General features: G+C 39.9%; 48 protein-coding genes and 2 pseudogenes (1 of these 50 running past the window's edge). 24 read left to right on the plus strand and 26 right to left on the minus strand.

The genetic code is table 11. The annotated features are described in order from the left end of the window. Positions 1 to 604: 604 nt before the first annotated feature. From nifJ to V7K48_RS02795, 4 genes and pseudogenes are all read right to left on the minus strand, one after another. On the minus strand, positions 605 to 4201 hold the full coding sequence (gene nifJ, locus V7K48_RS02780; RefSeq protein WP_335069398.1) for a pyruvate:ferredoxin (flavodoxin) oxidoreductase: 3597 nt from the start codon (positions 4199 to 4201) through the stop codon (positions 605 to 607). 507 nt (positions 4202 to 4708) lie between these two features. Next, positions 4709 to 6106, minus strand: coding sequence for an aromatic ring-hydroxylating dioxygenase subunit alpha (locus V7K48_RS02785; RefSeq protein ID WP_335069400.1), 1398 nt, complete (start codon positions 6104 to 6106; stop codon positions 4709 to 4711). A gap of 418 nt (positions 6107 to 6524) precedes the next feature. Continuing rightward, positions 6525 to 7023: pseudogene (locus tag V7K48_RS02790) on the minus strand (ATP-binding cassette domain-containing protein); the annotation flags it as partial. A gap of 33 nt (positions 7024 to 7056) precedes the next feature. Continuing rightward, positions 7057 to 7290 (minus strand): hypothetical protein, encoded by a 234-nt coding sequence (locus V7K48_RS02795; RefSeq protein WP_335069402.1) that lies wholly within the window; start codon positions 7288 to 7290, stop codon positions 7057 to 7059. 107 nt (positions 7291 to 7397) lie between these two features. Here V7K48_RS02795 and V7K48_RS02800 point away from each other — a divergent pair, with 107 nt between their 5' ends. Beyond that, positions 7398 to 8561: an endo-1,4-beta-xylanase gene (locus tag V7K48_RS02800; RefSeq protein ID WP_335069404.1), complete on the plus strand. Its 1164-nt coding sequence runs from the start codon at positions 7398 to 7400 to the stop codon at positions 8559 to 8561. 45 nt (positions 8562 to 8606) lie between these two features. On the opposite strand, the gene V7K48_RS02805 is transcribed toward V7K48_RS02800, so the two are convergent. The 12 genes from V7K48_RS02805 to V7K48_RS02860 form a co-directional block, all read right to left on the minus strand. Continuing rightward, positions 8607 to 9398 (minus strand): WecB/TagA/CpsF family glycosyltransferase, encoded by a 792-nt coding sequence (locus tag V7K48_RS02805; RefSeq protein WP_442949399.1) that lies wholly within the window; start codon positions 9396 to 9398, stop codon positions 8607 to 8609. A 46-nt stretch (positions 9399 to 9444) separates the two neighbouring features. Then, complete coding sequence (locus tag V7K48_RS02810; RefSeq protein WP_335069406.1) at positions 9445 to 10647, minus strand: glycosyltransferase family 4 protein; 1203 nt, start codon at positions 10645 to 10647, stop codon at positions 9445 to 9447. Between the two features lie 11 nt (positions 10648 to 10658). After that, positions 10659 to 11552 carry a glycosyltransferase family 2 protein gene (locus V7K48_RS02815; RefSeq protein ID WP_335069408.1) on the minus strand — a complete coding sequence of 298 codons (894 nt, stop codon included), beginning with the start codon at positions 11550 to 11552 and terminating at the stop codon, positions 10659 to 10661. Between the two features lie 63 nt (positions 11553 to 11615). Further along, positions 11616 to 12632: a hypothetical protein gene (locus V7K48_RS02820; RefSeq protein ID WP_335069410.1), complete on the minus strand. Its 1017-nt coding sequence runs from the start codon at positions 12630 to 12632 to the stop codon at positions 11616 to 11618. A 24-nt stretch (positions 12633 to 12656) separates the two neighbouring features. Beyond that, a complete protein-coding gene (locus tag V7K48_RS02825; RefSeq protein ID WP_335069412.1) occupies positions 12657 to 13928 on the minus strand; it encodes a glycosyltransferase family 4 protein in 1272 nt (423 codons plus the stop codon). 67 nt (positions 13929 to 13995) lie between these two features. Next, the gene (locus tag V7K48_RS02830; protein ID WP_335069414.1) at positions 13996 to 14823 is read right to left on the minus strand and encodes a class I SAM-dependent methyltransferase; all 828 of its coding nucleotides are present in this window, start codon (positions 14821 to 14823) and stop codon (positions 13996 to 13998) included. A gap of 42 nt (positions 14824 to 14865) precedes the next feature. After that, positions 14866 to 16086, minus strand: a complete 1221-nt coding sequence (locus V7K48_RS02835; RefSeq protein WP_335069416.1) for an O-antigen ligase family protein — start codon at positions 16084 to 16086, stop codon at positions 14866 to 14868. A gap of 39 nt (positions 16087 to 16125) precedes the next feature. After that, positions 16126 to 17052 carry a glycosyltransferase family 2 protein gene (locus V7K48_RS02840; RefSeq protein ID WP_335069418.1) on the minus strand — a complete coding sequence of 309 codons (927 nt, stop codon included), beginning with the start codon at positions 17050 to 17052 and terminating at the stop codon, positions 16126 to 16128. Between the two features lie 52 nt (positions 17053 to 17104). Further along, complete coding sequence (locus tag V7K48_RS02845; RefSeq protein WP_335069420.1) at positions 17105 to 18427, minus strand: flippase; 1323 nt, start codon at positions 18425 to 18427, stop codon at positions 17105 to 17107. A 46-nt stretch (positions 18428 to 18473) separates the two neighbouring features. Then, positions 18474 to 19493 (minus strand): glycosyltransferase family 2 protein, encoded by a 1020-nt coding sequence (locus V7K48_RS02850; protein ID WP_335069422.1) that lies wholly within the window; start codon positions 19491 to 19493, stop codon positions 18474 to 18476. 52 nt (positions 19494 to 19545) lie between these two features. Beyond that, positions 19546 to 20487, minus strand: coding sequence for a hypothetical protein (locus tag V7K48_RS02855; RefSeq protein ID WP_335069424.1), 942 nt, complete (start codon positions 20485 to 20487; stop codon positions 19546 to 19548). Positions 20488 to 20562: 75 nt separating this feature from the next. Next, positions 20563 to 22767: a GumC family protein gene (locus tag V7K48_RS02860; RefSeq protein ID WP_335069426.1), complete on the minus strand. Its 2205-nt coding sequence runs from the start codon at positions 22765 to 22767 to the stop codon at positions 20563 to 20565. Positions 22768 to 23575: 808 nt separating this feature from the next. On the opposite strand from V7K48_RS02860, the gene V7K48_RS02865 reads away from it, so the two are divergent. The 4 genes from V7K48_RS02865 (at position 23576) to V7K48_RS02880 (ending at position 27057) form a co-directional block, all read left to right on the plus strand. Continuing rightward, positions 23576 to 23992: a hypothetical protein gene (locus tag V7K48_RS02865; RefSeq protein ID WP_335069428.1), complete on the plus strand. Its 417-nt coding sequence runs from the start codon at positions 23576 to 23578 to the stop codon at positions 23990 to 23992. A gap of 631 nt (positions 23993 to 24623) precedes the next feature. Then, entirely contained in the window at positions 24624 to 24833 is a 210-nt protein-coding gene (locus V7K48_RS02870) for a DUF3172 domain-containing protein (protein WP_335069430.1), read from the plus strand. Positions 24834 to 25483: 650 nt separating this feature from the next. Then, positions 25484 to 26503: an RpoD/SigA family RNA polymerase sigma factor gene (locus V7K48_RS02875; RefSeq protein ID WP_334973104.1), complete on the plus strand. Its 1020-nt coding sequence runs from the start codon at positions 25484 to 25486 to the stop codon at positions 26501 to 26503. A gap of 59 nt (positions 26504 to 26562) precedes the next feature. Next, positions 26563 to 27057, plus strand: coding sequence for an ureidoglycolate lyase (locus V7K48_RS02880; RefSeq protein ID WP_335069432.1), 495 nt, complete (start codon positions 26563 to 26565; stop codon positions 27055 to 27057). Positions 27058 to 27184: 127 nt separating this feature from the next. Here the strand turns inward: V7K48_RS02880 and V7K48_RS02885 are convergent, their stop codons facing one another. Beyond that, a complete protein-coding gene (locus tag V7K48_RS02885) occupies positions 27185 to 27949 on the minus strand; it encodes an SDR family NAD(P)-dependent oxidoreductase (protein WP_334973092.1) in 765 nt (254 codons plus the stop codon). A 76-nt stretch (positions 27950 to 28025) separates the two neighbouring features. Then, positions 28026 to 28946 (minus strand): NmrA/HSCARG family protein, encoded by a 921-nt coding sequence (locus tag V7K48_RS02890; RefSeq protein ID WP_335069434.1) that lies wholly within the window; start codon positions 28944 to 28946, stop codon positions 28026 to 28028. Positions 28947 to 29037: 91 nt separating this feature from the next. Between V7K48_RS02890 and V7K48_RS02895 the strand changes: the two genes are divergently transcribed. Then, positions 29038 to 29955, plus strand: coding sequence for a LysR family transcriptional regulator (locus tag V7K48_RS02895; RefSeq protein WP_335069437.1), 918 nt, complete (start codon positions 29038 to 29040; stop codon positions 29953 to 29955). Positions 29956 to 30204: 249 nt separating this feature from the next. Here the strand turns inward: V7K48_RS02895 and rpsU are convergent, their stop codons facing one another. Together rpsU and V7K48_RS02905 are read right to left on the minus strand one after the other, a co-directional pair. Further along, positions 30205 to 30396, minus strand: coding sequence for a 30S ribosomal protein S21 (gene rpsU / locus V7K48_RS02900; RefSeq protein ID WP_094333031.1), 192 nt, complete (start codon positions 30394 to 30396; stop codon positions 30205 to 30207). Between the two features lie 120 nt (positions 30397 to 30516). Then, positions 30517 to 30834 carry an RNA recognition motif domain-containing protein gene (locus tag V7K48_RS02905; RefSeq protein WP_334973016.1) on the minus strand — a complete coding sequence of 106 codons (318 nt, stop codon included), beginning with the start codon at positions 30832 to 30834 and terminating at the stop codon, positions 30517 to 30519. 338 nt (positions 30835 to 31172) lie between these two features. Here V7K48_RS02905 and V7K48_RS02910 point away from each other — a divergent pair, with 338 nt between their 5' ends. Continuing rightward, complete coding sequence (locus V7K48_RS02910; RefSeq protein WP_335069439.1) at positions 31173 to 32567, plus strand: TldD/PmbA family protein; 1395 nt, start codon at positions 31173 to 31175, stop codon at positions 32565 to 32567. Positions 32568 to 33013: 446 nt separating this feature from the next. On the opposite strand, the gene V7K48_RS02915 is transcribed toward V7K48_RS02910, so the two are convergent. Further along, on the minus strand, positions 33014 to 33904 hold the full coding sequence (locus tag V7K48_RS02915; RefSeq protein ID WP_335069441.1) for a hypothetical protein: 891 nt from the start codon (positions 33902 to 33904) through the stop codon (positions 33014 to 33016). 279 nt (positions 33905 to 34183) lie between these two features. Here V7K48_RS02915 and V7K48_RS02920 point away from each other — a divergent pair, with 279 nt between their 5' ends. The 3 genes from V7K48_RS02920 (at position 34184) to V7K48_RS02930 (ending at position 35791) form a co-directional block, all read left to right on the plus strand. Beyond that, complete coding sequence (locus V7K48_RS02920; RefSeq protein WP_335069443.1) at positions 34184 to 34714, plus strand: pentapeptide repeat-containing protein; 531 nt, start codon at positions 34184 to 34186, stop codon at positions 34712 to 34714. A 57-nt stretch (positions 34715 to 34771) separates the two neighbouring features. Then, positions 34772 to 34909: a hypothetical protein gene (locus V7K48_RS02925; RefSeq protein ID WP_335069445.1), complete on the plus strand. Its 138-nt coding sequence runs from the start codon at positions 34772 to 34774 to the stop codon at positions 34907 to 34909. Positions 34910 to 35026: 117 nt separating this feature from the next. Further along, entirely contained in the window at positions 35027 to 35791 is a 765-nt protein-coding gene (locus V7K48_RS02930) for a hypothetical protein (protein ID WP_335069447.1), read from the plus strand. 265 nt (positions 35792 to 36056) lie between these two features. Here V7K48_RS02930 and V7K48_RS02935 read toward each other — a convergent pair whose 3' ends face one another. After that, complete coding sequence (locus tag V7K48_RS02935) at positions 36057 to 38126, minus strand: tetratricopeptide repeat protein (protein ID WP_335069449.1); 2070 nt, start codon at positions 38124 to 38126, stop codon at positions 36057 to 36059. A 485-nt stretch (positions 38127 to 38611) separates the two neighbouring features. Here V7K48_RS02935 and V7K48_RS02940 point away from each other — a divergent pair, with 485 nt between their 5' ends. The 3 genes from V7K48_RS02940 to V7K48_RS02950 all read left to right on the plus strand — a co-directional run bounded on the left by V7K48_RS02940 (position 38612) and on the right by V7K48_RS02950 (position 40262). Next, positions 38612 to 38872, plus strand: coding sequence for a hypothetical protein (locus tag V7K48_RS02940; protein WP_335069451.1), 261 nt, complete (start codon positions 38612 to 38614; stop codon positions 38870 to 38872). 365 nt (positions 38873 to 39237) lie between these two features. Continuing rightward, positions 39238 to 39348, plus strand: coding sequence for a VanZ family protein (locus tag V7K48_RS02945; protein ID WP_335069453.1), 111 nt, complete (start codon positions 39238 to 39240; stop codon positions 39346 to 39348). A gap of 254 nt (positions 39349 to 39602) precedes the next feature. Then, complete coding sequence (locus tag V7K48_RS02950; protein WP_335069455.1) at positions 39603 to 40262, plus strand: class I SAM-dependent methyltransferase; 660 nt, start codon at positions 39603 to 39605, stop codon at positions 40260 to 40262. Between the two features lie 116 nt (positions 40263 to 40378). On the opposite strand, the gene V7K48_RS02955 is transcribed toward V7K48_RS02950, so the two are convergent. Together V7K48_RS02955 and V7K48_RS02960 are read right to left on the minus strand one after the other, a co-directional pair. Then, the gene (locus V7K48_RS02955; protein WP_335069457.1) at positions 40379 to 41440 is read right to left on the minus strand and encodes a hypothetical protein; all 1062 of its coding nucleotides are present in this window, start codon (positions 41438 to 41440) and stop codon (positions 40379 to 40381) included. Between the two features lie 84 nt (positions 41441 to 41524). Then, a complete protein-coding gene (locus V7K48_RS02960; protein WP_335069459.1) occupies positions 41525 to 42160 on the minus strand; it encodes a DUF262 domain-containing protein in 636 nt (211 codons plus the stop codon). Between the two features lie 449 nt (positions 42161 to 42609). Here V7K48_RS02960 and V7K48_RS02965 point away from each other — a divergent pair, with 449 nt between their 5' ends. Beyond that, positions 42610 to 45039: a hybrid sensor histidine kinase/response regulator gene (locus V7K48_RS02965; protein ID WP_335069461.1), complete on the plus strand. Its 2430-nt coding sequence runs from the start codon at positions 42610 to 42612 to the stop codon at positions 45037 to 45039. Next, positions 45036 to 46331, plus strand: coding sequence for a sensor histidine kinase (locus V7K48_RS02970; RefSeq protein ID WP_335069463.1), 1296 nt, complete (start codon positions 45036 to 45038; stop codon positions 46329 to 46331). The genes V7K48_RS02965 and V7K48_RS02970 overlap by 4 nt, the downstream gene beginning before the upstream one ends. A gap of 73 nt (positions 46332 to 46404) precedes the next feature. Here V7K48_RS02970 and V7K48_RS34835 read toward each other — a convergent pair. Further along, positions 46405 to 46512: pseudogene (locus tag V7K48_RS34835) on the minus strand (transposase); the annotation flags it as partial. Between the two features lie 201 nt (positions 46513 to 46713). Continuing rightward, complete coding sequence (locus V7K48_RS02975) at positions 46714 to 47685, minus strand: 1-aminocyclopropane-1-carboxylate deaminase/D-cysteine desulfhydrase (protein WP_335069465.1); 972 nt, start codon at positions 47683 to 47685, stop codon at positions 46714 to 46716. Between the two features lie 219 nt (positions 47686 to 47904). Here V7K48_RS02975 and V7K48_RS02980 point away from each other — a divergent pair, with 219 nt between their 5' ends. The 9 genes from V7K48_RS02980 to purU form a co-directional block, all read left to right on the plus strand. Continuing rightward, positions 47905 to 49635 (plus strand): diflavin flavoprotein, encoded by a 1731-nt coding sequence (locus V7K48_RS02980; protein ID WP_335069466.1) that lies wholly within the window; start codon positions 47905 to 47907, stop codon positions 49633 to 49635. A 140-nt stretch (positions 49636 to 49775) separates the two neighbouring features. Beyond that, positions 49776 to 50288: a phosphate-starvation-inducible PsiE family protein gene (locus tag V7K48_RS02985; protein WP_335069512.1), complete on the plus strand. Its 513-nt coding sequence runs from the start codon at positions 49776 to 49778 to the stop codon at positions 50286 to 50288. A 206-nt stretch (positions 50289 to 50494) separates the two neighbouring features. Beyond that, entirely contained in the window at positions 50495 to 52231 is a 1737-nt protein-coding gene (locus V7K48_RS02990) for a diflavin flavoprotein (RefSeq protein WP_335069467.1), read from the plus strand. Positions 52232 to 52361: 130 nt separating this feature from the next. Then, complete coding sequence (locus V7K48_RS02995) at positions 52362 to 52553, plus strand: hypothetical protein (protein WP_335069469.1); 192 nt, start codon at positions 52362 to 52364, stop codon at positions 52551 to 52553. Positions 52554 to 52914: 361 nt separating this feature from the next. After that, the gene (locus V7K48_RS03000) at positions 52915 to 53928 is read left to right on the plus strand and encodes an ABC transporter ATP-binding protein (RefSeq protein WP_335069471.1); all 1014 of its coding nucleotides are present in this window, start codon (positions 52915 to 52917) and stop codon (positions 53926 to 53928) included. After that, a complete protein-coding gene (locus V7K48_RS03005) occupies positions 53929 to 54741 on the plus strand; it encodes an ABC transporter permease (protein ID WP_335069473.1) in 813 nt (270 codons plus the stop codon). Positions 54742 to 54882: 141 nt separating this feature from the next. Next, positions 54883 to 56541: a GldG family protein gene (locus V7K48_RS03010; protein ID WP_335069475.1), complete on the plus strand. Its 1659-nt coding sequence runs from the start codon at positions 54883 to 54885 to the stop codon at positions 56539 to 56541. 97 nt (positions 56542 to 56638) lie between these two features. Further along, positions 56639 to 57262: a DUF4340 domain-containing protein gene (locus tag V7K48_RS03015; protein WP_335069477.1), complete on the plus strand. Its 624-nt coding sequence runs from the start codon at positions 56639 to 56641 to the stop codon at positions 57260 to 57262. A 176-nt stretch (positions 57263 to 57438) separates the two neighbouring features. Further along, positions 57439 to 57671: the 5' end (the start) of a formyltetrahydrofolate deformylase gene (gene purU, locus V7K48_RS03020; RefSeq protein ID WP_335069480.1), read on the plus strand. The gene runs 622 nt beyond the window's last position; only the first 233 of its 855 coding nucleotides appear in the window; the start codon lies at positions 57439 to 57441; its stop codon lies off the right edge, out of view.

The raw sequence follows: 57671 nt of genomic DNA on the forward strand, positions 1-57671 counted from the left end.
GATTGAATATGCTGCCATTTCTTAATAATCTTCTTTTTTACATCTTTTAAGTTTATGACTTTTGTGGCAGTTTTGATATCAAATTGCTGTAAATTTAGCAATACCCTGCAATGCCAATGCGTCAGGATGCATTGTTAATGTGTCGGCTTGCTTTGTTAATGCGTAGAGATGCATTGTTAATGCATTGTCCGCTTTGTTAATGCGTTGGGATACATTGTTAAAGCATTGTTTGCCTTATTAATGCGTCTCAATACAATGCCAATGCATTCCCTTGAAATGTTAATGCGTTCCCCTGCATTAAAAACGCTACACTTTTACGCAAAACTCTACTAAGTAAAATTTGTGTGACACACAATAGCCCATGATAAACATCACACTCTTATTACAGATTAGACATCTGGTGAAAAAGAATCTAGTAGACATCGGCGGAAATAAACTACCCATTCCAAATCGCTCACAGCCGCGAAATTCGAGCTTTTTGACTTTTGACTTTTGACTTCCGCGCAGCGGTACTAGGGTCTCCCCAAGTGGAGCACCTAGTGGGTGGGGTTCTTGGGGTTTAATAAGTAATCAAGCGGACATGATATAAAACCAAAGCTGATGTTCAGAGAGTATCGCGCTTTGCCAAATATTGATACATTTGCCAACGTGCATCAACCTCAGCTTGCGCTTGTTCTAACAAGTGCTTGGCAACGTCGGGTTTGCTCTTGGTGAGCATTTTGAAGCGATTTTCTTGATACATCGAATCTTCTACAGATTGCTTAGGCGATCGCATATCCAATTGCAAAGGATTTTTACCCTGGTTGAGCAACTCTGGATTATGCCGATACAGCAACCAACGACCTGATTCTACCAGAGTTTTTTGGTGATTCATCCCTGTAGTCATATTAATGCCGTGGGCGATGCAGTGGCTGTAAGCAATAATCAGTGATGGGCCATCATAAGCTTCTGCTTCCAGAAATGCTTTGAGAGTATGTTCATCTCTAGCACCAAGGGCTACACTCGCTACGTAGACATTCCCGTAGGTCATGGCAATCATCCCTAAGTCTTTTTTAGGTGCAGGCTTGCCACTAGCGGCATATTTAGCAACTGCTGCTCGTGGCGTAGCTTTAGAAGATTGACCGCCTGTATTAGAATACACTTCTGTATCCATCACCAAAATATTCACATTTCGACCACTAGCAATTACATGATCGATGCCGCCAAAATCAATATCATATGCCCAACCGTCACCGCCAACAATCCAGACGCTTTTTTTCACTAAGTAGTCTGCAAGGGATTTGAGATTTTGGATTTTAGACTTTAGATTAGGATCGAGAGTTACGATTTCATCTAACTTCTGCTGCAACAGTTCTATTCTTTCCCGCTGTTCCCAAATGTCAGCCTCAGATTTTTGTTCAGCTTTCAGGATGGAGTAGACAAGGTTTTCATCTATTTCACTCCCCAATTGTTGCAATAATTCCGCCGCAAACTCAGCTTGTTTGTCTAAGGAAAGGCGGAAGCCAAAACCGAATTCGGCGTTATCTTCAAATAGATTATTAGACCATGCGGGGCCGCGTCCTTGGGCGTTTGTTGTCCAAGGAGTTGTGGGGAGGTTACCACCATAGATTGAGGAACAACCTGTAGCATTGGCGATGACGGCGCGATCGCCAAACAATTGTGTTAATAATTTCAAATAAGGTGTTTCACCACAACCTGCACAAGCACCAGAGAATTCAAATAAAGGTTCTTGCAGTTGTTGTTGGCGAATCTGGTTTAATTTTAGCGATCGCCTGTCAGGATTAGGTAAACTCAAGAAGAAATCCCAGTTTTTCCGCTCTTGCTCTTGTAAAGGCAGCTGCTGTGCCATATTAATCGCTTTTAGCAATGGCTCAGATTTATCTTTAGCAGGGCAAATATTTACACAAATAGTGCATCCTGTGCAATCTTCTGGGGCAACTTGAATGGTAAATTTTTGATTGGCAAAGTCTTTATCTTTTGCACCAGCTGACTTGAAAGTTTCTGGGGCATTAACTAACTCATCCGCTTGATAAGCCTTGGCACGGATGGCACTGTGCGGACAAACCATGACGCACTTACCACATTGTATGCAGACATCTGGCTCCCATACAGGTATCTCTTCTGCAACATTACGTTTTTCCCACTTGGCAGTACCTACGGGAAAGGTGCCATCAACAGGTAGTGTACTAACAGGTAAGTCATCACCTTCCCATACCATGATTTTGCCCAGAACTTCCCGGACAAATTCGGGAGCGGAATTAAGAGTACAGACGCGATTAATCGCGTCTGTACAAGAGTTAAGATTTTGGATTGTCTGTGGTACATGTACTTTATGCAAGTTGTCTAAGGTATTGTCTACAGCTTGCAAATTCATGCGGACAACTTCTGCACCTTTTTTACCATAAGTCTTGTCAATCGCTTGTTTGATTTTAGCGATCGCTTCTTCCTGTGGCAAGACACCCGCTAAGGCAAAGAAGCATACCTGCATAATAGTGTTAATTCTGCCACCCATGCCACTTTCACGGGCAACCTCACTAGCATTGATTACGTATAACTTCAAATGCTTATCGATAATTTGTTGCTGCACCTTCAGCGGCAGATATTCCCAGACGCTATCTACATCATAGGGACTGTTAAGCAGCAAAGTCGCCCCAGGAATAGCAGCCTTCAAAATATCTATGCGTTCTAAAAATCCCCAGTGATGACAACCAATAAAGTTGGCTTGGTCAATTAGGTAGGTGGAGCGAATTGGTTCTTTACCAAAGCGTAAGTGAGAGACGGTCATCGAGCCAGATTTCTTTGAGTCAAAGACAAAGTAGCCTTGGGCGTAATTGTCGGTTTCTTCACCAATAATCTTGATGGAGTTTTTGTTAGCCCCAACTGTACCATCTGCGCCTAATCCATAGAACATTGCCCTGACAACATTATCTGATTCTGTAGAGAAGGTGGGGTCAAAGCTCAAAGAAGTGTGACTAACGTCGTCATTAATCCCAATAGTAAAGTGATTTTTTGGTTTAACTTGGGCAAGGTTGTCAAAAATGCCTTTCACCATCGCCGGAGTAAATTCTTTGGAAGAAAGACCGTAACGACCACCAATAATTTTGGGGTAAGAAAGAGTATTTTCTCCCCCTGCTCTCTTATCTCCCCACGCCTCATGGATAGCAGCTACAACATCCAAATACAATGGTTCCCCGGCGCTACCTGCTTCTTTGGTGCGGTCAAGAACTGCGATCGCTTTTACACTAGTTGGCAATACTGCAACAAACCTTTGAACATCAAAGGGGCGGTAAAGTCGCACTTTCACTACCCCAAGTTTTTCACCACGGGCGTTAAGATAATCTACTGTTTCATGGACAGTTTCACAGCCTGAACCCATAAGAACAATAACGCACGAGGCATCGTTGGCGCCGTAATATTCATAGATTTTGTAATGCCTTCCCGTGCGTTCTCCAAATTCATCCATAATTCGCTGGACAATTTCTGGACAAGCGTTGTAGTAAGGGTTAGCGCCTTCACGTCCTTGGAAGTAGACATCGGGGTTTTGGGCAGTCCCCCTCAAAACTGGACGATCTGGGGTGAGCGCACGGCTGCGGTGGGCGAGTATGAGGTGATCGTGGATGAGCGATCGCAAATCGTCATCTGAGAGCAGTTTGACCTTCTGCACTTCATGGGAAGTGCGGAAGCCGTCAAAGAAGTGCATAAACGAGACTCGCGCTTCTAGGGTAGCAGCATGGGCGATGAGAGCAAAATCTTGACTTTCTTGCACCGAAGCGGAACACAGCAAAGCAAAACCAGTAGCACGAGCTGCCATCACATCGCTATGGTCACCAAAAATTGATAAAGCGTGGGTAGCCAGGGAGCGGGCTGCAACGTGAACCACGGCGCTAGTCAGTTCACCAGCAATTTTGTAGAAGTTGGGTATCATCAATAATAATCCCTGAGATGCCGTGAAGGTGGTACTCAGGGAACCTGTTTGCAATGCTCCATGCACAGCACCTGCGGCTCCTCCCTCGCTCTGCATTTGCACGACGCTGGGAACAGTACCCCAGAGGTTGGGACGACTTTCTGCTGACCAAGCATCTGCCCATTCACCCATTGCTGAAGAGGGAGTGATGGGATAAATGGCAATCACTTCATTTAATTTGTAAGCAACACGGGCGACAGCCTCATTCCCGTCGATGGTTGCAAAAGTTTTGTTCATAATATGATTTTTGTCCCCGCCTCTAAGCTGCATTATCAGAACACGTGAATATAAGAATCAGAAATAGCCAGAACTAGAAAGTGAGTGGATTATATACATTAAAGATTTATCGGTAGGATTTAGTCCGTGTTTAAAGGATAATTTATTGATGGCTTTTGGCTCTTAAATTAACTTTCAACAAATATTGCATCTATTAATATCTCATCTGCAATATTGCATCTATTCATATGTATTAATAATGTACTCAATAACCGAAATCTCTCTTTGATAAGACTTTCAGGCAGTTTCTTCTTTTTTATGGGGTATAGGGTCGGGAATCTCTGATACAAAATATTCCCGAAATGAGTAAATTTACTAAAAGGAGGAAATCTTATTGACTTTTGACTTCTCAATTCGACCACAACATAAATCTCCATTTGCTTGCAAGACAAAGCAGCCTCCGAAGTTTGGAGGCTCGCCACAACAGATTTGTAGATAAACAATGCTTATCGAGTTTGAGCTATAAACTCACTTTTTTGTATTGCTACCATAAAGTTTGACCAAAGGTAAACCTTTTTGGGGAATACTACTAATAAAAAGTTGCTTTATATCGTTCGATTTATATGATAATAAAGAACTCAAGACTGCAATGATGGTTGATATCAATACCAAACTTAGATTAACACCTGTTAAGATAAAAACCAATGTTAAGAGTGCAAATATCAAAGTGCAAACATTAGAAAATCTTTGTACTTTTTCTATAAAAACCAGAGAATTACGACAACTTGGACAATGCTTTGTATGTCTATGCCATCGGTCATATAGTTGTTCATCATTCAATTGTTTAAAACTACCTTCTACACACCCTTGCCATAAAGGACTACCTCCAGCAAATTCGTCTAGCCATTTTCTGAAAGTTATGATGCCCACGTCAGCCGGAGAAGGCATAAAATATGCCTTTTGCCATTTTGTATCTAATGATGACTGATTTACTTCTTGGGAATGCATAGCTGATAAATCTTGGTCACTTAACTTATATGTGGATAAGTGCTGTAACCCAGTTTGTAAATCCTTTGGGAGAATCTCAAACCAAAAATTTCTTTTAACTAAACTTCCATCAGAAATAAACTTGCCAATGTACCTACAGTAACCTGGTTGTGTCGGAACAAAATACAACTGAAAAATATTAGTTTTGCCGTTGGGATAACGATATATCGTAGTATTAGAAGAGGGTGGAGTAAACTTCCGCATCGCCTCCATATCTTTGTTAAAAAGATTGTAGCCTTGATGTTTGAGAGTAAAACCTTCTTGGGCAGATATTTCACCGACAAATTCAAAATGTTCCATAGGCACAGCTGTTTTAGGTGAAAAAATACCTATTCCTTCATGAAGAAATTCTGCATGAGAAGGATCAAAAGTACTTTCAACAGATACGGTATAACCAACAGGAACTTCTGTCATGTGCCAAGAGCTAGAAGATATATCTAGTTCAGACTCAGGTATGATAGCTGGCTGCTTGGAGTTACAATCCTCAAAGGCTGTTGAACTATCATCTGGCCATACCCAAAGCAATTCTTGGGTAACTTGTGTAGGATATGTAGTAATTCTTGACCTTAAACTATCACAAGCAGTTTCTTCTGCTTGGCTACCAGCCAACATGGGAATATGAGTGCATTTCCCTTCACTGTTAAAACACCAACCGTGATGTCTACACATTAAGTTTCCATCTTCAGCGATGCTTCCCATAGATAGTCGCACCAACTTATGAGGACAAACATCATCCATTACTATCCACTTTTGATTTTTATCTCTCCAAATCACCAGCTTTTTCCCCAGAAGAGTGATAGGAGTGGGATTCAAAATATCTAAGTAGCTTAAAGGGATAATAGGATACCACTGTTTAGCCCATGAGAACTGAGTTGTCATAACAAGAGCTAGAAACCTAATTTATAAAACTATATTAGTACACTAAGCCGTTGAACGATTTTTGCTGAATGAATCAAAGGCGTAGGTGTAGCCCGTCGTAAACATCGCTTCCTAACGGTTCAACGGTACACCAAAATGAATGCGTGAATTACTCAAATGAAAAAGCAATCAGGCATTTTCAGAAAGCAATTAGGTATTTTGCTTATAGAGTTCTCGTTTATGTGAGGTACACCCGTAGGGGCACGGCACTGCCCATTGGTGTCAACTTAACATTAAAAGAGCGGTTAGAAACCACAATTACACGAGGCTTTACCCACCTGCATGGGTTACAAAACCTTGATTTCCCCTTAGTCTATGGAGGCAGACTTCGTTTGTGTAGCCGCGACTTCCAGTCGCCCTAACTCTAAGTAAATTGGTATTACTTGCCTGTTGTAGCGGTATCTGTGCCATCTGTCTTCAACTGACCATCTTCCATATAAATTATGCGATCGGCAATATCGAGGATGCGGTTATTGTGGGTAACTAGCAAAATCGTACAGCCTTGTTCTTTGGCTAGCTTCTGTATTATTTCTACAATATCGCGCCCAGATTTTTTGTCGAGTGCAGCAGTGGGTTTATCTGCTAAGACAATCTTAGAATGGCTTGACTAAGGCACGAGCGATGCCTACGGCGGGCTACGCCAACGCTACCCGTTGCTTTTGCCCTCTAGATAGTTTTTCTGGGTGGTAATCTACACGATCTGCTAAACCGACAGTTTCCAAAATTGCGATCGCTTGAGCATTGATATTTTGATTTAGAAAATCGTCATGCAACTCTAGAGACATTCGGACATCTTCTTTAGCTGTCAAAAAATTCATCAGGTTATGAGCTTGGAAAATATAACCAATTTGGCAGCTAAATTTTGTTAATTGCTGCTTTTTTACGAAAATGAAATCAGTGCTGGTCTCAGCTTACCAGTAACTTCTCTCCACTTTAGCAAACTCTTCTGGAGTCAGAACTCTAACATCTTTAGGTAGCCCACCAACAAGTTGCGATCGCACTTTTTCTGGATTAGTATTTGGTTTAAGTGTGATTAACCCAACTTCGATGAAATCACTTTTCCGCTCTATAAATAGTTGGATAAAGGTAAAGTCACTGGTGAGCACATTAGCATCGGCAGCAAAGAAAAGATTATCAATAAACAAGCCCTTAACAAAGACAGCTTTACTATTCAGTTACGTGTCCAAGTTACCTGTTTAAACTTATTCTGTATTATAATAATTACAGAATATATATTTTTAAAATATAATTTATGCTAGAGCGGAGAAAATTTTTAAAAAGAGCAGGATATACAAGCCTTTCTGCTTTATTAACTATGGGGTTTTTACAAAAGGATAAGCAAAAAGAAGACCAGAGCATGAATGCTGCTATGGCAAATTATACAGACGCAAATGTAAATTATCCCCTTCGGCAATTAGCTGCCACAAAAGGAAAGCGTTATGGCACAGCAATTTCTGGTGACGTTTTGCAAAAAGAGAAGGATTACGCTGATCTGATTGCTCGCGAATGTTCGATTGCGACACCAAATGGTGAATTAAAATGGAACGCCACTGAACCACAGCCAGGAAAATTTACCTTTGAATCAGCAGATGCGATCGCTGATTTCTGCCAAAAGAATAATATTGAATTACACGGGCATACCCTTTTCTGGCACATGGGAAGACCAGACTGGCTTCCTTATCCCCCTACACTTAAAATAATCGAACGCCATGTTACCGGAGTCATGGGGCATTATCGCAATAGCCCCGTTTTAAAGTCTTGGGATATTGCTAATGAAATTATCGCTGATAATGAAAATGAAACTGACAATGCTACCTACGGTTTGCGTAAAGGGGTAAAACCAGAATTGATTCGAGACTTGTTTTTAGTTGCCGCTTCAGTTGATAACAGCAAGAAATTTTATATAAACGATTTCGGCATCGAAGGCACTACATGGAAATCAGACCATTTCTTAAAAATGGTCGAATATCTGAAGAATAATGGGGTTAAAATTGACGGGGCAGGTATCCAGTCGCATCTATGGTTTTCTACTGCCTATGCTTTTGACGAGAAAGGATTTAATTCTGTCTTAAAACGGCTTAATGCTCTTGAAGTTAAACCAATAATCACAGAATTAGATATTATCATTGATACCCCACTACCCGATAGTATCAAAAAGTTAGACCAAATGGTAGCCGACAGTTACAAGCGATATCTTGATATATGCTTTGCGGCTAAAGTTGATACTGTGATTACATGGGGGCTTACCGATCGTCATACCTGGATACGTCATCCCGACTGGATGCCAAGAAAAACCTTTAGGGACAATCCAAATCTGTGGAAATTTTTGCGTCCGCTTCCCTTCGATGAAAACCTGCAACCTAAATCTGCTTGCAATGCTATTGCCCAGGCTTTTCAGCAAGCAACCCCTTCGTAACCAGTAAAATATACTCCACCCAGGCGTAAATAGCGCTTTTAAGAACTAAACCTTGTACTTATTATTTTTTTGTTGACTTGAGATACTCCAAATTTCTCGTAAAAATAATGTGCCAACAAACCAAGGCTCAAGTAAGTAACGTCTCCAAAGTCTTTTAGGTTCAGATAACAAGCGGTACAACCATTCCAAGCCCACCTTTCCCATCCAGCGAGGAGGAGTGGGTATTGCTCCTGCTACATAGTCCATGCAGGCTCCACTAGTCAAAATAGTGTTGGTGTGAATATGTTCAAGATTTTCGGAAATCCAATACTCTTGGCGTGGCATACCCATCCCCACCATTAATACATGGGGTTTATAAGCATTAATTGCAGCCAGAGTAGCAAGATTTTGTTGACTATTTTTATCTATGCCAATATAGCCATGAGCGCAAGCAATCTGTAAACCAGAAAATTTCTGGCGCAAAATACTTGCTCCTTGTTCAGCAACTCCTGGCTTTGAACCTAAATAAAATACACGCCAGCCTTTATTAGCTGCTTCCGCCATCAGAGGCCATATCCAGTCAGCATAGGTTACTCTTTGTTCTGCTTTCATTGGAAAACCCAACAGCTTTCCAATAAACACTAGAGGCATACTATCAATATGGGTATATTCTGCCTTGGCATAAAAAGCTTGCATTTTTGGAGCATTATGGAAGAGATAAAGACTATGCAAGTTGTGATTAGCAATAATCCATTTCTCATTATTATCAATAGATTCTTCAATCAATAAATTTAAGTCGCGGATAGAGAGCGCATCTAGTTGAACACCAAGAAGTTTGTAAGATGAAGTCCGGATCATAAATGTTTTTAGTATTAGATTATATGAGTAAAGGCTTAATACTATACTATTGAATATGTGATCGCTGTTTTTTCAATATTTGTTCAGCACCTTCAACTAAGTTCTGTACCCTAGCAGCCCAACTGTGATGATTTCCTATCTCAATGCAAGCAAATTGTCCCATTTCTGGTAGTGCTTCTCTTTTCTGATAAGCTTCCAATAAGGTACGTTTTAAATCATTTTTATCACCTGGTTTAAATAGGAAACCTGTTTTGCGATCGCAAATCAAGCGTTTAGCATCTTCAAAAGCTGATGCTATGACTGGTTTAGCCATTGCCATATATTCATAAAGTTTCATAGGTGAGAGATACATCTTTCCCATTTGTAGTTGAACTTGCCCAGAGTAACCAACATCAAATCCAGCGATATACTGGGGTACTTCTTGCCAAGAAACTCGACCTATAAAAGCTACATAAGGCGAAATACCTAATTCTTGACTCTGCTTTTCCCAAGCAGATTTCATTGCACCATCGCCTACTATTACGAGCGAAATGTCTAAGCCTTCGACTCGTAATTCAAATATTGTTTCTACTAATAAGTCTAAACCAGCCCAAGGATATAAACTCCCTATAAAACCTATAGTAAAACCTGAAAAAATTCGCTTTGGGACATGTAGAGCAGGATTAATAAAATCAATATCAACTCCGTTTGGTATCAAAACAATTTTTTCACTTGAAATACCAAAATCCTGTACTAAAATTTCTTTTAAAGTTTCACTTACACAGGCTAAAACATCGCATTTTTGATATGCTCTGATTTCCATCCATTGAGCTAATCTATCCAGAATCAATGCTTTTCGTTCTGCCTTTGCTTCATAAAAAAGTAATGCTTCAACTTGCAAAATCCAAGGTATTCCCTGACGTTGGAATATCCAGCCCAAACACTGCAAAGTTGCAGCGTACTCATACACCCAATCAACTTGATTTTTAAGTTTTAGGTAGCTTCTCCACGAGTTAATGACACCAAGTCCGAGACGTATAAAATCTACCGCTAAGGTGTAGAAAAATCCTTTGCTGATTAACTCACCAGAACCATTAACTGACCATTTTTTTGAAACTTTATCTCCCACAATAAATGTTTCGATTTTCCACTCAAGTGTTTGAAAGCCCTTCAAGATTCCTAAAACTCGGGAACGGGGCCCAGACATCTCTGCATCAGGATGTGTTGAAATCCGAGGTGCTGCTGCTAAAAAACCAAGACGTCGCTGCATTTTGGAACTCCTTAAGGTTGCGAACTACTTTGTGGAATTTCTTCTGCAAATGTGGGAGATGCAGCCAAGTTTTTGTAACCAATAATGGCTCGGAGATAAGGTAAACACCAATAAATTACCCAGAAAAACCCGGAGTGCCGACGACAGAATTCAGTCCAAGGTTTGAGCGGAAATGCTTTGACTTGAATTACCTTTCTTAAGCGTTCTAAAACAGATAATTTTGTATCTACCCAACTGTTGTGGATTGAGTTTTTACCACAGGTTCCGACATATCCAGGTACAACCCATATCGAGCAACCATTTTTTCTTGCTCTCAAACCATAATCTAGGTCTCCTAAACTGTGGATAAATGCTGCATCAAGATTCCCTACTTTCTTTACAACTGCACGAGGAATTAGCACGCAGTTGCCAAACATCGTGTCACATTCTTGAGAAACCTGAGTTGAGCCTAAAAATTCATATTTATTAGAGTACCATTTGCGAGATTTAACTGCACCGCCGTATGAAGCTTCTCTTGTTATTAAATCTTGAGTCGTACCAACTAATATTGAATTTTCTTGGACAGATTCTAATAATTGTTGATGAAGCGTCAATATGCGTTCTAGGGTGTTTGATTCTAGTATTGTGTCGTCATTTAACCAGAGATAATAGTCATAATCTTTTTGCATTGCTTCAGCAAATGCTAGTCTCATTCCTCCCACCCAGAATAGATTCCCATTGCCTTGAAGAATCTGGACTTCTGGATAAAAAAGTTTCACTGCTTTTGAAGTACCGTCATAACTTCCATCATCGGTTAAGTAAACATCAAAAGACTTTGTTTGCTGAACTAACGCACGCAGACAATTCAGAGTTATCTCACGCCTGTTAAAACAAGTCATTATTACTGCTAACTGTGGTTGCTTCATGGAGTATTTTTTATGATGTTAATCTAATTTTGTAAAACATGAATTAAAGGTAATAATAGTTATTTAATAATTGGCAATTTTTTCTATCCAATTACTCACTTGACTATTCAATTTAAACACGCGTAGCTTTTGTTCTATTTTTCTCACAGTCAACATATATCGGTGTATCACTGATATGTGCGGCATCTTATGTCTAACTACTCCTTCACATAACCATTGATATTTATCTAAACTTAGATTAAAATTTTTTAAGCTTTGAATTTGTGTATTCCAATCATTATAGAAAAACAAATTGAAATAATGTATCGACACTATGTCATCCCAAACTTTAATTCGTGATTCTTTAGATAAGCGATTGTGTAAAGGTAATGGATAACTATAAGCAGAAGAAAAATGAGAAATATTTTCTTCCAGGGAGCATAAAGTCACAGATAAGACTGACTGTTCCACAAAATAAATCCCTTGAGGAGGGGTAATATTCATACGCATTACCTTCTCAAAGTTTTCTTTCCAGGCAGTAAATATACCTGCACTCCTTCTCACAGTAACCAAACCAGAATTCCAGTAGGCTCTAATTCTTTTATTACCGATTGGTGTGTCAACAAATACCTCACGCTTTACCCTCAGGACTTCATATAGTTTTTGCCAGTACCATTCTTGAGGGTCTTGCAGACCTGTAGAACCAATTCCTTGACCATACTCAGGACGTATCCGAACGTTACAATTTACTGGCAATAAAAATTCGTTTGGCTCAGAAAAAAAGCATTTATCACTGTCTAAAAAAACTAATATTTCCGCATCAATACTTTGTTCTGCATAGGCACAAACGAGGGGTTTATTGGCTAAATAATATTCATGAAATTCTCGATTGATCGGGATTTGTTGATGAGTCACCTGCAATGCTTCAAATGCCTGTTGGGTTTGATTTGATATCGGTTCACCTACTCTAGGATGAAAACTGTATATAGGTGTATCTTTCAATTTACTGCAGAACTTACGAATACTTTCTGCAAGCATTAAAGATTGACCTTCTAAACGACCAGGTTCTGTACAAATTATAAATGCTATAGGTATTGACATAGTATGAAGTATTTGTTTACTAAGTTAATTACTGAATGAAGATTTATTTGCTATCATTAAGATTTCTTGAAACAAAGCTGAATAACGACGTGCTTGGAGTTCCAGAGTGAATTCTTGTTCTGCTTTCTCGCGAGCATAAAATGATAGCTTTTGTAGCCTCTGTTCATTTTCAAGTACCCAGGTAATTCCTTTAGCAAAATCCTCAACTTCATAAGGTTTAGCCAAATAGCCATTCTGCTGATGATCAACAATATCTTTTAAGCCAGTAGAATTAAACGCAACAACTGGAGTACCACAAGCGAGTGATTCAGAAGCTGTCTGTCCAAAAGATTCTTGAAGAGAGGGTACAAGCATCACATCAGCTGCTGAGTAAACAGTTGCTAAAGATATATCATCGTGTAAGTGTCCCAAATAGTGTGTTTTGAAGCCTAAATTAGGTGGATTTTCAGGTTGAGATGCACCAAAAATAACGACCTCTAACTTATCTTTCCAGCCAGATTTGCTTAATTCTTGTAGTGCTGGTTGCAGGTAATGAAAACCTTTTCTACAGTCATTGGTTGCATCTAACGCTCCAAATAGAATAAGTTGTTTATCCAGAGGTAAATTCAGTAATTCTCGCGCTAAACCTTGATGAACAGGTTTATAATTTTGAGTATCCAACCCATTAGGAATTACTTCAATTCGCAAATTCTTAAACAAAGAACTAGACTTGGCGCATTTGGCTAACCAAGAACCTGGGGAAACAATTGTCAGATTTAAATTTTTCAAAGCTTTGGCTTTACGTTGCCATACCCAATGGGATAAATCCCAATCCTTTTTGCTGCTCAGTTGAGGACAGGCTCCACAGGAGATTTGGTAACGATCGCAATCTCCAGTATAACTACATCCTCCAGTAAATGCCCACATATCATGAATTGTCCAAACCAAAGGGCGCTTTAGCTTAGCAAGAGTTTCTATTTGCATAAAAGCTGCACTAATCCAATGCAAATTGATTATGTCTGGATTGATCTGAGCAACTTGAGAAATAACTCTATCTGGCAACCATTGAATAAAAAATGGAGTATTTTGCTTTTGAGGATAAAGCTTTAAAGGTAAAGTTTCAAATGTCAACTTTGCCTTCGCAATGCCTTGAAATAATCTGACCTTAGGTGCAATTACTGTTTTGTCACCAGTATATTTTTCTTGCACCAGCATTTGTGATTGTAAGTCAATATTTTGTAAACCTTTGTGCAAGCGATATGCAGCACGAGCCGCACCACCAGCCACATCTTGGGTGCTAAGCAGCAAAACGTTCATGTTAGTATTATTAAACTTGAAAAAAATATACTTGACAATACTGATTCTCTATGATGTATAACCAGTATTATTTCTTTGGCTTGATGCCCTCACAATATAACGAGCCTGGTAGATATACTGTTCCATCAGTATTAATATCTAAGACTTCATTACTAAAGTTTGGAATCTCACTTGTATGGGCATCCAAAAATTTAATATCCGAAAAGCCAACTCTTTCAAAGAGGGTTTTCATACTATAGCTATCATACATCCACTTATGTTTTTCCCCAAGGGAGGTTTCATCTATCATAGACTTACGGACATACCGAGGTATCAACCTCTTTATCATGTCAAGATAGAGGTATTTAAATTTGTTTCTGAGTTGATTTTGATTGATATTAAATACTTTTTGTAACAAAGAAGTAGTATTATTAGTTGCTATCTCGTCTTTAATGTTCACACCTGTTCTTGCTTCTATATAGTTTTTGGATGGTTCATCATTGTTTTCAAGCACTTGTCGCCAATAAGTTTTCATCAAGCCACCATGTTCTGTTCTAACTAATTGGTCGATTAACTCAATAATAATCCATTCGTATTGTTTCCTTGTTTCCTCATTTTCAAGACTGTCGATAATTCTTAAATATTCACGACATGTTCGCTCTAAGTCAGGAACAACGATGCGTAAAATTCCTTGAGGTTTTAGAACTCTATAGCATTCTTTCACCAGCATTTCTCCCGTATCCTGAGAAAAATGCTCTAGGACATGACTGCTATAAATTACATCGAAATAATCTTTAGGGTATGGAAGTGGTTGCAGTAAATTATGGGCAATTACTTCAGGATGCTCAGAGTTAAAATCTATATTTATCCATCCAGAACAAAATCTGTGTCCACATCCAAAATTTAACTTTTTCATGCTTTTTCTCCTTTCAATTATGCAAGTATATAAACTATTTATCTATTTATATATTGGTGTCCGCTGAAAACTAAGAGTCAGAGATAAAGAAGTCGTGACATACATCAACCAATTCCAACCAGGAGTTAATAATCTAGCTTCTGAAAAATTTACTATGACGATGAGAACTAACATCTGCATTGGCCAATAATCTTCCGGTTTTTCAGCTACAGAAATAATTCGAGTCAACGCCATCACAAAGAACCGGATAAACCCTACAGCAAAAGTCAAAAAACCTAATAATCCTAATTCTAACAATAGTTCTAAAAAACCATTGTGAGCATTACTTGCCCATTCATAAGTAGCTCTCAGATTAGATGCAGCATTACTAGTCCAAAATGCCGAATATCCATAACCTAGCCAAGGTCTTTCCAAAACCTTGGGAATTACTAGTTCCCAAAGATCAGAGCGCCCATTTAAGGTAAGGTCTTTACCAGAAGTACCAACTACAGTTTCGGCATTATTTATTAGTAACATTGAAACAATAATAAGTAACATTAAAGCTGAGGTAATCATAATAACTTGTAATTTATAATTAGTTTTTTTAAAGGATTGGTAAAAAGGCAAAAGTAATATCATTGTCAATAGGATCGTCAAAGATGTTGTTGAGCGCGAGAGGATAATTAGGCATATAGATAACCCACATAGTGCCCACATCAACCAGCGATATCGATAACTACTAAGGGCAAGATGCAAAAAAACTCCTGCACTCCAATTCATCATGTAACCTAATTCATTTTTATGACCATAAATTCCACTCCACATATCTACTAATTCAGGTGATTTATGAATATAACCTGGTATGAATGCAGAGAATATCATAGATAATAATGCAGCTACACCAAGCGCCCAAGCTATTAGCCTCATTTGTTCCCTAAGGGGATAACGCATGGCCAAATAGATTGCAATAAAATATATTCGGATTAGACCTTTTATATCTTTTAAAGTAGAACTTAGATCTTCTGACCACAATATAGAAAATATAACTATTGCTAGTAAAAAAAACTGTAATGGACTTTTGGTAATTACATAAATAAAACCTTTCCAGTATGAAACTAGGAAATAACATAAGATTAAATATGAAACTATATTGAACAAAGTATCTACCTTATCGCCTCCAAGGGTAGACATAGAAACTTCTTGTGCAGGGTGTATTGTTAATGCCCCTACTGCAATAATTAATAGCAAGATTGTTAATATTTTTTCTGTTAATTTTACATTCATTGTTAATATTAAATTTATTAATTAACTACATATTGATCACTATTTTTTGAGCGCTGAGTAATTTAATCTTTTCTTCACTTCTTCTTTAAGAATATCCAATGCAGTTGCTTTATAGACTGTTTTCTGCGTAAAATTATCTGCCTCTATATTCCTCACAATAAACGGTGGATGTTTTAAAGGAAATTGTATTGCTTGCATCGACATATTAATGAATGAAAATTCTTGGTTGGAAGTGAAATGAGTCGCATCTACACCAACACCAACATTAGAGATTAAATTGACATTGGGAATAATGCTTAAGCTACCCTGTATCCAGCAAGCAAATGTCCATTGATAATCCCAGGTTATACCTGTAGGATTGTTATAAACAGACTTAAATATTCGTTGCCAATAATTTACTGCCTTTGGGTCTATAAGAATGTCATGTAAAAGGTTTTCTGCTTCCACCTCTTTCCAGAGTTTAATGGTCAAATCATAATGTTTCCAAGCGCGTCTCCAACTTGCCCAACCCCAGCAGTGATTGTAACGAGAAAAATAGTAACTATAATTTGTGCGTTTTCGTCCGAATTGAAGATTTTGAGCAGAGATTGTGGCGATTCTAGTATCGTTTCTATATTTTTTTAGCAGTTCTTCACTAAATCTGAAAAATGTTGGATGAGGGATACAATCATCTTCTAAAATAATTGTCTCTTCAACATTATTAAATACCCAATCTAAACCACTAGATACTCGTTTTGCACAACCTAAGTTGATATCAGAATAATTCTTAATAACTTCGCAGTCCCAATCAACTCTCTCAATAATTGCCCGAGTTGCTTCACACTTTTCTGCCTCACCTTCGTGGTCAGTACGAGGTCCATCTGCAATTACAAAAAGTTTTGTTGGCTTGGCTTTACGAATAGCGTCAAAAACTTTCTCTGTTGTTAGTGGCCGCTTGAAAATAATAAAAGTTACTGGTGTTTCCATCTTTAGTTAATTTGGCTAATGTCTTTGATATGCTACTGTTAAAGAAAAACGTTCAATATTTATAAAAAGGAATAAGCGATCGTACCTGAATCTTAAATATTTTTTGTGTTCTTGAATCAAATGCGTTGCATAGAAAAGTAGCAGCAGCTTGAGATATTATTGTTGCGATCGCAGCCCCAAGCCCCGCATATTTAGGAATAAGTAATAAATTGAGAATAATGTTTAGTATCGCCCCAAATAAAGTCTTACCTAAAGAAACGTGGTTTAAACCTTCAGCAATAAACCAAGGCGATGTTGCAAGACCCATAAATACAAACAAAGAAGTCCAAATATGAACTGCTAATATTGTTCCTGCTTCTGCATATCCACTTCCAAACATCACCATAATTATCTTGTCAGACAGGAATGTTAGTGGAAGAGCTATTGCAAAAGATATACATGTCATTAGACTGAGTAATTTTCCTATTCGCTGATAGTAAAGACTTTCTGATTTTTCCTTAGCTGCATAAATTGCAGGAGCAACAGAAGAAACAATAGCCCCCGGAATAAAATACCAAATTTCAGAAACACGGACAGCCGCAGAATAAATTCCGACCTCACTATTTCCGATCATTTGACCTAACATTACCTGATCTATTCTCATATAAATTAGGATAGCGAACCCCGAAAAAATTAGAGGTAAACTCTCTTTCAAAAGAGTTTTGGCAGTAGAGAAACTCCAACGCCATAACCACAACGAAGACCCTTTAACTTGGTAAACAATCAGCAAGCCAATTGCACTCATCACAAATTCTGCTAATGTTACCCAAGCAAAAGCTAACAATGTTGCTTTTGTTAAAATTAACGCGATTTTGATGACACTATTTAGCAGAAATGCTGTATTTTTAGCGATCACAATGTATTTTGACTGCACCTGTGATTGAAACCATACCTCAATAGTATCAGCCGCCCTAAAAATTCCTGCCATTCCTAAAATTGCAACTAGCGATATCTTCAGTATTTCATGCTCACCTAAGAAAAATATAGTGCTAACTGCCAATAACACAGAAGCAATTCCACCCAGCAATTTTAGCCAAAAAGTGGTTCCTAAAATTTCCTCTTTATTTGATGATTGACGAACAATATGACGAACTACTACGTCGTCCAGTCCTAAAGTGAAAATTGGGCTAAATAAGCTAACAAAAGCTAAAGCATAGTTAAAGAGACCATATTGTTGTACTCCTAAGTAACGTGCTACCCATACTCCTATTATCAAACTTGCACCCATACGTAAAATACGATCAGCAAACAACCAACCTGTATTGGCAATAATTGCACGCAGCCCAGAACGAGATTTAAATTTTGATAAGGTTTCAATTTTTAATTTACTTAACATTATTTTTATGAATTAATCATGTGATATTCTCTATTTCTATCAAGCTCTATTGGGCAACTTTTTTTGCAGGTAAAAAATAACGTGTATTTATCCAGGATTTCATATTATTTATTGATATTTTGAATTGACCACTCATTAAAATTTTCAAAAAATAGCCAACCAAGAAAATGATGCCCTTTGTTTTCCAAAAAAAGTTATACTCAAACAAAAATATTATTTTTAAATATGAAATAAAATCTTCAGCTTTTGGATATGGTATTGTTTTTAACTCATTCAGAGAAGTGAAAGCCAATAATAACGGTAAACTAAAATTATTTTTTTGCAGGATGTAATTAAATAAGGAATTGCGTTTCCAGAATCTCTTGTATTCATAGTTGTTGTCTATATCTAAAAATTTATTGTTATGATACTGATTATTATGATGTATTCTATACATTACTAAAGATTTAGACATATAAAACTTTTTAGCCCCTACCAAAGAAGCTCCCCATACTAGACAGTCATCAGCCCGGACACGCCAATCTTCTATGTATGGAATAGGCAAAATTTTTCTGATTATTTCTTTACGCATTGATAATGTTGAAGTTATAGAGCCAATCCATTCACCACTATATAAAGTTCTGATTACTGAATAACCCAAATCTAAATCAACTACATCAGCTTGAAATACTTCTTCTACTACTGCACCAAATTTTTTATATGCACAAAATATAAAATCACATTCACTATGTATTTTATAAAAATTTAGGGCAGTTTCTAAATATTGAGATTCATAAATATCATCGGCATCTAAAAAAAATATAATGTCCCCAGTTGCAGCTAAAAAACCTTCGTTAAAGGATGATAATTGTCCTTGATTTTTTTCTTTTAAAATAGATTTAACATTAGCTAATTGAGTAAATTTATTGATGACTTCCGCAGAATTATCTGTGGATGTGTCATCAACAATAATGATCTCATCAAATTTAACTGTTTGATTTAAAGCACTATCAATTGCCTCTGAGAGAAATTCAGCATAATTGTAATTATTAATTAAACAAGATGTTTTAATTTTATTTTTATCCATATAAAACTCAGCAGAGAACAAAATAAACAGAGATAGTTTTGACAACCTATAATTACCAATAGGCTGGATATTTTGAGGGATTTGTAGGGATATCGTTAGGTCTACACCTCACCCAGTATTCATTATAAAGAGACTGAAAAAATGGAATCTTATCCCAACGGTTGCCTTGAATTCCAAAAAGAATTTGAGTTGCTCCTCCAAGATGCATAGCCTGTTTACCGAGAGATTTAACGTAAGCAGCTAATGGAAGTCCATAAGCACCACATCCTATAATAGCTATGTCAAAATCTTGATTTTTAATCTTGTTACACATCCAATCATAAGCATCAAACCAAGTATTGAACTGGGTTTGAGTTCCAGCTAAAGACTGAACTGCTTTGAAGGTAGTTAATTCAAATTCAGGTAGAATATTTTGGTTTTTAAAAAGTAACTTTCTATAGTTTTTATATTGTGATGAAATAGTTTCTGCAAAAGGATGAATAACTAAAACCTTTTTTCCCTCAAGACTCTTGCTCCAAGGGTCGTTGTGATAATAAGGCTCAAGTGTATTTAATTCAACAAAAGAAGCTTTTCGGCAAGATTTTCTGATAATTTCCGGCTCTCCAATTTGAAACCATACTCCTAGAGCATCTATAGATTTTGACGATTCTAAAAAAAGTTGACTAAATCGATCTAGATGTTTTTCATCTACTGGAAAAAACCCAGAATCATTAGACATTGACTCAAATATAGATCCTTTGTAACCTCCTTTTAAGTATTCATGTACACAATAAGCTTCTGTGCTACCAAAGCGAGTAATCATAAAAGGTTTACTATCTTTAAGAAGATTGGTAAGTAATTCATTACTCTCTTGAGGAGATAAAACTTGCTGATATATCTCATAATTTTTTACATAATTTTTGAGAATTATTGCTTTTGTGTAAAAAGAGCCTTTCCATTTAGCTAATGGAGTATTTGATTTTACAAATTGCTTGAGGTTTTTGCTTAGTGTCATTAATTTAATCAGACAGTCAAAAAATTGGGTTTAGATGGTTTTGGTGAGGGTTGCTTTCGCAATCTATAGGAGAACTTAACGCTCTTTGGACAATTTTGTTAAGCTGCTAGATACTAAATCTTGTTCAATTCGTCGTTTTTTGGTATCATAAAAATAATTATTAGGTTCATTTTTAGGATTCACACCATTGATGACTATCCCTAACACCTTCTGACCTGACTGAGTTAAAAACTCTTTAGCTGCATTCGCGCTGTTCAAGTCAACCACTCCAGGACGAACGACTAATAAAATACCGTCAGTGAGGGTGCTTAAAACAGCGGCATCTGCTATTCCTGACAGAGGCGGTGTATCAAAAATTACAAGATCATAATCTCTCTCAAAGTTGCTAATTAATGTTGCCATGCGTTGAGAATCTAGCATTGCTACTGGATTGGGAGGCAAAACTCCGGAACTAAGAACCTCCAGATTAGGCATCACTTCTTGCACAACTGCATCTAAAGAAACTTGACCAGCAATCACATTACTTAGTCCCATTGTATTTGTTAGCCCCCAGATATGATGCTGTATGGGATGACGCATATCTGCATCTACTAATAACACCCGACGTCCTGCCTGAGCCATAGTTACAGCTAAATTTGCGGATACGTCAGACTTTCCTTCTTTGGTAACAGAACTTGTAACTACAATGCTTTTGAGCGGTTTATCAGAACGGAGGAACTTCAAGTTCACTTGTAGTATTTGGTATGCATTACCAAGAGGGAAGTAAGGAATATCTCTGCCAATAATTTTGGGAATAGCTCTATCGAGTCCTGCTATAGAAGAATCAGCTTTAGCATTTCTACCTTGCGTGGGAATCACTCCCAAAACACTGTATCTCAAGACTTCTTTGGCTTCTTTGACGGTCTTCACCGAGCGGTCTATCAAGTCTAAACTAAAGGCGACAATGATACCTAAGAAAAGACCAACTCCTCCTGCACCAACAATAAACAGGATTTTGCGAGGTCCTTCTGCTTTATCAGGGATTAAGGCATAGGAAATTACACGAGCATTAGGAATCTTTTGGTTCTGTGCAATATCAATTTCTTGGCGTTTCTTTAAGAGTGTTTCGTAAGTCGTTTGAGCTGCTTGCAGCTTCCGTTCTAGCTCTCGTTGATTCTGTTCTAACCTTGGTAAATTATTTGCTCGTTTGATGTAGCCATCTTGCTGTCGCAAGAGTGTGGCAATTTGTCTTTCTAGACCAACGCGTTCTGCCTGAGCACGAGTAATATCTGCAATTAGGCTTTGCCGCAGTTGTCCAACCTGTAAACTTCCCTCTGTTATCTGCGCTGCACCCGCTACTTGTCCTGTCCGCTCTTTTAACAAGCTCTTAAGAGCTACGATTTTTTCTTCTAAATTAGTAATTGTAGGGTGTTCAGGTGAAAAACGAGTCTGCTCTAGTGCCAGTTGGCTTTCTGTTTCTTGGAGTAGGGCAAGCACTTTTTGAACTCCAGGTGCTTGACTCAATTCAGATGCGATTACACCTTGCTGTGAATCTACTTGAGCTTCACTGCGTAACTGTTCTAGACGACCTTTGATATCATCTAGTTGAGCTAAAGCTTGAGAAATTTGATTTCCTAACTTGGAAATCGTATCGACTGCTGCGGTTGCTTCTTGTTCCAAGACAACAACTTTATTAGTTTCTTTAAATACCCGCAGTTTTGATTCGGCTCTTCTAACAATTTCCTCAGCTTTAGGTACTTCAGTTACGAGAACCTCTTTAGCTATCAGCGCTTCATTCTGATTAGCCTTAATATTTAGGTCGATATAACTGTCGATAACTTCATTGACGATTTTGGCAGCCAGTTCTGGATCATTGCCTTTGTAAGAAAGTTGTACAACATCAGTGCCTTTGATTCCTTCTATTTTTAGTTGTTTTGCCAAGTCGGGAATCAACAGCGGTTTGCCTTTACTATTTTTGAGGTTGAGAAAATTAATTGTTTTCTCAATGACTGGATTTGATCCCACAACTCTCACCTGAGTTTCCAGGGGATTGTCGTTCATATTTAAAGCTTCCAGGCGTCCTATGTCTTGTGGTAACCCTGTGAGTGAGGAAGAGCGATTTGTTTTAATCATCAAACTTCCTTCTGCCTTGTATGAGGGTTTTAGTGAAAATGCATACAAGCATCCAAGGCTAACAGCTATACCAAAAATTCCGACTAGAGGTAGCCAACGCCGTTGAAGAACTTCTAAGTATTTCTGAATATTTATTTCTTCAAAGTTGGGTAAAGATTCCATCGTCATAATATATACAAATTTTATAAAATAAAGACTATTTACTTACAGCAGATTTTTCTTAGTGTTTTCCCAGCAGTAGCACTCTAGTCTACTTTACGATAGTAATATTTGCATTAATTGTCAGCTGATGCTTTTTTATTAAGGTTGTTCAATATCTGAAGTAAACTAATAGTTTTGTTAATCGCAACTTTAACTGAGAGCAAAAACAGGATAACTCATAACTTTTTCCCTGATTTAGAGGCTTTAGATTTTTTTTTAATAACTTAGTTTTGTGTGATTAATGATGCAATTAATGATTAGTCATCTCATACTCAATATCATATTCTGTAAAAAGACTTAATTGAAAAACTTTACAAAAGATTCATATACAACAGTGTATTTACTTAGTAAATGCTAATTTTAAAAGACTAAATAGATATTTATGTAAGCTGTTTAAAAGCTTTCAGTAGCAATTAATTCTTGCTCTGAATAATGGACAATTTTGAGAATGATATGAGACTTGCAATACTAAGATTGTGTGATTTTAGTATGAAAGTTGTGAAGACTTGCGATCAATTTAACTTGCCCAGACTGGTGAAAGACTTTTTTGTATCTGGCTTGAGGTATGAAAATTACAATATAGTGCTTGTCCTTGGGTTTATATCACATATTTTAGGCTTCTCTTTAAACTTACAATATATTTTTAATGAAGTTTAGCTATACTTATTATTAGCTGTGTTAATCTGAAGTTCTTAAACTAGGTTGCTATTTTTTGGTTTCTGTATCTAGCCAATTGTAATTATTAAACTGACATTAAATGTTGAGAAATTGAATTATGAAATCCTCTTCCATCACCTTAGTCGTTGTTATTAGCGCACTCGCTCTCTCCCAGAGTGCTTATGCCAACCAGGAGAATATTCCTATGACAACAGGCGATGCTCCAAAGGAGCCGTTTCACTATCGCAATCAGGCTGGAATTTTATTAACGGAACCAGCCACGATTAACACTACATGGAGTAATTTTATCGGACAGACCAATAATCCAAAACAAACTGCTGAATCAATTTTGTTAGTGCAGGAGCGAGGATGCCAAAATATCAACCCGCTTAAATTCATCAATAACCCAGATGCTTTCTTTAAGCAATGTCAAAAGCCAACAAATACTCCAAGCTCTCAAAGTACTGAGCCAATTGAGTATCTCAAGGTTCCTAAACTCAATTCTGGTATTAGTGTGACAGTCACTAAGTTTTGATATAGGAATTTTTTTAACAAGAGATAACTAATTATTGGAAGTGTGATTTATCTAGATGATTTACGCTAAAACATGAATGAAATATTTATGCTGGCTGCTTTAGCTTAAAGTAGAAAAGCTTTGCCGGAATATTTGCCGAACCCACTAGTAGGCTGTGTGATCGTAGATGCCTAAGAGATAGTAGCTCAAGCATACACGCAAGTACCTGGAAAACACCATGCTGAGGCTGACGCATTTAACCAGATTCAAGGCAAAGCTTTCAACTTCTTGAAAATGTATGTAACTCTTGAACCTTGCTCTTTTCATGGACGCACACCTTGGGCATTTCATCGCGATGTCTAAGAGGGGCTATTCGGCGTCGCTCTAATTCATATTTCTATTCTGCAACGCCAAAATTGCAACGTAGTGCCATTTTCCCAAAAATATTTGCAACAAGTCAATTATCTATATGAATTCACAACTGTGTAATTGTGTCAACTTCAAGGCAAAACTTGTAAAGTCAGAAAGCTTTAAGATGTTGTATCGTTAAGAGTCTCAGATGATTTCCGACTAATTAAGAAGTGGAGAATCTTGTCATATCAACTATCTCTAAACGTAAATTCTTTTCCCTTCAATTAGAATATTAGTGGCGATGCCTACGGCAGCAAGCTACGTGGGTGTTGCTGTCTTGCCAAGTATTATCCTTGGTGTTAATCTGACCACTGTTACTACTTTTAGTCCAGAAAATGTTTCCAGGAGTAATTACATTGATAATACGGCATTCAATGCAGATGTCTGCGTGCAGGATGACACAAGTGCAATTGTTGCAGATACCCGCGTCTTTGTCATCCTAAATCCCTAATTACAAGTATTTGACCAGACTCCTAAAGAAAGCTGTTCTTGAGCAGGGGGAGCAGGAAAAGTGCTTTCTTTCATGCTTAATGATCGCCTGCTATCTACACAGCTTGATATGAGCTTGATATGATTGGATTATCTAGCAAAAAATTAGAGGTAAAAAATGGACATTTTATATTTAATGAGTTTCGATTTAATCAGAACTACATTGATGTAAAATCAGACTATTAATACTGAAAAAGATTTATAATTTAATAATTCTGAATTATATTGATATTTGCTGTTAGTAATTTGTCTCTTAGGTAATGAAATCGTTGCTCGGTAAATTATTAATTTTTTCAATTAACTGCATTGGATAATTAAACTAAAAAAAATTGTGTTTGAAAATATGCAAAAATCAATAATGAAGGAGTCTAATTACTTCAAAAGTTATACTGCTCATACTTGGGGTAATTGATTTGTCACTGGTGATGATGTTAGTATTAAGGGGTGGGTTGATTTTGGGTTTATTATCTCCAACAATTGACTTGTAATGTATCATAGACCAGAATTCATTAGTATTGCCAATTGATTGATTAGCAGTGTGAAATGCCTAAGGGTCTGAATATCTAGACTTGATACCAATAAATTGATGAGGTTACAGAGGAGCAAATAACCATGAGCAACTTAACATCTCCACATACCGAAGTTCAAAAAACAAAGAAAAAAAGTTTAGCGGCAGATAAAAAACCTCGAGCTACAGATGATATTGTGCGTAGTTATCTGCAAGAGATCGGGCGTGTAGATTTGTTGACTCGCGAACAAGAGGTTATTTTTGCCCAACAAGTGCAGCAAATGATGAATTTACTAGCTGCTAAGGAAGAATTGGCTGTGAAATTAAAGCACCAACCCACGCTGCAAGAATGGGCAGATCAGCTGGAGTTAAGTGTTGAGGTGCTAGAGCAACAGCTAAATTTAGGACACCAAGCCAAGCAGAAAATGATTCAGGCTAATCTCCGGTTAGTGGTAGCAGTGGCGAAGAAATACCAGCACCGCAACCTAGAATTTATGGATCTAATTCAAGAAGGTACTTTGGGTTTAGAGCGAGGGGTGGATAAATTTGATCCCGCTCTTGGTTATAAGTTTTCAACCTACGCTTACTGGTGGATTCGTCAAGGAATCACACGAGCAATCGCTCAACAAGGACGGACAATTCGTTTACCTATCCACGTCTTTGAGAAACTGAACAAAATTAAACGGGTGCAGCGAGAATTATCTCAACAGCTAGGTCGCGTTCCCACTACTGCTGAAATTGCTAAGGCGTTATCTTTGACACCCAGCCAAGTTCGAGAGTGTTTATACTTGGCCCGTCAACCCTTCTCCCTAGAGGCGCGAGTTGGTGAACAACAAGATACAGAATTGCAGGACATACTGGAGGATGATGGCCCTTCTCCCGAAGACTATGCCGTTGAAGAATCTCTCCACCAAGACTTACAAGACTTGTTGGCAAAGCTGTCTCCCCAGCAGCGAGAAATATTAACCTTGCGCTTTGGTCTGAGTGATGGATATGAACTTTCTTTAGCACAAATTGGCGATCGCATGGGTATTAGTCGAGAACGGGTGCGTCAAATAGAGCAAAAAGCTCTCAGTCTCCTCCGACGCCAAAAGGAACAAGTACGTAGTTATCTAGCTAGCTAAATAATTATTGGTCATTTTTAGGGAAAATAAACCTAAGTAATCTTTTTCAAAAATTTGATATGAGCACATCAAAGACAGTACAACAATTGCAGGCACAATGGGTGACTTGTGAAAACTTTCGGCGTTATGGACAGGTGATTTTTGCTAGTCAAGATGGCAAAGCTTATGATCAGGAAGATACCCAGTTAAATCTACAAAAGGGGATTCCACGATTTTATATTATGCGATTGGAGAAGAGAGGGCGAAAGTTTCATAAAATTACTCGCCATGTGCAATGCACTCAATGTCTGGGTTCTTTGGAAGGGAAGGATTGGTTAATTGCAGTTTGTCCTCCTGATAATGATGTGAATGAACCAGCATTAGAAGAGATTGCTGCTTTTCGTATTCCAGGGAATTGTTTTATCAAGCTACATGAGGGTACTTGGCACGCTGGTCCCCATTTTGATCATGAAGCTGTGGATTTTTATAACTTGGAATTAGCTGATACAAATGTGGTGGATCATTTCACTCATGATTTTTTCAAGAGTCATCAATTAGAGTTTGAGATGGTTTAGGTGAGATAGAGTAACGCTGCGATCGCGCTTTTCATTCAACGAAATTTCCAGGTTTCACAATATTCATGCATACTTCAGTCACCAAAACTGGACAAGAAACCACCTTCTGCGTCTGGATGAAGCAGCTTTAGAGCCTTCCTCCGTCGACAGCAAGCGTGCTGCCGGTGACATAGGAAGCGTCATCGGAGACTAGAAATGCTACAGCTGCAGCGATTTCTTCCGGCTGAGCCAGGCGCTGTAGTGATGCCTTGCTTTTGAGTAGAGCCTCGGTCGATACATCCTGTAGAGCCGGATGTGTGTAAAGCTTCCCATTCTCTTTCGCCATGTCCGTCGCTGTGCCGCCTGGTGCAATTGCATTGATGGTGATCCCACGCTCTCCCAGTTCAGGAGCCAAGTTAAGTACCATCGCCGAAACGGCAGCTTTGCTTGCGGCATAAAGCGTATGATAGAAGATCGAAATCTGGGCACTTACAGAGGAAGTCAGGACGATACGTCCACCGGACGGAAGGTAGCCAGAGGCAGCCTGCGTGACAAATAGTTGGCCGGCAACATTCACTGAGAACACACGCTCAAAATCTTCCGGGGTGATTTCCTCCAGCTTTCCGAAATGCTCGATACCAGCGTTGCTTACCAAGATATCTACTTGCCCGAAAGTTTTAACAACGTCGTTCAAAAGAGTATGGCATTCGGTTGGTTTGCTTACGTCAGCACGAAACGCTTGAGCTTTGAACCCCCTACTGTTTAGTTCAGAAACCAATGCTTCAGCGGGCTTGGCATCTTCGCGATAGTTGATGGCGACGATCGCCCCTTCGCTTGCCAGTCGGGTTGCGATCGCTTTGCCAATACCTCGACTTGCCCCGGTCACAACTGCAATCTTTCCGTTTAATTTCATACCTGATTTTCTTCGAGTGAACAATCTATTGTTTGAACTCTAAATGACTATCCTATAGACCTTTTGACTCAACACCCTAGCTTTCAGCTGGTTTTGCCCAGTTGTGGTCGCGCAAATAGGATTCAAAGTCGGTCGGTGCCGGAAAATCACGTTTCAATTGCGCTAGATCCGCCCCATAACCAACGTTCTCAAGCCAGCGATACATGATGGTCACTTCCTCCCCGGCTTGCTGCTCAAACGCTTCAAACGGAATTTGTTGGTAGTTGACGGTTTTGCCCAGCACGCGACTGGACGCGGCAGCGATTTCCGGCATGGTCATGTCTACACTGGCGACTTCCTCCTCACGGTTCAAGAAATCGGTGGGACGATCAAACACCTCAGCGACCATTTCCCCGTAATCTTCTTCGGAAAGCTGCTGTAATTTCGTTTCCAGACTGAGCGGCTGGGAAAGCGTTCCAGCTTCAACCATTGGACGCATGGTGTTGTAATTGTAGAAAAAGAAAACCGGACGCATCATCGTGTAAGGCAAACCAAGCGATCGGATGTATTCTTCGACTTGAAACTTGCTGTCAAAATGCGGAATGCCTGTGTTGCGTTCGGCGCTCCCCACCGAACTGTAGACGAAATGCTGGATGCCCGCTGCTTTTGCTGCGTCTGCAACCGTTTTGCCGTCGCGGATTTCGGCTTCTAATCCGTCTTTGAGGAAGGTCTGTATCGAAAAAACGCCATAGGCACCTTGCAGAGCGCGATCAAGGGAAGCGCGATCGCTAAACTCTCCTACTACCAGTTCTGCTCCCGCCTGCTGGAGTGCTTGAGCAGCAGGCTTGTTTGGGTCGCGCACAAAGGCACGCACTTTGAAATTTCCGCGCTGCAAAAGATGACGCGCTACCGCACCACCTTGATTGCCCGTGGCTCCGGTGACTAAGATGAGTCGTTCTACGTTTATTTGCTGTGTCATACTTTTTTTTCGATGCTGTTTGCGGATCAGAAATTTCATCTTGTCTAAACATTACCTTATACAGAAAAAGAGGGAAACTAGTTAAAATTCAAAACAGTTATGCAAAAAATTCAAAGATGTGGTTGCATCAATGGACAAGCTGAAAAGCCTGATGATTTTCATGCGCTCTGCTCAATATGGCAGCTTTTCCGAGGCAGCCCGACAGTTAGGCATGGCTCCGTCAGCCGTGAGTCGGGCTGTATTGCGCTTAGAAGATGAATTGGGGGTACGCTTGCTCCAGCGGACGACTCGGAGTTTGACGCTGACCGAAGATGGCAACCGATTTTATCAACGCTCTCAGCAAATTCTCAACGATTTGGAAGAAGCCGAACTCGAAGTCAAACAATCGCAATCCATACCTCTGGGAACATTGCGATTGGATCTGAGCTTTGTGTTTGGCAAAATGCATATCGCTCCGGCTCTGCTGCAATTTGCTGCACAATATCCGAAGCTAAATCTGAATGTTTCTTTTAATGATCGCCTGATTGATCTGATTGAGGAAGGCGTTGATGCAACTGTGCGGATTGGAATCAGCAGCGATAGCAGTTTAATCATGCACCACCTGGCAACTGCACACTACATCACTTGTGCCTCGCCGCAGTATCTCGCCCAGTATGGTACGCCCACAACGCCCACAGAACTATCGCAGCATCGCTGTGTCAACTTTATCTATCCACAGACTCGGCGAGAAGCTAACTGGAAGTTTGAACAACACGGAAAATCGATTGACTCTGGCATTGACAGTTATCTGAGATTCGATAATTCAGAAGTCATTTTAGAGGCAGTCATTCAAGGAGCCGGTGTGGTGCAATTGCCCAAATTTATTGCAGCGAAGGCGATCGCACGTGGAGATATCCAACCGATTCTCCAATCTTACACAACCCAAGTCGGATTACCGATCGCAGTGTTGTATCCGCAAAAACGTTATCTCTCAGCTAAAGTTCGCGTTTTTGTTGAGTTTATGAGAAAATTGACGGCTGCTTTAAAGCGAGATGATGTTGTAGATTGAAAGGGCGTTGTTGCACGAACAGAAAAAATGGTAAATTATAGCTATTAACTGTTCCCTTACGATAATCTGTACCTCACCTTGGCGTAGCCTAAGAAGAGAAGTTGCAATCTGCTGTATATTCTAGTTATTGCCAATCCCATAATCAGTAATAGCTTTGCCAAAACCTACTCTTTAGATTCACATACAGGAGTACAGCGATCGCCTCTTTGACAGCTAAGAATCTAATAGAGAGAGTGCGATCGCTTGTTCTCAATTGCGACGGAAATTCCTCTTACGTTGCTTGTGCCTTGCAACTTCTTTGCGCTTGTGTTTTTCCAAAGGCGTTTCAAAGTGACGATGCTTTCTCATGTCTGGAAAAATACCTGCTTTGGAAACTTCCCTCTTAAATCGACGTAAGGCTGACTCAATTCCTTCATTTTCGCCCACAAATACTTGGGTCATTTTCATCTCCTACTTAATTGGTACTGGGCAATTTTAAGCCATCCAGTAGACCGGAGCGCAAAAAGGGCAGATAATGATTCTGCCCTTTAGACTTTAAAACTGAATTTTTTATCTTAAAGCTTAGTAGCGTCCTCGAGAGTATCCTCCACCGCCACTGTTGCCGCGACGATCACCACCAAAGGAACCACCTCTATCTTCCTTCGGTTTAGCCTTATTGACTTTGAGGTCGCGTCCCATCCACTCAGCACCATCAAGAGCTTCAATGGCAGCTGTTTCCTCAGCTTCTGTACCCATCTCTACAAAAGCAAAGCCGCGTGGACGTCCTGTTTCACGGTCAGTAGGCAACTGAACCCGTTTTACAGAACCATGTTCGGCGAAAACAGAAGTGAGGTCTTCTTGTGTGACCTCGTAGGATAGATTACCTACATAAATTGACATGCGTTATCTCCAAAATCATAGGTGTGTAGAGATTTAGATTTCGGAGACAAGCTTGTTAAGACCAAAAGGGAAAAGCCTGTCAATACTAAAAACAAACACTGTAACCGAATTTTATTCTCACCTAATTACCTTAGCACATCATTCAGTTCTTACCCACCGTAAAAAAGGAAGTACTAAGAGTCAGAGCGCTACGCCCAAGATTGGGTATCGAGAAGAGTTTAGTCCCCAGTCCCTCATTTTCTAGGTCAGTGATTCATGGGGGAACTCCGACATTGAGTAGCAAAAATTCCCCAAATAATTGCAAAATAAATGCAGTTCGTCATTGTTACTACCTGGAAATGCCGACTACACTTGCTGACGCCCAAAATTTACTTTCTGACCTGATCGCCCGCTACTCAGAGCGTGTAGATTATCTGATGATTCGCCTTGAAGAAGCAGAAGGGACTGATATCTTGTTGCGTGGCGACAAGGTAGAAACCCTCAGTGAAGGCATCTCTATTGGTGGACATATTCGCGCTTGTTATAAAGGTGGATGGGGGTTGAGCTGCTTTAACCAGCTGGCGACAATTAAGGATCGTATAGAAGAAGCGATCGCTGCTGCACGGATGGTTGGTGATGAAGAAACTTTACTTGCACCCATTGACCCAGTGCAAGCAGTATGCATTCTACCCCTAAAAGGCACCAATCCCCGAAAAATCCCACTCTCGAAGAAAAAACAATTGTGCGATCACTATGCCCAATTGCTCAAAAGCGTTGATCGCCGGATTACCACTACCTCAGTGCGTTACGGTGACAGCGCCCAAAAAGTGATCATTGCTACCTCAGAAGGCACTTTGATCGAGCAATCTTGGGTGGATATGGAAATGCGCTTTGCCGCCACCGCCAGAAATGGCGAAACCGTACAAACTGGACGGGAAACTACTGGCTCTCGCAAAGCTTACGAAGATTTAACTGATTTGGATGAACAGGTCACAAGTGCCGCTCAAAGAGCGATCGCAGCTTTATCTCTGCCATCGGTCAAAGGCAATACCTACACCGTAGTCATTGACCCAATTCTCACGGGTTTGTTTGTCCACGAAGCCTTTGGTCATCTTTCTGAGGCAGATATGGCTTACGAAAACCCAGATCTGCTGGAAGTCATGACCATTGGACGGCGGTTTGGCCCAGAAGAACTCCAAATCTTTGATGGTGCTGCCCCAGAGGGACATCGCGGTAGCTATTTTTACGACGATGAAGGCACGCCTGCCACTACTACTCAACTAATTAAAGATGGAGTTTTAGTTGGACGTTTACATTCTCGTGAAACCGCTGGTAAATTGGAGGAAGCGCCTACGGGTAACGCCCGCTGTCTCAACTATCACTTTACTCCCATTGTGCGGATGACAAATACCTGGATTGAACGGGGTAGAACACCAGTCGAAGACTTATTCACTGATATCAAAGAAGGAGTTTATGCCCGTAATTGGTTGGGTGGGATGACAAATGGGGAAATGTTCACCTTTAGTGCTGGGGAAGCGTGGATGATTAGGAACGGCAAAATTGCTGAACCTGTGCGGGATGTGACGCTTTCGGGAAATGTATTCCAAACTCTAACGGATATTGAGGCAATTGGTGATGATTTTTACTGGGATGAATCAGGCGGTTGTGGTAAGGGAGGGCAAAACGGTTTGTCAGTGGGTTGTGGTGGTCCTAGTCTCCGAATTCGAGATGTAGTGGTTGGTGGGGAAACGTGAACTACCCGCCGCTAATAACCTGTATTTCGGGTTAGCTCAGGTTTCTAGTTTCACGGTGGAATGCCTCAAGTTGGACTTGCATCCTCCTCTGTACCAATTTAGCCGTGTCCATGCGTGTCAACTTAAGCCAAAACACAAGAGAAAACTCTCATTTCCAGGTATAACCTAATACGGTTGGCTTAAGGGTTATTGGTCTAAATAATCGGTCTTTGAAGACGTGATAAATCGCGTCTCTACATCAGGGTTTTGGGCATATCTGAACCGTATTGAGGTATAACCTGGAAATGCACCTCATTGGGCTGCTGCCGCGAATTTTGGAGGCAAAGCCTTACAATCAGCATTAAGAGCTAGAGGCTCTTAACGAGATAAGCTTTTTCGCTTACTGGCTTTCACCTGAAGTTGATACCAATGATTTGTGTCGCGCCACTACATCGCTCAAACTCAAATCAATTTGCTAGCCAGGAAGCGACGTTACGCACATAGGTTTTGATATCTTCTAAGGCGCGTGGCTCATTTTTCATACCATCTCCTGGTGCTTCATCTACAAAAGTGGGACAGCCTTTATTAATATCCCAGTTGTAATCTACTAAATGATGGAAACTGGAGTTAGCTACTCCTCTTCCTAGTATATTCCCCTGTTCATCTTGATGATGCTCGATCGCTACAACCAGATTGAAGTTACGACCTGTAACTAAACTTTTACCAAGGGCAATTACCTGCGCGTTTACATTGCCCAAAGGTACGCCAATACCGCCTTCATGGGGATGCGTTGGAAAAAATTCGATGCTTCCTGAAGGTGAATTTGGATTTTTTAAAAGTTCGTGAATGGGTTCAACAAGGGTAATTTTTTGATAATCGCCGTTAGCTCCAGAATGATAGTTGGGCCAGGAAATAGAAGTTGTGTATGAGTCATCTCGGCTCCAGCGAGATTCATCAGGATCAGGATTTTTTGTGTTGAAATAGTGAACATCACCAATGTCAACTAAACCACACATCGAACAGCCCATATCCTGATGATCGCGTGTTGCCAGAATACCACCGCCACGTTGCCGAAAAGCATTTATGCCGGCAATATCTTTTTCGGTTAAACCCTTATCCACCTCTAAGCCAAATAGCCAAAGTTGATCAAAATCTGATTTTTCGAGACTACTTAAAACTGGATCACCACCTATTGCGTCTGATTTGTAATCGCGTCCCGTAACTTCAAATAAGGAGTTTCCTGCTTCGTCTTTAATCGATGCTAAGTAATCTTGTAACATCGAGAAACGAAAAATGCTCCAGTCATTTTCAGTTGTAGGAATCGTAGTCTGCAAAAGAATACGAATTAGTTTTGCCATAACCTCTGCCAGACGAACACCACAATTGAGTATAACGATCACTTTGCACTAATGCTTAAATTTTTAAATTCCTCAACATCTGTCCCAAGGATGAAAGTAACTCACAACTCTAGGTAGTAGCGCTAGTAGTTAAGGATAGATAATTTAGATAAAGATGATTCGATATTCACTCTAGTTTGATTCACCACACCAATCCTCAGTGGCGCGTGCTGGGGATTTGCTGCCTGTCTGGGTAACCTGGATAGCCTCAATCAAACGTTCCTTAGCACAGTGACAGATATGAAAGCAGATCAACTCCTGAAAAACTATGCCGCAGGTGTCAGAGACTTTACAGGTGTCAACTTGAGCGAGGCAAACTTAAAGGAAGCCAATCTCAGTGGCGTAATTTTAGATAGAGCAATTTTAGATGGAGCTAATCTGAGTCACGCTAATTTAGCCCACGCCAGTTTGATTGAAGCTGACTTAAATGGAGCAGATTTGAGCAATGCTAATCTCAGTGGTAGCAATTTAAGCGGAGCTATCTTGGATGGAGCTATCTTAGATGGAGCAGCAATGGAAGGAGCTAATTTGAGTCAGGCTGATTTGACGGTTGCTAAACTGATTGAAACTAACTTGAGTGAAGCGGATTTGCAGGAAGCAAGCTTAATGGCTGCGAATCTAGATGGAGCCGATTTGAGTGGTGCAGACTTAACTGTAGCCGACTTATCCCAGGCAAATCTCACTCAAGCAGATTTGAACCAGACAAATTTGAGCGGAGCAAATTTGGAGGGAGCCAATATAGAAGGAACCATCCTAGATGAGAATATGTGACATCTCACGCTGCTAAATCTACAACAGGAAATAGTTGTCAATTATCCAGAGAATAAAGTGCTTGCACCTTCACGTTCGGCAACACGCGTTGAAGTTGCAGCAATGGTTTATCAGGCATTAGTCGCGATTGGGCGAACATCTGCAATTAAATCAGTCTATGTAGGGTTGCATTCCAGAAGTTGGCAAGTAGAATAGGAAACACTGCTTATCGGCTTGGTAACTCGTGGAAAAAAAACATGTAGTTAAAAGCACGTTAGGCTAATATGCGATGGGTGACAAATCTTAGACCTATTGCCTAAAGCTAATAGCCCCATGTTAACAACACTTCCAGACACTTCTGCCAACTTAGCGATCGCCTTATTAATTAACTATAGTTTCGATCTCAGTGGGTATAGTGCCAATGAGCTAGTTGAGCGTTGGCAAACGCAATACCCACTTAATTGGCTACACCTGGCAGTGATTGAGGCACTATATCAAGGTCGTTATAAAGGGGTTTCCGTGCAGCAAATCTTAGTATTTTGGCAGCGCCGGGATCAGGCTACATATCATTTCAACATGGAATTTGAACGGATGATTTGTAGCAAATTTCCCCAAAAATTAACCTCATTGGCTGCACCAGCCCTACCACCAGCAAAGAAAAATCCCACTGTCGAGAAAGTTACGAGTCCTCAATTACCGCCAGCTAAGATTCACAACGGCTATCAACACAGCAATACTGCAACTCTACAACTGAAAAGTTCCGAACAAAAGACATCTTTGAGTGAAGAAGAGGGGAGGCAGGAAGATACAGACAATAAAACTGTCCTAAAGTCTCCCCTTTCTGAAAAATTTGCCTCTTTGGCAACCCTTCAGCTATCCTCTGCTGTCAGCCAAAGGCAAACTTCACAAGAAAGTCCACCGCCCTCTCCATCACTAAGACATCATCAACGACAGCCAAAACTGCTCCCATCCGCTCCTATTCATGCCCCAATCGGCCAATTTACTCCAGAAAAAAGCGAGCGCTCTGAGTCTTTCACATCTAAACTCAAAGCGATGTCTGGCAAACAGAATCCGCCAATTGTGGGGAGTGGGGAGTAAGAATTTTAGATTTTAGATTTTGGATTAAAGAATTGAAATTTAATTCAAAAGACGCTTGCAGACTCGCTCTAAGCGTACCCCTTCTCCTTCTCCTGACGGAGAGGCTGCGCCAACGGAGACGCTAACGCGAACGGGGAAGCAAGCTACGCGTAGCGTCTCTAAGAGTTGCCATGCCGTTGGCGCAGCATCTCCAAGAGTTGGCTTTACGTTGCGCTATCGTCAATCCAAAATTGAATTGCCCAATGCCCAATTAATTTTTAGGTTTTTACTCTGCAACTAACTGCTTAAACCGCTGATCATCAGCAATCTCATCAAAATCTAGGTCAATTGCTGCATCTTCTTTATACCTGAAATTAAGTTCAATTGCTTGTTGTAGAGTTAGCAGAGATAGTTCAACTTGTCTTTGCAGTGCGTAACAGGCTGCTTTGTTGTAATAAGCACTGGCATAATCTGGCTTAATTTCTAACGCTTTATTAAAACTAGCGATCGCTTCATCATCGCGTCCCAATCTTACCAAAGTATAACCGCGTTTATCCCAAATTTTGGGAGAATTGGGTTGGAATTCCAGCGCTTTATCCAAAGATGCTATTGCCTCTTCATATTGTTCCAATGTTACTAGTGAAAGTCCGCGATTCAACCAAGCAACAGCATCATCAGACTTGATTTGTGTAGCTTTGTCAAATGAGGCAAAGGCTTGCTGATGCTGTTGTAAGTTCCCAAAAGCAACGCCGCGATCGCACCAAGCTTGATGATAATCTGGCTGAATCTGAATAGCTCTATCATAGGATGTGATCGCATCTTTGTAGTGTTTCAACCTTCCGAGAGTTAGACCTCGTTTTAACCAAGCCACAGGTTCATTAGGTTGGATTTTAACCGCTTGGTTGTAAGCTGCGATCGCATCTTCATAATGCCTTTGGGAAAACAGCCCATCTCCCTGTTTTATATACTCATCAGCAGTGAATTCCAGTTGTTGTGGCTGTTCCAGTATTTCTTCTTCAACTTCAAAATTTACAACCTCTGGGATGGATTCAGGTGTAATTTCAGTTAGTTCTTGAAGGATGAGATCCTTTCTTTCTTGAGCATCCAATTGTAATTCCGAAAGTTGAGAGACAAACTCAGTTTCTAATCTTTCTAACTTCTCCAATATGAGAATCTTTTGTTGTTGAGCATTCCATTGTAATTCTGAGAATTGCAAAGTAAACTCAGAACCCGATTTTTCTAAATTCTCAATGATTAACTCTTTACACTTTTGAGCATCTACTTGTAAGTTTGATAGTTTTTCAGCAAATTCTGACTGCAATGCTCCTAAACTTTCAACAATTTTATCTTTTTGCTCCTGAGCATCTCCCTGTAATTCTGATAATTGAAATTTCAATTCTTTCTCTAATATTACTAAATTGTCAAGTATAATATCTTTTTGTTCTTGAGCATCTACCTGTAATTTTGATAATTGAGCAGCAAATTCTGACTGCAATTTTGTTAAACTCTCAAGAGCTATATCCTTTTGCTTTTGAGCATCAGACTGCCATCCAGAAAGTTGAGATGTAAATTCAGACCTTGATACTTCTAAATCAGCAACAGCTAGTTCTTGCTGTTGTTGCACACCTAATTTTAACTTAGACAGTTCCTCTGCCATAACAGATGCTAATTTTCCTAGATTCTCCAGTGCTATATCTCTTTGTAGTTGAGCATCAAACTCTAACTTAGATAGCCCAGAAGCAAATTTTGACTCTAAATTTTCTATATTTTCTTGAGATTTTTTGAGTTCAGTTTCTAATCTACTTAATACCTGTGCTTTAGCTAAATCTAGCTCAGATGTAAGGATAGAGACATTTTCTTGCTCATTTTTAATTTTTCGTTGTAAAGTAGCCGTTTCCTGTTCTAATTCATAATTTATTTTTTTAACTTCTTGAATAACATTTTCAGCCTCTTGTTTAATAGTGGTTAGCTGATTTTGTAATTTTTCCATTCCCTGTAGTTGTTGCATCGCTCTGTCAACAATTTCACGGATTACCAGCCGTCGCAGGAGCCAAAATAAAGCAATGACTGCGACTGGAAATATACTTAATATAACTAGCCAGACATCAAGTAAGACAGTTGTACGGCTAAAAGTGCTATTAAAATCAGATTGGACTTGCTGTTGAATTCGCTTTTCGGCTCGTAGTCGCGCCAATTCTTCCCGTTCCTGATTAGATAAGATTGGAGTAGGAGTTAGTGCTGGGGAGGGTGATGGTAGAGATTGTCCACTGGCAATTCCAACGGATAACAGTAAGGGTAAAAAGACAATAGTGCTTTTTACAATTAAAGCGAAAACATGTTGATTTTTGCTCTTCATAACAACCATCTCAGTCTGTTGGTCAGTTTTTGAAGCGGCGTGCCTCTCTCCAATCTATAACAGAATTAAGTAATGAAATGTTGTAAAGGCAGTGGGAAATGCTGAACAAACCTTAACTAATCAGTTCTCTCGTCCCTTAGTATACGTAAAACTTCAGTAGTGGAGTGCAGTCAAGTTTTTGACAAACTTTTTGGGGAGGTACTATTATAACATTACTAAGTTGTAGCTACTGCCAAAGACGGCAAAACCAAGCAGCATAAATAAGATTTATCAACCTGTGGAAAACAGATTGTAGGAGCATCGACGCTTTCTTAGACCATCCACTGAACTAGGTTCGGACTTTCTTTGTACAGATGTTAGGGCATTGAAACTAGAATTTGTACCTGTATGCGAAGTGCCAAGTGTGAGTACTTCGCACTAACATTAGATTATCTAGGGTAAACAGATTACTTATCCTAAAATTAACTTAACAAAGGCGGTAGAAAATGGGTCGCTTAAATCCTTATACACTGCAATTGCAGATTACCCGAATGTTTGAGCAAGGGCAATCATTTTTTGCCACAACCAAGGTACAAGAATGGTTGAAAGAACGTAAACACAATCCAGAAGATTATGACATTATTTTCCATAAAAAACCCGCGCCTCCAGGTTCAAAAGAAGTGATGGTAGTGGAAATTGAATTACGCCGTAAAGATGGACAACCTGTAGATTCTTGGTTGCAGGAACAAGCAAATCTCCATGTCTGATTTTAGCAACTAGCAATTTTTAATTTAAATTCATATTATCTTAACAGAATTTACCAAAATATAGCGTTCCCAATTGCGGAACGCTCTTTGTTATCTTTGTGTTGCTCATAAATATCTTTTGAAATCATCAAAATGAAATCTAATCAGCGCTGGATTTTTGCATTTTGGGTTTACTTTTGAATTTTGATGTCTATTTCCATATCAGCCTACCTGATAATTATCCCAACTGAAATATCACAATTTCCATATTACGATACAATTTTGCATTTTCTCTTGCTAGGAATCGCTGCTTACTTAGGTCATTTAACATTAAACAAACGTCAGATTCAAATATTTAATATTTTCTGCCGCTGGCACCATTGATTGTGATATTTTTTTGCATAGTTGATGAAATAATTCAACTATTTGTACCTGATCGCAGCTTTGATTTAGTTGACTTAGCTGCTGGTGCGGTATTGTGTTATTTACCTGGTTAGCAGAAAGACAAAACCTGAACAAATCTGAAAAAACTCAACTTTGAAAATACTATATAGGCAAATTCTACTTCTGCCTCTGCGCTTTTGGTCTTATTGTGGTAGCTTGCGGTAATTCACTACACATGTACGTTAATCAAAATCATCCAATCAGGTGAGTCTAATGGGTGAGGTATAAGAAACACAAAGTATCGTACCTTGAGGCTATAAATGGTTGCTTGGCACACCAGTTTATAGCCTCAAAAATTAGGAAGTGGATGATGACTGTAAACCAAATTATTAAAGATTCACCAAATCAAATTTTTGCCAACTTTAGGAAATATTTCTTTGCCTGGATGATGGCTGAAAGTAGCAGCACGTATGATAAAATTGTAGGCAAACGCAAACGTTCTCTTTTTGCAAATCTCCAAGGGAAGGTATTAGAAATCGGCCCAGGAACAGGCCCTAACCTCTCCTACTACCCTAAAGATATTCACTGGATAGGAATCGAGCCAAACCCACACATGCATTCCTATCTCCAAAAACAAGCAGAAAAACTGGGCTTAAACATCGACCTCCGCATTGGTAATGTTGAATGGCTAGACGCTGAAGATAACAGCATAGATACTGTTGTTAGTACCTTAGTTTTGTGTTCAGTGCCAAATATAGATTATACATTACAGGCAATTTTAAGAGTACTCAAACCAGGTGGACGCTTTTTATTTATTGAACATGTTGCTGCACCTCAAGGAACTTTCTTGCGGCAATTACAAAGCACAATTAGTCCGATTTGGAAAGTGATAGGTGATGGTTGTCATCCAGATAGAGAAACTTCGATAGCCTTAGAAAATGCTGGTTTTGCGAGTGTGAATTATGAGCGATTTGATACACAATTGCCGATTGTTAGTCCTCATATTATTGGTGTAGCGATAAAGTGAAAGATTTTTGGGGGGATTGCTGAATAAAAGTATGAAAATCTCACGCATCGGAGCGAGTGTGTAAGGCAAATTTATATTTTCACCCAGCAATACCTCTTTTTTGGACAATCGCTTATCTAGGAATAGATATTATCTGTGCGATTGCCCCTATCAAAAACATTAAATTCAATTCCTTCTAACTTCAATCTCAAAGCCTCTAATAAGAGGTTTGTCCTTTCTTCAATAAAAATTGTTAGGGCATTTTCAGGAAGTACATCGGCTCTTGACCATTCAAGAATAATCGTGGGTATAAGATGAGAGCGTAGCACTTCTTCTAAACCAGGCTCGTCATATTCCTTGAGATAATCTAACGGATTTTTATCGCTAATTTTCAAATTAGTTATTTTAGATAGATAGGCAATATTCATCAAGCTATCAGATTCTATTTGACTAGCAATGCCACTCTGTTTAATAAAATTAACTGGAAATATATGGTGCAAGTTAGGCTTATCTGTTAGCAGATAATAAACATCAGACAAAATATCTTTATGGGGTTTTGCCCAATCCTGCGGCTTGTGGTTTGCATAAAGTGATAATATTGCTCTGGACAAGCGACCTCTAGAACTGTAGAAAGATTTTCTTATCGAATTCTTATCAATATCAAATTGATTGAATGAATAAGTACTATTAGCCTTTTGTTGATTAACAAAGTTTATATGTTGCCAGAGTTGAGTAGTATCTTTTAGTAAGTCTTCATTATGAAAACTATAATACCAAAAATACTTATCTAAAAAATTATAATCTGGTTTATCATTACGATAAAAATACGCTGTGATAGTCAGATATAAATATCGGTAAGGAATTAATATTCCACCCTTAATATGCAAATAATTATCAAAGAAATCAAAAGTTTTCGCAACTGCTATTTTAAAATCAGACCATACAGCTTCAATATGCTCTGTTTTTAACTCATTAAGATATTTCTCAGTAATATTTTGTATCCCAGCATTGGGAAATAAAAGTTTTACTACTACAGCTAACATCTGGAGCAATGTCAAATTATCAATACTGGCATATTGACTACTAGAAATAGTTCTTTTAAATTTATCAAATAATTCACGAAGATAGAACCCAGATATCTTATTTGTCTTATTTTCAGAACGAAAAGTTTTAGCTACCACAATATCAAAGATATCCAAGGGTTTGCCAGCTTGATTAATCCGCTCAAATATTTGACAAACTTCCGCAACTTCAATACCTCTTAACTCAATAAAGGAAATTTTTTAATTAGCAAAAACCTCCCTAATTATCCTCAATTGTTTCATGTAAGGATGATCGTATTCTCCATTAACACTTACATAAATATTTTTTTCTATTTTTCCAGAATCTTTAATTATATCTATTAATTTGACAATTAATTTATCTTGATAACGTTTTTTTCTCCCAGTATTTGCTATAAGCTGACCATCTCTATCATCGATTTCGTCCCAAAATAAGAACCTTTTTGCATAACTTGTGTCATCAGTTGCATCAGTAAGTTCAATAGTCAAATCTATATATAGTGTTGGATTAAAATTTTCCTTATTAACAATCTTACCCCCATGTACTGATGTTAATAGAGAAGTTGTCCTTTGTTGTCCATCTAAAATGTATTGGTATTCATTAGAGTGAAAATTATCAGCAAACTTTATACCACCTATTTCCCTATGACTTTCTAGCTTGGTATTAGTTTTCCAAATTAGAATACTTCCTAAAGGGTAAAACTTATAAATACTATCCCACAGTTTTTTAACATTCTCTTTCTCCCAGACAACATCTCTTTGAAAAGTTGGAATTTGATACTTATTTGATAGAAGATTTTCCAAATAGAGAGTAATACTTTGAGCATCCGGCTTAATGCGTTCAGTAGATGTAAACATTGAATTAACCTTACCTAATTTTGAGTAAATATCAAGATTGGCATGTGAATTTAACTAATTTTAGTAAAATTCCATACCAAGCTAACTGATATTTAGCTCAGTGGCAAATCAGATTTTAGAAAACCTAGAACCTAGCTGTTTCTAGCGCTTTGAGTACTGTACCTGATTCAACTATAGGCGAAATTAGTGAGAATTCTTTAAGTTGGATTCAATCTGAGTACACTTGGGTGATAACCCTCAGTCTATCTGGTTTTTGGCTTAACCCAAGCGTATTGGATTTCCTTCTACGTATTCTCTCGTAGTCTTTTTCCCAAATCAAATCTGATTCCTATATAAATATATTGATTATTTGGCTATGGGTAACAATCAAGGCTGCGATTATCAATAATTTTTTGGGCAATCTAAATATAGCCCTTTTTTTGCTTAGTGATTGTTTAAGGAAGGAACCTTTGATAAGAGCCAACTCCAGCCCATCTGACACCAAAATGCATTCCTGGCACAATTTGCTGATCAGATTTATTCTCGGCGGCACTACTCTTATTGTGAGTATTTCTGCTTATTTTAGCTATCAAGCTGCTCGGAAAATAACGCTAGAAGAGTTGAGAGGAAGAGCTTTTTTAGAGGTACAAAGGGGGGTTGATGAAATTGAGGAATGGTTGCATGTTCGCAAAGTGGAGGTGCAAACCCTTGTTCATACTTCAACTGTACGCCAATTAGACTGGTCTGTGGCAGAACCCTATTTAAAGTCAGAAGTTGAGCGGATCGATGAATTTTTCTTTTTTCAAATAGTTACCCCGGATGGTTCATATTCTAATACTAAGGTTGGTCGGTCAAATAAGAATATTAAGGATCGAGACTACGTTCAAAAAGCACTAGCCGGAAAAAGCAACATTTCCGATCCCTTTATTAGCCGTTCCACAGGCATTCCTTTAATTGCGATCAGTACTCCGATCTGGTCAAATTCTCCTACTATTCGTTCACCAATTGGTACCTTCCAAGGCGACGTTAAAGTCGATCACATTGCTAAGGTGGTCAACTCTCTGCACTACGGTAACAACAGCTATGCATTCGCCCTCAATTCCCAAGGACAAGCGATTGTCCATCCCAACTCAACTTTAATGTCAACGCTAGAAAAACCTGCACCTAGCTTGCTGAAAATTTCAGATCGCAATTTAAAGGCGATCGCGCAGCAGATGGTAAACAAACAACAGGGAATTGAGTTGATGGAAATTGATGGCGCAAAGAAGTATGTTGCTTATCTGCCGTTGCAAGAAGCTAATTGGTCTGTGGCTCTGGTGATTCCGCGCCAAAATATTGAATCTCAGCTACAATTCCTCGATTTTATTGCCTTTATTGTGGGTGGACTAACAGTGACGATGATCACTGTCTTGTGGAGAGTGCAAGCATTTGAACAGGCTCAACTGAAAAAGTCCAAAGCAGCGGCTGATACCGCAAACCATGCTAAGAGCGAATTTTTAGCCAACATGAGCCATGAACTGCGAACGCCCTTGAATGGTATTTTGGGTTGTGCTCAAATCTTGCTGCGTTCCAAAGGTTTGCCAGAGCCAGAGCAATATCATGTAAACATCATTGAACAGTGTGGCTCTCATCTGCTGACTTTAATCAATGAGATTTTGGATCTTTCTAAAATTGAAGCGCGAAAACTGGAACTGCATCCTCATGATCTGCATTTCCCGTCTTTTTTACAGGGGATCGCGGAAATTTGCCAGATTCGGGCAGAACAAAAGGGCATTTTGTTTGTCTATGAACCCGCGATCAACTTACCTACTGGGGTTCATGTCGATGTCAAAAGGTTACGTCAAGTTGTCTTGAATCTGCTGGGGAACGCCATCAAATTTACGGATGAGGGTAAAGTTACTTTCAAGGTTGAGGTAATCGATCAACTTCCTGGTGATGGGCAGACGGTGAAATATCGCATTCGCTTTAGTGTAGAAGATACGGGAATTGGGATAACTCCAAACGAGTTGGGCAAGATTTTTTTGCCATTTGAACAAGTAGGTGAGAAAAAACGTCAGACCGAAGGGACGGGGCTAGGGTTAGCTATTACTCGGCAGTTAGTGCAGATGATGGGTAGCGATGTCCATGTTAAGAGTCAGATCGGTCAGGGTAGTAGTTTCTGGTTTGAGATTGCGATCGCTGAAGCAAGCCAATGGGTACAGTCTGCTATGGCTGCACCAAAGGAACAAATCATTGGCTTTGAAGGTAGCCCCCGCACCATCCTGATGGTGGACGATCGCTGGGAGAATCGCACAGTAATTACAAACTTACTGCAACCACTGGGTTTCAATGTAGTTGAAGCTACCAACGGTCAAGAAGGTTTAGAAAAAGCGATCGCCCTTAAACCAGACCTGGTGATTACAGATTTAATCATGCCAGAAATGGATGGGTTTGAATTGATTCAACACCTGCGTCATACCCCAGATATCGCGGATGTCAAGATTATCGTCTCTTCTGCTAGTGTATTTGAAGCTGACCAACATCGCAGTCTAAAAGCAGGAAGTGACGCCTTTTTGAGCAAACCTGTATATGCAGATGAATTACTCCATCAATTAGAGTTCCACTTAGGTTTGGCATGGATTTACCAGCAGTCTCAGTCTGAGGAACAAAGAATCAATTCAGCTACCATACGCGATCACCCATTAGATAAATTGACTCCTCCTTCCCCCGATGTATTGCGGGAACTGGCGACCTTAGCCAGTAAAGGTAACTTCAATGCTATTCTCAAATTGGCCGATCAACTAGAGGAAACAGACATAAACTTCGCTCCCTTTACTCACCAATTACGGCAACTAGCAAGGCAGTTTGACGAAGATTTAATTCTCAACTTCTTGACTCAATATGGAGTAGAAACAGTATGAGTGCGACGATATGCGACCAAAAAAATTTCCTGAATCACGAGCCTGCCAGAGGAATTGTTTTAGTCGTTGACGATAACCCTGCCAACTTACAAGTTTTATCGAGCTTTTTGGATCAGTCTAGCTTTGAAGTTTGGGCGACTCGTAGTGGTGAAAAAGCCATTCAAAGATTAGACAATGAGCATTTACCTGATTTAATTTTGCTTGATATAATGATGCCAGGTATGGATGGATTTGAAACTTGTAAACACCTAAAAAGCGATCCTCGTATCCAAGATATTCCAATCATTTTTATGAGTGCTCTTTCAGATCCGGCTGAGAAAGTTAAAGGATTACGATTGGGAGCCGTAGACTACATTACCAAACCTTTTCAATATGAAGAGGTTTTGGTGCGAATAGAATACCAACTGAAGCTGAGAAATTTAACAAAAAGCTTGATTATTAAAAACGCTAAATTACAACAGGCTCAAACCCAACTTATCCAAGCAGAAAAGGTAGCAACCTTAGGCCATCTGACAGCAGGAATTGCCCATGAAGTGAATAATCCTATCAATTTTATAGCTGGCAACTTAAATTTTGTGGAACAGTATGTTCAGGAAGTTGTTGATTTACTCAAGCTATATCAAAAGTACCTGCCAGATCCACCTGTTGAAATTCAAAATGCTATTAAAACAAAAGATATCAGCTTTTTGTTAAATGATTTATCTAAAATTATTCAATCTATGCAAGTTGGTACAGATCGTGTTACAGAAATTGTGTCATCGTTAAATAAGTTCTCTCGCCATAGAGACGCAGGCAAGAAACTGGCTAACCTGCATGAAGGTCTAGAAAGCACGCTACTCATTCTCGGTCATCGACTCAAAACAAATGCTCATTGTCCGACAATCAAACTAATCAAAAAATATGGAGAATTGCCACCTATTGAGTGCTATCCAGGTGAAATAAATCAGGTCTTTATGAATTTAATTTGCAATGCATTCGATGCGATTGAAGAAATCCAAAGAAATCAAGAAAATCAGGGAATTTCCAAATATACTGGTGTGATTCGGATTCAAACTGAGTTAATTGGAGAAAGAGTTATTCTCAGAATTGCAGACAATGGCTCAGGAATCAGTGAAGCAGACCAAACCAAAATATTCGATGCTTTCTACACCACTAAAACTATCGGGAAAGGAACAGGGCTAGGTTTATCTATTGCTTACCAAATTGTCGTTAACAATCATCGTGGTAAGCTAACTTGCCATTCAATACAAGGTGAGAGCACAGAGTTTGTGATTGAATTACCTATCCGATAAATTAGAATCTGCATAACGTAGATTACTTGGTAAAACTAAATAAAAATGGTTCTTCAGTACATGATATGCAAAACTAATCTTTAAAATAACAATTTAACAAGCATCTAACTGGAAAGTTTTCAAAGTTTCTAAAGTCATAACCAGAGCGTTTAATCAGCTTAAGTTTGTGATTAATTTCTTCAGCAACAGGTAATCGATCACTGAGTGTAGACGCAGAGAGGCTTGTCGTTAGACATCGCCTGTTTTTAGTCTAAACTCCAGTAAAGAATTATTCTCCCGTTTAAATTCGCAAGTCTCAAACATGTATTAAATAATGGAACACAAAAATCTTCTTTTCTATTATCCAAAATTTAAAATCTAAAATTTTGTGATAACCTCAAATCTATCTGGTTTTTGGCTTAACTGAACCGGATTGCGATCGCTGCTCCATTCCAACGTTGCCCTGTAAGCCTCCTGTGTGTACCAGCATCAATGAATCGTTTCTACGAAAAAATCCCTGCTTTAGTAAATCCATCACTCCATAAAACATTTTGGCGGTATATACGTAATCAAGAGGTATGCCATATTCCTCTCTGAACTGTTGGCTGAACAGTAGCAGCTGATCGTTCACCTTTCCATAGCCGCCGAAGTGGTAATCACATACCAATTCCCAAGATGCCGGAGAGCTATATGGTGCGGGTAAACCAGAGGCAAGGTAATTTGTCAGCAGACTTTCGATTTCTTGTGCAAGAAAAGCCCCATTTTTCAATACTGAAAAAGCGATCGCTCTTTGCTTTTGATGCAACGAAAGGGCAATACCAGCCAGTGTGGTAGCTGTACCGCAAGCTACGCATATATGATCAAATGCGTAGGCGTAGCCAGCCGTAGGCATTGCTTCACCAACTATCTCTGTGCAGCCGCGCACACCATTTAAATTACTGCCACCTTCAGGAATGATAAACACCTCACCGAAATGTTGTTGCAGATATTCCTGTACCGCTGCTGTGTTGCGCTGTCGATACGTCTGGCGGTTCAGGTACACAAGCTGCATACCCTGCTGTACAGCAAAACTCAGCGTCGGGTTCAATGGTAGCCTCTGTTCTCCACGAATTACACCAATGGTGCGAAAACCGAATAGATTACCAGCCGCCGCAGTTGCATAGATGTGATTGGAATAAGCGCCGCCAAAGGTAAGCAGCGTCGTGAAATTTTTCTCCTTGGCCTCCAAAAGATTGTATTTCAGCTTGAACCACTTATTGCCATTAACCCACGGGTGCATGAGGTCGAGGCGTAGCACATACAGATCAACACCAGCATGACGGGTGATTTCGCTGTTGATTTGTTGTAGAGGAGGAGGAAAAAAGATTAATGACATGTATCAACATTCTAACTTAAAATTTACGTTCTCTCACGTTCATTATTGAACAGAAAAGTAATGATAAACATTGGTTAATTCAATGGTAAGCCAATCAAAATGAAGAATAAATCTTTCTGATGATTAGCTTTAGAAATTGGCATTTTACTAATTGAGTATTTCAGGTAAATATAAAAAACATAACACTCGCTCCAAATAATATTCTCTTGGAGAAAACAAATGGTTGCACTTACACAGCTTACTCAAGTTATTCCCAATCCAGGACGTTTGACGATTCAAACTGTTGAAATTGCTCCTCAAACGACTGCTATCCGTTGTCTGGACTGGGATAGAGAACGTTTTGATATCGAGTTTGGTTTACGGAATGGGACAACCTATAATTCTTTCTTAATTCAGGGAGAAAAAGTTGCTTTAGTTGACACATCTCACCGCAAGTTTGAGCAATTATATCTTGAGATACTGGTGGGATTAATTGATCCAACTAAAATAGATTACTTAATTATTAGCCACACAGAACCAGACCACAGTGGCTTAGTGAAAAATATTTTGCAATTAGCTCCCTCGACTACTGTTGTCGGTGCTAGGGTAGCTATTCAATTTTTAGAAAATATGGTTCACCAACCTTTTAAATCAAGGCAGGTGAAAAATGGAGAGCGATTAGATTTAGGTAACGGACACGAATTAGAATTTATCTCTGCACCTAACTTACACTGGCCTGACACAATCTTCACTTATGACCACAAAACTTGCACTCTCTACACGTGTGATGTGTTTGGGATGCACTACTGTGATGACCACACCTATGATGAAAATCTTCCTTCAATAGAGCAGGATTTTAAATATTACTATGATTGTCTCATGGGTCCCAATGCCCGGTCTGTTTTGACAGCTTTAAAGCGGATTGAAAAGTTAGAAATAGGAATAGTTGCCACAGGACATGGCCCTTTATTACAACACTATATCTCCGAATGGCTCAGACGGTATCAAAACTGGAGTTTAGAACAAGCAAAAACAGAGACATTAGTAACTCTATTTTATGTTGAAGATTACGGGTATAGTGAGCATTTAGTTCGTACCATAGCACATGGATGTGCAAAAACTGGCGTGGCAGTAGAATTAGTAGTTCTTAATAGTGCTGAGCCTCAAGAAGTTCGAGAATTAGTTGCACAAGCATCTGGTTTAGTAATTGCAATGCCAGCCCAATCTTCGGTGATGTCTCAAGCTGCTTTAAGTACCATTTTAGCTGCTGTTCACAAGAAACAGGCAATTGGTTTATTAGAGTCGGGAGGGGGAGAAGATGAACCTCTTTATCCTTTACGTAATAAGTTTCAAGAATTGGGATTAACTGAAGCTTTCCCACCTATCTTAGTTAAGGAAATTCCTACCCAAGCAACGGAACAGCTTTGTGATGAGGCGGGGATAGATATGGGTCAATGGCTGAATCGCGATCGCACCATTAAACAGATCAAATCCATCAATACCGAGCTAGAAAAAGCTTTAGGACGTGTTAGCACAGGATTATATATTATCACTGCCAAAAAAGGAGAAATTCAGAGTGCAATGTTGGCTTCGTGGGTGACACAAGCGAGTCTTGAACCTTTAGGAGTAGCGATAGCAGTATCCAAAGATCGGGCAATTGAATCCTTAATGCATGTTGGCGATCGCTTTGTTTTAAATGTTTTAGAAGAAGGCAAATATCAAGGATTAATGAAACATTTCCTGAAGCGTTTTGCTCCTGGTGCAGACCGCTTTGCCGGAGTCAAGACATATCCAGCTAACAATGAATCGCCCGTTCTCGCTGAAGCTTTAGCTTACATGGAATGTGAAATTACTAGCCGCATGGATTGTGGAGATCATTGGGTAATTTATAGCACAGTCCAAACTGGAAGAGTTGCCAAGCTAAATGCACTTACTGCCGCCCATCACCGCAAAATTGGCAATCATTACTAATTAGTCGTTTGTCATTGGTCATTCTCCTTGTCCCCTTGCCTCCCTTATTTCTCCGACTTTTCCTGCTTCTTACAGACGCGATGAATCGCGTCTCTACCTACTCTTGTACAGACGCGATGAATCGCGTCTCCCAAAAAACTATGTATAAATCTGTTGAAAATACCCCAATTACCATGTATGAAATCAATCGGGCGCGTGTCGTGCGAACCTTGGAATTTATCCAAGATGTGATTGTGATTTCTTTGTGTATCGGTTTATTTTGCTTCATGGTGCTTCAGGTGAGAGATATGTTTCTCTCCTTACTTCCGCCTCTGGATTTTCATGCTGTTACTGCCGATATTCTCTTTTTACTCATCTTAGTTGAGTTATTCAGACTGCTGATTATTTACCTACAGGAACATCGAGTATCTATTGGGGTAGCTGTTGAAGTTTCCATTGTTTCTGCTTTGCGAGAAGTCATTGTTAAAGGTGTTCTAGAAACAAGTTGGAGTCAAGTTTTAGCAACTTGTGCCTTTTTATTAGTGCTGGGAATACTACTGTTTCTCAGAGTTTGGCTACCCCCGACCTTTGAAGGTATCGACCCAGAACACGAAGCATCTAAACGCTATAGAAATTTAGCCAAGTCTGAATTAACACAAACCAATAGTCATTAGGAACAAGGAGAGGGAGTAGGAAAGGCAGACAGAGAAAGAACTATTAATTATTCATCCATTCCCAATGCCCAATACTTCTCTACGAGAGGCTGCGCCCTAAGCGTAGCTATGCCGCAGGCTTTACGACTTCTCTACGAGACGCTACGCGAACGCTCAGTACAAGTGCCCAATACCCAATGCCCCATGCCCAATTAAGAGAGGTTATTATGTCTGCTGCCAGATTAACGCCCAACCATAACAGAGATGTACAAGTTGCTGAAATTGGTAAAAATACCCTGATTCTACGATCGCGGACTTGGGACAGACTAAAATTTGAGGTTGAGTATTCCCGCCAACGGGGAACTACAGCAAATTCTTATTTGATTCAAGCTAATAAAAAAGCTTTAATTGACCCTCCCGGCGAATCTTTTACCGAAATTTACCTTGAGCAACTAGCACAACATCTAGATTTTATCTCCCTCGATTACATTGTTCTGAGTCATGTCAACCCGAACCGCAGAGCAACCTTGCAAGTATTACTCTCTCTGGTTCCTCAAGCCACTCTCATTTGTTCTCGTCCCGCCGCCAATGCTCTAAAAACTGCCTTTCCCGAATTTGAATCACCTATTCAAGCGATGCGATCGCAAGATACTCTAGATTTAGGACAAGGACATCTTCTATCATTTATCACTGTACCAACTCCCCGGTGGGCGGATGGACTTTGTACTTACGATCCCGCCACAAAAATTCTCTATACAGATAAACTTTTTGGCGCTCATATTTGCGAAGATACTTTGTTCGATGAAGATTGGAAGGGATTAGATGCGGAACGTCGTTACTATTTTGAATGTCTCCATGCACCCCAAGCTAAACAAGTTGAAGTAGCTTTAGATAAATTGTCGGTTTTGGGAGCCAGATGTTATGCCCCAGCACACGGGCCAGTTGTTCGTTACAGCCTTAGTCGTTTTACTTATGATTACCGTCAATGGTGTCAAGGGCAAAAATCTCAGGAGTTGAGTGTGGCTTTGCTCTATGCTTCTGCTTATGGTAATACAGCAATTTTGGCGAATGCGATCGCTCAAGGTTTGATTCAAAATGGCATTAATGTAGAATCAATCAACTGTGAACTAGCCGATTCTGCACAGATTAGCCGCATTGTAGAAACCTGCGATGGCTTGATTATCGGTTCACCTACTTTAGGCGGCCATGCACCGACTCAAATTCAAACTGCTTTAGGAATAGTCCTCTCGGCGACGGCTAAAACTAAATTAGCAGGGGTGTTTGGTTCCTACGGTTGGAGTGGAGAGGCAATAGATTTAATCGAAAGCAAGCTCAAAGATGCTAATTATCAACTAGGGTTTGAAACAATTCGGGTGCGTTTTAGTCCTACTCCTGAAATTCTTCAGCAGTGTCAAGAAGCAGGTGCTTCCTTTGCCCAAAACTTAAAGAAAACCAAAAAACTACGGACTTCTCGTCAGGTTATTACGGGAGCTTCTGTAGATCGCACTGAGCAAGCTGTGGGCCAGATCATTGGTTCTCTGTGTGTTGTGACAACTCGTGATGAAGAAACCCACAAGGGGGTTTTAACTTCTTGGGTATCTCAGGCAACTTTTAACCCGCCAGGGATTATGATTGCGATCGCTCACGAGCAGAATGCAGATTTAATGCATCATCCTGGTGATAAATTTGTGCTGAATATCCTCAAAGAAGGAAGAAATGTGCGACGCTATTTTTCTCGTCATAGCACTTTAGGAGATAATCCCTTTGCAAATCTTGCCACAAAAACTGCTCTTAATGGTTGTTTGATTGTGAATGAGGCATTAGCCTATTTAGAATGTACGGTGCAAAATCAGCTTGAATGTGGCGATAGATGGTTAATTTATGCCGTGATCAATCACGGTGAAATGTTGGAAGATGATGGTGTTACTGCTTTAGAGCATCGGAAATCTGGCAGCTATTATTAACCTGACTTTTCACTCTTATCTAGAAAACTTCTCTCCTTATAGGGCTACGGTGTACACACAAGTCTTTTAGAGTTGCAATGCGATTGTTTCGACTGACAATGCCATTGTTTCGGTTGACAATGCAATTGTTTTGACTAACAATGCGATTGTTTTAACTGACAATGGCATTGTTTTGGCTGACAATAGCATTGTTTTGGCTGACAATGCGATTGTTTCGACTGACAATGCGATTGTTTTGGCTGACAATGCGATTGTTTTGGCTGACAATGCTGCCTTTTCACGGGATCTGGAAAACCTAACTTCCATTCCTCTCTCTTCTTAAGCTACGGTGTATACACAAGTGACTTATTTTGCTCAAAGCGCTCTCAGACCTAACCCCCAGCCCCTTCCCTACGTTCGCGCAGCATCTCGAAGAGAGGGAAGGGGAGCCAATCTTCAAAGCCCCTCTCCGCGTCGGAGAGGGGTTTGGGGAGAGGTCTGCCGACTTGTGTATACACGGTAGCTCTTCTTAAGAGGAGAGAGGCTTTGATTTTTCGCCTTTCCCTAGTAGGGAAGCTTGCTCAGTAGTTAAGTTTTTCAGGAACTTTACCCATTGTCGGCTAATCTTAGTGCCAATCCCCCATACCCAATATCGTGATCTAAGATTGTTGGGTATCTTATAAATTGCGATCGCCACTATACCGATGATTGAAGTTGAACATCTGAGTAAAATATACGGCTCTACCCCAGCAATTACTGATGTCACTTTTAGCGTCGAGCCTGGAGAGATTTTGGGGTTGTTGGGGCCCAATGGCGCTGGTAAAACCACAACCATGCGGATTCTGGCTGGTTATTTACCGGCAACCAATGGCAATGTCCGGATTGCTGGCTATGATGTCCATGAAAATTCCCTAGCTGTACGCCAACGAATTGGTTATTTACCCGAAACACCACCGCTATATCCAGAAATGACGGTGGAGGGATTTTTGCATTTTGTCGCCCGAATTAAGGGAGTATCAGCAGGCGATCGCCCCAACAAAGTAGTAGCCGCTATCAAACGCTGCAACTTAGAAGATAAGCGGCGAGTGATTATTCGTAAACTTTCTAAAGGATATCGCCAAAGGGTAGGAATTGCCCAAGCGATCGTCCATGATCCACCAGCGATCATTTTGGATGAACCTACCGTCGGACTCGATCCCCGACAAATAATTGAGGTGCGGAATTTAATTAAAAGCCTTGCTGGTACTCACACAATTATTCTTTCCACGCACATTCTGCCAGAAGTGAGCATGACTTGTAGCCGCGTCGCCATTATCAATTGCGGTAAAGTTGTGGCAACTAATACACCAGAAAACCTGATGACCCAGTTGACAGGTGGCTCAGGGTATGAGGTGGAAATAGAAGGAGAAGTTGCCCTAGCGAAACAGGTATTGCAAAAAGTCGCGGGTGTGAGTCTGATAGAATCAATTCCGACAGCCGGAATACACGGTCATCAACCGCAGGCAAACCGCGCTTATCTGCGGGTGATATCGCAACCGGGAAAAGAACCAGGGCGCGATATTGCCACAACATTAGTGCGTGCAGGATTCGGTTTACATGAACTGCGGCGTGTTAACGCCACCTTAGAAGATGTGTTCTTGCAACTGACCACAGAAGAAAAGAATTTCGATACTGATGAGGTAGACTTAGCAGCAAACAATGAAGGAGAGGCAGCGTAAATGGGTATAGTACTGAGTAATATTATTGCCATTTATCGCCGAGAGTTACAGAGTTATTTTGTATCACCTTTGGCTTATGCGATCGCAGGCGTATTTTGGTTCCTCTCGGGGTTATTCTTCGTGATGATTTTGCTAGGGCCAGATGGCATATTGGTAGGAGTTGCGGCAATAGATTTACAAGGACAACAACTAGGAGTACCAGTACCGCCGATAGATGTCCCCTATGAATTTGTCCAGGTATTTTTAGAGCGCATGGAATGGCTACTGTTGTTTATCCTGCCAATTCTCTCAATGGGACTCTATGCCGAAGAACGTAAGCGGGGCACTTTAGAACTGTTAGCCACGTCACCAATCACCAATTGGGCGGTAGCAGTAGGTAAATTATTAGGTGTGCTAACATTTTTAACCACGATGCTTGCACCCATGCTAGTGTTTGAAGCGATCGCCATCAGCGGCTCAAATCCACCAATGGCCTTCTCAATTCCCTTGCTGGGTCATTTGGGATTAATCTTGCTAGCAGCGGCAATTTTATCTTTAGGAATGTTTATTTCCTCTTTAACAGACAGCACAATTCTATCTGCTGTTCTCACCTTCGCAGTAATCTTATTATTGTTATTGATTGATTTAATCGGCAAAATTGTCCCTAGTCCCGTGGGCGAAGCATTAGGTTATCTGTCATTGCTGAAACATTACAATACCTTAATTCAAGGCATTTTTGATACCAGCACCTTGATTTTATTTGCCAGTTACATTTTTTTGGGCATCTTTCTCACAGCTCAATCAATTGATGCACTGCGCTTTCAAAGGCAGTAGTCATATGAGTTATGAGTTAACCCTTCGGCTTCGCTCAGGGTTAAAGCCGAGCGGAGTCGAGGCTTTAAAAGTTAGGAGTGAGGAGTTAAAATTCATAACTCATAACTCATTGCTCCTAACTCCTCACTTCAGTCTAAGAATATGAAGATAGTTGCAAAAAACAAACTGTGGAAATATCTGTTTTGGTTGGGCCCGTTCCTAATTGCTGTCGGACTAACAGTTGGGTTAGTCTCTGAACAGTGGGGACTAATTCCATTAGCATTTCTGATTACAGGAATTGTTATCAGTGGATTGGGGATAATATGGCAAAGCTATCAGAGTAACTGGTGGAGGCGTCGTTCTACCCAAGCTGGAACTAATGCTTTAGTGGCGACTCTGGCAGTATTGGCAATTTTGGGATTGATTAACTTTTTGGGAACTCGCTACCACTTGCGGGCAGACTTAACAGAAACTCAATTGTTTACCCTTGCACCCCAGTCACGGGAATTGGTGAGGGTTTTACCACAGCCAGTTAAAGTGTGGGTGTTTGATGTTAACCAGAATCCCCAAGACCGAGAACTGCTAGAAAATTATCAGCGGCAAAGCTCAAAATTTAAATTTGAGTACATCAACCCCCAAGCTAGACCAGGACTTGCAGAAAAGTTTGGCGTCAAAGATTATGGGGAAGTTTACCTAGAATCTGGGGATAAACGGCAATTAGTACAAACAGTAAATGAAAATCAGCGCCTGTCAGAAATCAGATTAACTAGTCGCCTGCAACAACTAACAAATTTAACCATAACCAAAGTTTACTTGCTCCAAGGTCATGGCGAACACCAACTCTCGGCTGGTAAAGGTGCAATATCACAAGCAGTTCAAGGATTAGGCGACAAAAATTTCACAACATCACCGCTGAATCTAGCAGAAACTTTCAAAGTTCCTCAAGATGCCGCTGTCGTAATAGTAGCTGGCCCCAAACGAGAGTTGTTTGAGGGTGAAGTCAAAGCCTTACAAGAGTATTTGAATCGGGGCGGTAGCTTACTGCTGATGATTGATCCGAATACTGATCCCAAACTTAACAGCTTGCTACAAGAGTGGGGTGTTCGTCTGGATAATCGTTTAGCAGTAGATGTTTCTGGGGAAAGCGTTGTGGGACGTGGTCCTGCTGCACCCTTAGTCACAGAATACGGACAACATCCAATTACCAAAGATTTCGATAACGGCAATTCTTTTTATCCAATTGCCCGACCACTGGAAATTACCTCTGTACCTGGTGTCGAAGCTACTCCTCTGCTGCGAACCAAACCCTATCCCAACAGTTGGGCAGAAAGCGACCTCCAAAGCGAAAAATTGGAGTTTAATGCAGATAAAGACCTTAAAGGGCCTCTGACCTTGGGTGTTGCCTTAACAAGAAAACAAGTAGCTAAATCTGCTTCCACTCCCCAAGCTTCACCTTCACCCCTACCATCACCAACCACTCAAGGCAAAGCTTCCCCCACTCCCCCTGCCTCCCCTGCTCCCCCTTCCCCCACTCCCTCATCTCAAACAGCCACTGAGTCCCGGTTAGTGGTTTTCGGAAATTCTAATTTTGCCACCGATGGTTTGTTTCAACAGCAACTAAATGGAGATGTATTTCTCAACTCAGTTACTTGGCTGAGTCAACAGGATCAGCAACCCCTTTCCATTCGCCCCAAAGAACCCAAAAACCGTCGGATAACCCTGACAACTACCCAAGCCAATCTTTTAATACTGTCGTCTTTGTTTGTTTTACCTTTAATTGGGTTGGCGGTGGCAATTATTATCTGGTGGAAACGACGGTAAGAAAGGAGTTAGGAGACGCGATCAATCGTGTCTGTACAGGAGTTAAGAGTTATAAATATTAACTCTTCACCAATGCTCAATGGCTAATGATTAAAAAATGAAATTGCCGCGAACGACTTTAATTTTGATACTGCTAGCGCTGGGTTTAGGTGGTTTTGTTTACTTCTATGAAATTCGGGGTGCGACTGTGCGAGAAGAAATCAACGAGCAAAAGCAGCAAATTTTCTCTTTTGCAGAAGATGATGTGCAGTTTTTAACAGTCAAGACAAAAAAACTCACCCTGAATCTGGAACGTAGCCCTGAATCTAGTAACCCCAAGTGGTTAATCAAATCTCCGATATCAGCCCCAGCAAATGATGCTATTGTTTCTTATTTAATGGATTTGTTGGTCAAAGGTAAGAGCGAGCGCACTTTATCAACTCCAGTAAAAGAGCTTGGAGAATTTGCTCTAGATCAACCCCAAGCCACTATTAATATCACCCTGAAAAATCGACAAAGTCATCAATTGATTTTAGGTAAATCTAACTTTAACAAACGTTTCTTGTATGCTGAAGCTGACTCTGCTGCTAAACCCGATGGTAATATAAATGTGCTGTTAGTATCTACAGATTTTGCAAATGCTGTGAATCGGGAACTATCAGAGTGGAAACAACCTGTAGATAATAGTCAGAAACTTCCTGGACTCAGCACACCTTTACCGACTCCGACAAATGGTAAATGAGCATAGCCAAGGCAAATGGAATTCGTGGCTACACAGGCAAAGTCCGCCTCCGCAGACTAAGGAAAAATTGAGAGTTTGAAATCCACAGAGATGGGTTTTGCTTGTGTAGACGTGGTTTCTAATTGCTGATTTAATGTTAAGTTGACTTCAAATCTTAATAGTTTTTCTAAGTTACTATGACAAATCCGACAGCAACACTGCTGATTTCTTGCCCCGATCAACGAGGACTGGTGGCAAAATTTGCCAACTTCATCTATTCTAATGGTGGCAATATTATCCATGCAGATCAACATACAGACTTTGCTGCTGGGTTATTCCTTACGCGCATTGAATGGCAGCTAAAGGGGTTTAATTTACCGCGAGAATTTATTGCCCCTGCATTTAATGCAATTGCTCAACCTTTAGACGC

This window comes from Nostoc sp. (assembly GCF_036919615.1).
Classification (GTDB): Bacteria; Cyanobacteriota; Cyanobacteriia; order Cyanobacteriales; family Nostocaceae; genus Nostoc.

What these genes read in the sequence shown, in the direction of transcription:
- nifJ (WP_335069398.1), bottom strand. Translation starts at nt 4,201, where the DNA reads ATGAACAAAACTTTTGCAACCATCGACGGGAATGAGGCTGTCGCCCGT.
- V7K48_RS02785 (WP_335069400.1), bottom strand. Translation starts at nt 6,106, where the DNA reads ATGACAACTCAGTTCTCATGGGCTAAACAGTGGTATCCTATTATCCCT.
- V7K48_RS02800 (WP_335069404.1), top strand. Translation starts at nt 7,398, where the DNA reads ATGCTAGAGCGGAGAAAATTTTTAAAAAGAGCAGGATATACAAGCCTT.
- V7K48_RS02805 (WP_442949399.1), bottom strand. Translation starts at nt 9,398, where the DNA reads ATGATCCGGACTTCATCTTACAAACTTCTTGGTGTTCAACTAGATGCG.
- V7K48_RS02810 (WP_335069406.1), bottom strand. Translation starts at nt 10,647, where the DNA reads ATGCAGCGACGTCTTGGTTTTTTAGCAGCAGCACCTCGGATTTCAACA.
- V7K48_RS02815 (WP_335069408.1), bottom strand. Translation starts at nt 11,552, where the DNA reads ATGAAGCAACCACAGTTAGCAGTAATAATGACTTGTTTTAACAGGCGT.
- V7K48_RS02820 (WP_335069410.1), bottom strand. Translation starts at nt 12,632, where the DNA reads ATGTCAATACCTATAGCATTTATAATTTGTACAGAACCTGGTCGTTTA.
- V7K48_RS02825 (WP_335069412.1), bottom strand. Translation starts at nt 13,928, where the DNA reads ATGAACGTTTTGCTGCTTAGCACCCAAGATGTGGCTGGTGGTGCGGCT.
- V7K48_RS02830 (WP_335069414.1), bottom strand. Translation starts at nt 14,823, where the DNA reads ATGAAAAAGTTAAATTTTGGATGTGGACACAGATTTTGTTCTGGATGG.
- V7K48_RS02835 (WP_335069416.1), bottom strand. Translation starts at nt 16,086, where the DNA reads ATGAATGTAAAATTAACAGAAAAAATATTAACAATCTTGCTATTAATT.
- V7K48_RS02840 (WP_335069418.1), bottom strand. Translation starts at nt 17,052, where the DNA reads ATGGAAACACCAGTAACTTTTATTATTTTCAAGCGGCCACTAACAACA.
- V7K48_RS02845 (WP_335069420.1), bottom strand. Translation starts at nt 18,427, where the DNA reads ATGTTAAGTAAATTAAAAATTGAAACCTTATCAAAATTTAAATCTCGT.
- V7K48_RS02850 (WP_335069422.1), bottom strand. Translation starts at nt 19,493, where the DNA reads ATGGATAAAAATAAAATTAAAACATCTTGTTTAATTAATAATTACAAT.
- V7K48_RS02855 (WP_335069424.1), bottom strand. Translation starts at nt 20,487, where the DNA reads ATGACACTAAGCAAAAACCTCAAGCAATTTGTAAAATCAAATACTCCA.
- V7K48_RS02860 (WP_335069426.1), bottom strand. Translation starts at nt 22,767, where the DNA reads ATGACGATGGAATCTTTACCCAACTTTGAAGAAATAAATATTCAGAAA.
- V7K48_RS02865 (WP_335069428.1), top strand. Translation starts at nt 23,576, where the DNA reads ATGAAATCCTCTTCCATCACCTTAGTCGTTGTTATTAGCGCACTCGCT.
- V7K48_RS02870 (WP_335069430.1), top strand. Translation starts at nt 24,624, where the DNA reads ATGCCTACGGCAGCAAGCTACGTGGGTGTTGCTGTCTTGCCAAGTATT.
- V7K48_RS02875 (WP_334973104.1), top strand. Translation starts at nt 25,484, where the DNA reads ATGAGCAACTTAACATCTCCACATACCGAAGTTCAAAAAACAAAGAAA.
- V7K48_RS02880 (WP_335069432.1), top strand. Translation starts at nt 26,563, where the DNA reads ATGAGCACATCAAAGACAGTACAACAATTGCAGGCACAATGGGTGACT.
- V7K48_RS02885 (WP_334973092.1), bottom strand. Translation starts at nt 27,949, where the DNA reads ATGAAATTAAACGGAAAGATTGCAGTTGTGACCGGGGCAAGTCGAGGT.
- V7K48_RS02890 (WP_335069434.1), bottom strand. Translation starts at nt 28,946, where the DNA reads ATGAAATTTCTGATCCGCAAACAGCATCGAAAAAAAAGTATGACACAG.
- V7K48_RS02895 (WP_335069437.1), top strand. Translation starts at nt 29,038, where the DNA reads ATGGACAAGCTGAAAAGCCTGATGATTTTCATGCGCTCTGCTCAATAT.
- rpsU (WP_094333031.1), bottom strand. Translation starts at nt 30,396, where the DNA reads ATGACCCAAGTATTTGTGGGCGAAAATGAAGGAATTGAGTCAGCCTTA.
- V7K48_RS02905 (WP_334973016.1), bottom strand. Translation starts at nt 30,834, where the DNA reads ATGTCAATTTATGTAGGTAATCTATCCTACGAGGTCACACAAGAAGAC.
- V7K48_RS02910 (WP_335069439.1), top strand. Translation starts at nt 31,173, where the DNA reads ATGCCGACTACACTTGCTGACGCCCAAAATTTACTTTCTGACCTGATC.
- V7K48_RS02915 (WP_335069441.1), bottom strand. Translation starts at nt 33,904, where the DNA reads ATGGCAAAACTAATTCGTATTCTTTTGCAGACTACGATTCCTACAACT.
- V7K48_RS02920 (WP_335069443.1), top strand. Translation starts at nt 34,184, where the DNA reads ATGAAAGCAGATCAACTCCTGAAAAACTATGCCGCAGGTGTCAGAGAC.
- V7K48_RS02930 (WP_335069447.1), top strand. Translation starts at nt 35,027, where the DNA reads ATGTTAACAACACTTCCAGACACTTCTGCCAACTTAGCGATCGCCTTA.
- V7K48_RS02935 (WP_335069449.1), bottom strand. Translation starts at nt 38,126, where the DNA reads ATGAAGAGCAAAAATCAACATGTTTTCGCTTTAATTGTAAAAAGCACT.
- V7K48_RS02940 (WP_335069451.1), top strand. Translation starts at nt 38,612, where the DNA reads ATGGGTCGCTTAAATCCTTATACACTGCAATTGCAGATTACCCGAATG.
- V7K48_RS02950 (WP_335069455.1), top strand. Translation starts at nt 39,603, where the DNA reads ATGATGACTGTAAACCAAATTATTAAAGATTCACCAAATCAAATTTTT.
- V7K48_RS02960 (WP_335069459.1), bottom strand. Translation starts at nt 42,160, where the DNA reads ATGTTTACATCTACTGAACGCATTAAGCCGGATGCTCAAAGTATTACT.
- V7K48_RS02970 (WP_335069463.1), top strand. Translation starts at nt 45,036, where the DNA reads ATGAGTGCGACGATATGCGACCAAAAAAATTTCCTGAATCACGAGCCT.
- V7K48_RS02975 (WP_335069465.1), bottom strand. Translation starts at nt 47,685, where the DNA reads ATGTCATTAATCTTTTTTCCTCCTCCTCTACAACAAATCAACAGCGAA.
- V7K48_RS02980 (WP_335069466.1), top strand. Translation starts at nt 47,905, where the DNA reads ATGGTTGCACTTACACAGCTTACTCAAGTTATTCCCAATCCAGGACGT.
- V7K48_RS02985 (WP_335069512.1), top strand. Translation starts at nt 49,776, where the DNA reads ATGTATAAATCTGTTGAAAATACCCCAATTACCATGTATGAAATCAAT.
- V7K48_RS02990 (WP_335069467.1), top strand. Translation starts at nt 50,495, where the DNA reads ATGTCTGCTGCCAGATTAACGCCCAACCATAACAGAGATGTACAAGTT.
- V7K48_RS03000 (WP_335069471.1), top strand. Translation starts at nt 52,915, where the DNA reads ATGATTGAAGTTGAACATCTGAGTAAAATATACGGCTCTACCCCAGCA.
- V7K48_RS03005 (WP_335069473.1), top strand. Translation starts at nt 53,929, where the DNA reads ATGGGTATAGTACTGAGTAATATTATTGCCATTTATCGCCGAGAGTTA.
- V7K48_RS03010 (WP_335069475.1), top strand. Translation starts at nt 54,883, where the DNA reads ATGAAGATAGTTGCAAAAAACAAACTGTGGAAATATCTGTTTTGGTTG.
- V7K48_RS03015 (WP_335069477.1), top strand. Translation starts at nt 56,639, where the DNA reads ATGAAATTGCCGCGAACGACTTTAATTTTGATACTGCTAGCGCTGGGT.